Raw genomic sequence first — 57,050 nt, 5'->3', positions numbered from 1 at the left:
CGGGGCGCCCGGCTCGTCCCTCATCGCGATGACCGAGGCGCCGGTTTCGACGGCCGCGGAGCGTCCGCGCACGTGGGAGTGGCGCACGACGACTGCGCCGGCCCGGCGCGCGAGGTCCTGGGTGTTGTCCGTCGAGCCGTCGTCCACCACGAGCACGAGGTCGACGCCGGGGATCGCGAGCGCGGCCCGGACCGTGGCGGCGATGCGGCGCGCCTGGTCGTGCGCCACGATCAGCGCGGCGGCCGCGGGACCGGGCGTGACGGGCGGCCCGGAGCGCAGGCGCGGCAGTCGTCCCCGCGCGGGCCTGGCGCCCTCTCCGGCGGCCCTTCGCGGCGCAGATCCCTCGGCTGCTGACACGTCGTCCAGCCTAGTCACTCGTGACCATCCCTCTCACCCGTCTTTGCCGTTTCGTGAACATTCCGTGACCCGACACACGGTCCCTGGCACCTGTCGGACCGGCGTGGAAGAGTAGGGGTCATGCATGAGCGCGCAGGCACCATCGCCCTTCCCGAAGACCTCATCGACGTCGACGCCCTGCTGGGTGAGTATTACGACAAGGTTCCCGACCCCTCGGTCCCGGATCAGCGGGTCGCGTTCGGCACCTCGGGGCATCGCGGCAGCGCCTTCGACACGGCCTTCAACGAGGCACACATCGTCGCGACCACCGCCGCGATCATCGAGTACCGCACCGCCCAGGGCTACGACGGACCGCTCTTCATGGGCAAGGACACGCACGCGCTGTCGGGACCCGCGTGGGAGACGGCCCTCGAGGTGCTCGCCGCCGCGGGCGTGCGCGTCATGATCGACGCGCAGGGCCGCTTCACCCCCACCCCCGCGGTGAGCCACGCGATCCTCGTCGCGAACGGCGCCACCTCGCCCCAGGGTCTGCGCACGTCGGGGCGGGGCCTTGCGGACGGCATCGTCATCACGCCCTCCCACAACCCCCCTCGCGACGGCGGCTTCAAGTACAACCCCCCGCACGGCGGCCCGGCCGACACCGACGCCACGTCGTGGATCGCGAACCGCGCCAACGAGATCCTCGCCAAGGGCTGGAGGAGCGTGCCGCGGTTCCAGCTCGCCAAGGCGCTCGCCGCCGACACCACGCAGAAGCACGACTTCATGGCCGCCTACGTGCGCGACCTGCCGTCCGTGATCGACATCGACGCGATCCGCGAGGCGGGCGTGAGGATCGGCGCTGACCCGCTCGGCGGCGCGGCCGTCGACTACTGGGGAGCGATCGGCGAGGAGCACGGGCTGAACCTCACCGTCGTGAATCCCGAGGTCGACCCGCGCTGGGCGTTCATGACCCTCGACTGGGACGGCAAGATCCGCATGGACTGCTCGTCGCCGTCCGCGATGGCCTCGCTGCGCGGCCTCATGGCGGGAGACAGCGCGCCCTATGACATCGCGACGGGGAACGATGCCGATGCCGACCGCCACGGAATCGTCACCCGCGACGGGCTGATGAACCCCAACCACTACCTCGCCGCCGCGATCGCCTACCTCTACGGCGGGGCGCGCGCGCAGTGGCCGGCGGATGCCAGGATCGGCAAGACGCTCGTCTCGTCGAGCCTGATCGACCGCGTCGGCGCGGACCTCGGTCGCCCGGTGCTCGAGGTGCCGGTGGGCTTCAAGTGGTTCGTGCCCGGCCTGCTGTCGGGAGAGGTCGGCTTCGGCGGCGAGGAGTCCGCGGGGGCATCATTCCTGCGCCGGAACGGCGGCGTGTGGACCACCGACAAGGACGGCATCCTGCTGTGCCTGCTCGCGTCCGAGATCACCGCCGTGACCGGGGCGTCGCCCGCCGTCCTTCACCGCAGTCTCGTGGAGCGCCTGGGCGAGAGCTGGTACGCCCGCGTGGACGCCGCGGCGAGCAAGGACGAGAAGGCCCGCCTGGGCGCGCTCGCTCCCGAGCAGGTGCCCGCGACCTCCCTGGCGGGCCAGCCCATCACCGCCAAGCTCACCGCGGCGCCAGGCAACGGCGCGAAGATCGGCGGCCTCAAGGTCACGACGGACGATGCCTGGTTCGCCGCGCGCCCGTCCGGCACCGAGGACGTGTACAAGATTTACGCCGAGTCCTTCGTGTCCGAGTCGCACCTGGGCGAGGTCCAGGCCGCCGCGCGCGAGGTCGTGTCGGAGGCGCTCGAGGGCTGAGCGCGCCTGCGCGACGTCCCGGGGGCGGCGTGCCACCCTGGTGCGCATGAGGACAGCGACCGTGTGGGGTGCGCTCGCGCTCGCCGTCGTGCTGTCCGGCTGCATGCGCTTCGACGCCCACCTCGAGCTCTCACCAGACGACACGGTCGACGGCGCCTACGTGTTCGCGGTCCGCGAGGGCACGGGCGCCGCGCTGGGGACGTCGGACCGCGAGGCCGCGGAGCAGCTCTACGCCGAGTCCGGGTTGTCCGCGACCCTGTCTCATGCGCGCCAGCACGGGTGGAGCGAGGGCGAACTCGTGGGCACCGAGGTCACGTTCCGCAACGAGCCGCTCACGGAGTTCGCGCCCACCGCCGATCGCTTCGGCGTGACACGCGAGGGCGACGAGTTCGTGGTGTCGGGCCCCGCGTCGGCGGTCACGGAGGAGGACGCCGCGTCGCTCGAGGACGCGCGCCTCACCGTGTCCGTGACCTTCCCCGGGCCGGTGGCATCCGCGAATGGTCAGGTGGACGGCAGGACCGTGACGTGGGACCTCGTCGGCGGTCCCGAGGTGCTCGAGGCGCGCGGCTCGGCAGTGCGGGAGACCTCGGCGGTGCCGGGCGTCCTGGCCGCCCTCGTCGTGATCGGCGCGGCGGCGGCCACCGTGGCGGCCCGGCGCAGGCCTTCCCGGCCCACCCAGGCGCGGAGGGCAGCGCCCCGCCCGGCCACGGCATCGTCCCTGCGTCCACCCCCGCCCCACGCTCGGTAGGGGTTGGCGCGGCCACCCCGCTCATGGGAGGGTTCAGGGCATGAGAACCACTCTCCGCGCGATCGCCCTCGGCCTGGTGGCGACGCTCGCCCTCGCGGGCTGCCTGCGCATCGACATGTCCATCACCCTCAACGAGGACGACACGGCCGACGGCTCGTTCCTCATGGCCGTCGAGAAGGGCTCGGGCGAGGCGTTCGAGATGACCGACGAGGACCTGGTCGAGCAGTTCTCGTCCGAGACCGGGGCCGACTTCGAGAACGGGACCGTCGAGCCCTACGAGGACGACACCCACATCGGCCAGCTCATCACCTTCACGGGCGAGCCGCTGGCGGGCCTCGACGAGGGCGACGGCTCCATGAGCATCACCCGCGACGGCGATGACTACGTCGTGGCCGGAGCGTTCGACGCGACCGGCGGCGAGGACATGGGTTCCATCCCCGGCGCGGAGATGACGCTCGCGATCACGTTCCCCGGCCCCGTGTCGGAGCACAACGGCACGCTCGAGGGCACCACGGTCACGTGGGACCTCATGACGCTCGACGAGGACCTCAGCGCCCGCGGCGCCGCGAGCCCCGACACCGGACTGCCGCTGTGGGCCTGGATCGCGATCGGCGCCGGCGTGCTGGTGCTTGCGGGCATCGCCGTGGTGCTCGTGGTGGTGCGCCGCCGTCCGGCGCCCGCGGGCGAGGCCGCCTTCGCTCCCTACGCGCCGGTGACCGATGCCGCCGCGGCCCCCGCACCGACCGGCACCTTCGAGCCCGTCCCCGCGCCCGCTGCGGGCGACACCGCGGTGTTCGCTCCGCCCGCCACGCCGGAGGCGGTCGAGGCTGCCGAGACGGCGCCGATCGAGCCGTCCGTGCCGGTGGAGACCGCGTCCACGGAGCCCGCTTCCAGCGACGACGCTCCGGAGGAGAACCCCTCGCGATGAGGCGACTCGGTGTCGTCCTCGCCGGCCTCGCGCTGGTCCTCACGGGCTGCGTGCGGGTCTCGACCGAGACCACGCTCGGCGAGGACGACACCTTCTCTCAGCACGCCGTGGTCGCGATGACCAGCCAGGCGCGCACGGCGCTCACGCAGCAGCTGGGCGACCTCACCGGGATGGACCTTCCCGACGGCGTCGAGGTCCCCGACGTGCCGCTCGACGTGGACTCGCTGCTCGACGTCGAGGCGATTAGCGAGCAGCTCGCGCCCCTCGAGGAGGCGTATCCGGGCTCGGTCACGGTGTCCGAATACAGCGATGACGACGGCCGCGAGGGCGTCGAGATCGACGTGGTCGACGTGCCGCTCGACGCGATCACCGAGGCGGCAGGGTCCACGCCGTTCGGCGCGGGCACCGCGATCGTCCGCGAGGGCGACGCGTTCGTGGTGACCATCGAGACGGGCGCCGCGAGCCAGGCCGCCTCCCTGGGAGGAGCGGGCGATCAGCTCGCGCTCATCGAGAGCGCCGTCGACGTCGAGGTCGCCTTCACGTTCCCCGGGCTGGTGCGCGAGGCCAGCGCCGGCGAGATCACGGGCAACACCGTGCGCCTGGGGCTCGGCGACCTGCTGTCGGCGGACGAGATCCGCGTGGTCGGCGGCGCCGAGTCGCAGTTTGACTGGGGCCCGTTCGTGCGGTGGGGCCTGGTCGCGCTGGGCGCGCTCATCCTCATCGGCGGCGCCGCGGCCCTCATCGTTCAGGACCGCAGGCGTCGCTCGCGCACGCATCTGCCGCCGCCGCGGGACACCGCGGGCGACGGCATCGGCACGCTCGGCGAAGGCGGCACGCCTCGCTCCCCGGAGGGGGACGACACCCCGCCCGCCGCATCGTCCTGACACACGGTGCCATGGCGCCCCGCGGGTGTCCCCGCGGAGTGAGAGCATTGCCCTCGTGCTCGACACCTATCGCTCGATCCTGATTCACCCCGGCGCCAAGGCCTTCGCCTTCGCGGGGCTATTGGCGCGCCTGCCGATCTCGATGTTCAACATCTCCATGATCCTCATGGTGCAGCTGCAGTACGACAGCTACGCGATGGCGGGCCGCGTCGCGGCGATCGGCACGCTCGTGTGGGCGGCACAGACGGTGCCGACCGCGCGGCTCGTCGACAGGATCGGGCAGCGTGCCGCGATGATCCCCCTCACGATCATCTTCGTGGCGGGGGCCAGCATGGCCATCTGGACCGCGATGACGCGCGGCCCCGAGTGGCTGCTGTGGGTGTCGGTCGCGATCGCGTCGCTGCAGGGGCCGCTCGGATCTCTCACCCGCGCGCGGTGGTCGCACCTGCTGCACTCCGACAAGGACATCCACACCGCGTTCGCTCTCGAGGGCGCGCTCGACGAGGTCCTGTTCGTCGGCGGACCCGCGCTCGCGACGATCCTCGCGACGCTCGTGTGGCCGCCGCTGGGCGTGGTCGTGTGCCTCGTGGGGCTCGTCGTGGGCATGACGATCCTGCTCGCCCAGCGTGGCACCGAGCCCGCCCCGCGCGGCGCGGACTCGGGCAGCTCGCTCGGCTGGAAGCTGCCGCCCGCCGTGATCGCGGTGTCGCTGGTCGCGCTGGGGATCGGCGCGATGTTCGGCGCATTCGACATCTCGGTGGTCGCGTTCGCGGAGGAGTCGGGACATCAGACGCTGTCGGGCGTGATCATCGCGGTGGTCTCCGCCGGCTCGCTGCTGGGCGGCCTGCTGTACGGAGCGCGTCACTGGCGCACGGCGCTGTGGAAGCGGACCGTGATCGGCGCGCTGCTCATGGCGGCCGGGTTTGGCTCGCTCGTGTTCGCGCCCAACATCGCGGTGCTCACGGTGCTGGGGCTGTTCGCGGGACTCACGATCGCGCCGACCCTCACGAACGCCGACACCGTCGTGCAGCGCGTGGTGCGCAGGGACCAGATCACCGAGGGCATGGCGTGGCTGCGCATCGGCATGGGCGTGGGCATCGCGTTCGGCGCGTGGATCGCGGGCGGGCTCATCGAGCAGGCCGACGCACGCGCCGGCCTGGGCATGTCCGCCCTGGGAGCGGGGCTCGCCTTCGTGCTGGTCATCGCGTTCGCCGGCGTCTTGCGCCGCGGCACCGAACGCGGCGACGCGGAGGGCGCGGACGATGCCCCGCCCCCGTCCGAGCGCGAGGAGTCCGTCGAGCAGCCTCCGCTGCCGCCCCACATGTAAGAGTTCCCCACTCAGGGACCTAGGTCCCCGCTGGGGGCGCCGCGGGACGGTTACCGTCGTTGTCACAGGACGTGGGGTGGCAAGGAAGCCATCCTCTAGAGCGTGGCTCGGGCGACCATCCGGGGACTTGGTCGCCCGGGCCGCACCCCTTCCGAGCGTCGGCGTCCCGCTCCCTCCCCCAGGGACGCCGACGCCGGATCACTCGCCGCTGACTCTCGCGGCTCGCACTCGCGCACCCTTTCTCGCGGCTCCGCCACACGCCGGCGACCATGGGTGTCCCATGGCGCGCATCAACCTCGCGGAAACGACCATGGGTGTCCCATTGGCGCAGACGCGTGTGGCGGAGCCGCGGAGAATGGTGGGGCGGAGCCGCGGCACATCGTGTGGCGGAGAGTGGCACGCCGCGCAAAGCACGCTCAGGCGCGTGAGCGGTCGCGCGCCCTTCCCACAGGCCCCGACGACACCTCGCGCGCGGCGGCCCTGATCCGTCGCTTCGCCGCCTCCGGCGAGCGGGTCAACAGGTCGAGCACGGCCGCCTCAAGGGCATCCTGAGCGTGCTCGGGCCTCTCGCCTGGCACCGCCTCGCCACCGGTCACGCCCAGGCCCTCGACACCGAGGGCATCCACCACGGGAGCCAGCGACACCCCGTCCTCCCACAGGTCCACGACGCGCGGATCGACGTAGGACGCGCGCGCGACCGCGGGGGTGTTGCCGAGCGCCTCGGCCACGTCCCTCATCACGCCTGCCACCGCGCGCTTGCGCGCCGTCGGGCTCAGGTCTGCCGCCGGAGCCAGAGCGCCCAGCCCGCGCGCGGCGACCACGGTGCCGTGCCACGTGCGGAAGTCCTTCGCGGTGGCCTCCGTCGCGAGGCGCTCGCGCACGTACGCGTTGATGTCGGCGCTGGTGATGTCGCGCCACACCACGGGCGGCCCGTCCTCACGCCACGCGAACAGCTCGGCTTCGCCGTCACGGCGCCGCTTGAGCGTCGCCAGCGCATCCGCGCAGGCAGCGTCCTGGAGGACCAGCCTGCGCTCGCGACCGTGCTTGGCGACGTACGAGAACTCGAGGGAGTCGGCGTCGATCCTCACGTGGTCGCGTCGCAGCGTCGCGAGTCCGTACGAGCCATTGTCCGCGGCGTAGCTCTCCCCGCCCACACGAAAGAGACCCAGGTCCAGGAGCCGAAAGCACACCGCGAGCACATGCTCCCTGGACATGTCGGCGCGAGCCAGATCCTCCGCGACCGCGGCACGGGCCGCGGGAAGGCGGCGCGCCACATCGAGGATGCGGTCGTGCTTCTCGCGATCCCTGTCCTCACGCCACTGCGGGTGGTAGAGGTATTGGCGGCGCCCGGCATCGTCCGTCCCCACCGCCTGGAGGTGACCGCGGTCAGACTCACAAATCCAGACGTCCGTCCATGCGGGCGGAATCGCGAGTGCCTCGATGCGTGCGCGTACGGCGGCGTCCCGCACCGTCGCGCCGTGGCGGTCGCGATACGAGAAGCCCTTGCCCGAGCGCACTCGCCCGTAACCGGGCCCCGAGCAGTCCGAACGATGGAGCCGCACCCGGCGGCTCATGGGACCAGCCCCGTGGCGCGGGCCGCGGCGGCGAGGTCGGCCGCGGTGGGGCCACGCAGCACCGCCGCGACGTGCCGATCCGGCCGCACGAGCAGCACGTGGCCGCGGCGGAGGCTCCGGCGCAGACCTCGGCGCGCCTCACCGGAGTCGACGACCACCGTGGCGAGTCCGTCGATCGCGGGCGGGTCGACCCCGATCCCCACGACCGCCGCGCGACCGCCGAGCAGCGACGCGAGCCTCTCGCCCGAGCGCAACACGGCGTCAGGCACGCGGCGCCCCACCGCCCGGCGGGCGCCCCACCACCCACCGCCGAGCAACCGCCCGCTGTGCCGGCTGCGGTAGCGGAGGTCTCGCATCGACAACCGACGGGTGAGGAGGCGCGATGCGGTCCGCGACCGCAGCAGGATCCGCATGGCCCAGAATGCGGCGGGCCGGGTCCACACCGGAGTGCGGAACTCCAGCAGGGAGTTGAGGTAGGCACGGCGGCGCACCGCGGTCGCGATGTCGCGGCGCTCGCGGTCGTAGCCGTCGAGCATGAGGTCGGGATCCGCGCCCTCCACTACCGCGGCCAGGGTCCACGCGAGGTTCTCCGCGTCCTGCAAGCCCTGGTTCATGCCCTGGCCGCCCGCGGGCGAGATGAGGTGGGCGGAGTCTCCCGCGAGGACGATGCGGCCCACCCGGAAGCGCGGCACCGCCTGCTGGTAGAGGGTGGTCTGGGACTGCCACGTCACCCGGTGAGCGCGTTCGCCAAAGAGCCGGTTCACCGCGGGGGCCAACTCCTCGACGGGGACGTCGGGGCGACGCGGCGGCGGCCCCTCGGTCGGCAACGACACCGGCACCGGATCCGAGGGCATCGTCATGAGCACGCGCCAGCGGCCCGGCTCGAAGCGCAGCGCGGCCAACAGGCCACGCCGCGTGGGGTCGATGCGAATCGGCTCGAGGCCGCCGTCCTCGAGCTCGACGTCGAAGACCAAGAGGTTGACGGTGATGATCTGACCGCGGTGCCGCATGCCAAGTCCCTCGCGCACCACCGACCGCGAGCCGTCCGCCGCGACCAGATACGAGCCGCGAAGCTCCCTGACCCCGGCATCGTCCCTCACCACCGCGACCACGTGGTCACCCTCGTCGCGCGCGGACAGGCACTCCGCTCCGACCACGGTCGCGAGCGGCTCGGCCGTGATCGCGTCGCGCAGCAGGCGCTCGGTCGAGGCCTGCGGCAGGAGCACGATGCCCGGCATCGCCGACTCGGCCTCGAGCGGCGAGAAGTCGAGGGAGAAGATGGGGCGTTCGGTGCGGATGTCGGCGGGCGCGACACGGGCGCGCCGGTCGCCCTCGGCGAGGAAGGGCTCCACGAGGCCCCAATCCTCGAGGATCTCGAGGGTGCGCCCCCAGATGCCGAAGGCGCGCGATCCGCGCGGCGTCGTGAGGTCGCGCTCGATGACCGTCGACCGCACCCCGTGATGCGCGAGCCCGAGCGCGAGGGTCAGCCCCACGGGGCCTCCGCCCACGATCAGGACCTCGTCGCCCTCAGCATCGGTGCTCACGCGTCACCTCCCACCGGATACGACACCGCGCGCGCCCGCGCCATTCCGCGGTCCCTTCGCGACGCTCAGGACTCGGAGCGCCTACTCGACCACCAGCTCGACGCTCTCCTGAGACTCGGGCCCCGTCCAGCACACGGCCGCGAGCGCCCCAGGCGACTGCGCCGTTCCTGTCACGCGCGCGTCCTCGGCGGGACCACACAACCCGCCCGGCAACGACGTGGCCTCGACGAGGCGCCATTGGTCGGTCACCAGGTCGATGACCACCCACGTCCCTCCCGCCGAGGCGAGGAACTCGCTTCCCGCCGCGCGCTGGATCAGCATCACCGCGACGGTGCCGTCGTCATCGAGCCACACCTCCGCGCCCACGTCGCCGTGGGAGTCCACCCCGCCACCCGTGAGCAGGCCCCCGATCGCGCGCTGGGCCGCGAGCGCCTGGAACTCGCCGTCCCCCACGTAGAGGAACAGCGACTGCACGGTCGAGCGATACGAGTACCCCGCCCACAGCACCGTGCCGTCCGCGAGGTCCCTCACCGGCGCGACGGAGAAGACCCGGCCTCCCTCACCCCAGCGCTGCAGGGGAGGCACCGCGCCAGCGCCCCAGTCCTCCACCACGAGCCCGTCCTCGAGTTCGATCTGCACCACCTGGTAACCGTCTCCGCCGGTCAGGCGTGCCGTCCACGCGAGGCGCGCCGCCAGGTCGAACGCCACGACCTCGACCTGCACGTCCGTGCGTAGCTCGTAGAGCAGCACCAGGTCACCCTCGGGCGGCGACAGGTACAGCGCCTGCGCCGTCCCCCCGATCGGCGCGCCATCGGTCTCGACGCGCCGCGTCTCGACCACCCACGTGTCGTCGACGCAGTCCCACACCGCGTCGGTGAGCAGGCGCGCCTCGGGTAGTCCCTCGGCCTGCTCCGCGACCGGCGGCTTGGCGTCCTCCGGCAAGTTCACCCAGTGGCACGTGCCATCCCCCGTGGGAGTGGCGGTGGGTGTGGACGATGCCGTGGGAGCGGGCGCCGCGGCCGGTGAGGCGGCGTCGAGGACGCGCACGACAGTCAGGTACGCCGTGAAGCCCAGAGCCGCCCCGGCAACTAGCGCCGCACCGACCGCCAGGCCCCGCTGCCACCGCGCCATGGCCACCCCCTTGTCGCGACGCTATCGCCGGACGCGGGCATCGTCCCGGCGCCACTCCGGCACCGGCTACCGTGAGTCGCATGACCGCCCGCATCGCCATCGTCACCACGCGCGACCTGCCCGTCCCCGATGCCGACGAGGACCTGCTCCTGCCCCATCTCCCCGAGGCCGCGCTGGTCGCGTGGGAGGACCCCGGCGTGGACTGGGCCGCCTTCGACGTCGCGATCCTGCGCAGCACCTGGAACTATCACGACCGCCTCGACGAGTTCCTCGCCTGGGCCCGCGCGACCGCCGAGGTGACGCGGCTGGTCAACCCCGTGGCGACAGTCGAGTGGAACACCGACAAGCGCTACCTCGCGGACCTCGCTGCCGCGGGGATCCCCGTGGTTCCCACGACCTTTGTCTCGCCGGGAGAACGGGTTCCGGCCGATGCCGTGGTCGCCCTGGGCGGTCACCTGGTGGTCAAGCCGTCGGTGGGCGCCGGCTCGAACGGCGCGAAGCTGTTCGACGGGGACGCCGCCGGGGCTGGTGCGCACGTCGCTGAGCTCCATCGCCAGGGCAAGGTGGCGATGCTCCAGCCCTACCTCGCCGAGGTCGACACCGCGGGCGAGACCGCGCTCATCTACCTGGGTGGACGCTTCTCGCACGCCGCGCGCAAGGCCGCGATCCTGTCGCGCGACATGTCCTGGGAGACCGGGCTCTACGCCGACGAGAAGGTCGCGGCGACCGTGGCCACGCCTGCCGAGCGCGCCCTCGCCGACCGCGTGATCGCGGCGCTGCCCGGTCTCGGCCACCCCGACCTCGCGTATGTGCGAGTGGACCTGTTGCCCACCGCGGAGGGGCCCGTCCTGCTCGAACTCGAGCTCACCGAGCCCAGCCTGTTCCTCGCGCTGGGCGAGGGGGCGCCCCAGCGGGCGGCGGAGGCCTTCCGTGCGCTGCTGACCTGACGCCTCCGCGCCCCGCCCCCCGCCCCGCCCCGCCGCAGCCCCGGCCTCCCAGCGGCTCCGCCACACCGAATGTCGACTCCGCCACACACCGGTCGGCGTGTCGTCGGCGTGTCGCGCTCCGCAAGCCGGATCTGAGGCCAGATGCGCCCGCGGCGTGTGGCGGAGCCGCGGAGGTGGTGGCGGCCACCAGCGCGCGAGGCGTGTGGCGGAGCCGCGGAAAAGGTGGAAATCGCGGAGTAGGTAGCCACCAGCGCCCGCGTGACCTACTGTTATCCCCCGAGGGGAGTACTTCCCAAGTTTCGTCCCGGTCAGTACGAGGTCTTCGTGGATCTCCCGGGCGGACGCCGCGTCCTCGACACGGCGAAGGAGACCTCAGGCGCTGACCCGTACCTGAGGAGACCCATGTCCCCGCTTGTCCTCGAGACCACCCCCGCCCCCGCGGCGCTGGAGTCGATCGCGACCCCCGGCCTGTGGTTCGGCACCATCGCAGCCGTCATCGCACTGCTGGTCTTCGACTTCGTCGTGACCCGCAAGCCCCACGAGGTCTCCTTCAAGGAGGCCGTGGGCTGGTCCGCGTTCTACATCGCGCTGCCGCTCGCATTCGGCGGCTGGGTGTGGGCCGCGCACGGGTCCGAGATCGGCGTGAAGTACTACACCGGGTACATCGTCGAGAAGTCGCTGTCCGTCGACAACCTCTTCGTCTTCATCCTCATCCTCAGCGCCTTCGCGGTGCCGCGCATCCTCCAGCAGCGCGTCCTGCTGATCGGCGTGGCCGGCGCGATCATCCTGCGCGGCGTGTTCATCGCGCTCGGCGCGAGCCTCATCGCGACGTTCGACTGGACCTTCCTGCTGTTCGGCGCGATCCTGCTCGCCACCGCCGTCAAGGTGTTCCGCGACGCGCAGAGCACCGAGGACGAGCACGTCGATCCCAGCAACATGCGCATCGTCAAGATGATGTCCAAGGTGTTCCCCGTGACGGGCGAGTACCACGGCTCCAAGGCCACGGTCACGATGAACGGTCGCCGCGCGCTCACCCCGCTCGCGCTGGTGATGGCCGCGATCATCACCACGGACGTGGTCTTCGCGGTCGACTCGGTGCCCGCCGTGTTCGGCATCACCTCCGACCCCTACCTGGTGTTCGCGACCAACGCGTTCGCGCTGCTGGGCCTGCGCGCGCTCTACTTCGTGCTCGAGGGCGCGCTGTCGAAGCTGGTCCACCTGGGCTACGGCCTGTCCGTGATCCTCGGATTCATCGGCATCAAGCTGGTGCTGCACTGGGCGCACGGCGTGTGGCCCGGCGTCCCCACCGTGCCCACCACGTGGTCGCTGCTGGTGATCGTGGGTGTCCTCGCGGTGACGGTCGCCACGAGCCTGCGCGCCTCCAAGAAGGCGGAGCTCGCCGCCCTCCAGGAGGAGCACCCCGCATTCATCGACCCCACCCCCGGCCCCGGTCGCCCCGGACCGGGCGCGTAGGCCCGGCCGGGGCATCGTTCCTGCGGGGACGATGCCCCGGCCGCCTTCGCGGGGAAGGTCTCGCGGGGCAGTGGCGTTGTCGCCACCGGAGGTACACACATGAGACGACGATTCGGACGCTGGATCTTCATGGCCATTGCCATCCCCCTCGCCGCCGCGGCACTGGGGAAGATCGCGGAGCGGGTCGAGGCCAGTCGCGGCCCCGACTCGAAGATCGCCAAGGGCCTGCGCATGGGCAAGGGAGTGCTCCGGCCGGGCACCTAGTCCCCACGGGTTGACGCGCGACCTCCCGGATACCAGGCTGGAGGCACGGGCACGGTGCCCGGCGCCTGCCCGGGAGGTCGCAATGGACATCACGTTCGAGGTGCCCGCGGAGCCGCCGGTGCTGGCGCAGACCGCCCGCCTGGCGCATCCGGTGTCGCGCGTCTGGACGGCGTATACCGAGCCGCTCTTCGTCAAGCAGTGGTGGGCGCCGCACGGCTACACCAACGGCGTGGTCGACATGGATGTCGAGCCGGGCGGGGCGTGGCGCGTGGTGCAGGCGGACCCCGAGGGCAACACCTTCGCGTTCTACGGGCGCTACGAGCGCGTCGAGCCCCGCGCTCTCCTCGCCTTCACGTTCGTGAGCGAGATCTTCCCCGACGTCCTCACCTGGATGCGCGTCGACATGGGGGCGACGGCGGCGGGCACCATGGTCGTGACCAGCCACCGCTTCCCCGACGACTACCACCGCACGGGCTTTCTCAACCTGGGCGGGGTCGCGCGCATGCGCGAGGCGAGCGAGCGCCTCGACGCGCTGCTGCGCACCATGGCCTGACCTACGCACGCCGCGGCTCGACAGCGGCTCGACCGCGGCAGACCCTACTGCTGCGGGAGCACGCTCGCGATCCGGCGCACGGCCTCCTCAAGGATGGCCGGGCTGGTCGCGATGTTGAGGCGCGCATGCCCCTCGCCCCCCGTGCCGAAGTCGAGGCCCCTGTTCAGCGCGACCCGACCCTTCTCGAGGAGCACCGCGGCGGGGTCCTCCCCGAGCATCGTCCCGAATCCCAGCCACGTCAGGTAGGTGCCCTCGGGGACCGTGTGGGTCACCCCGGGCAGGTGGGCGGCGACAAGGTCGCGCACCAGGAAGCGGTTGCGGTCGAGGCCGGCGAGCATGCCGTCGAGCCAGTCGCCGCCGTGAGCGTAGGCGGCCTCCTGCGCGATCGCACCCAGGTGCCCCGGGCCGTGATGCTTGCCCGCGCGGAACGATGCGAGGGCCGCCGAGCCCGGGCCGCCCACGAGCAGCGCGGCGGGCATCGCGGCAAGGTTCCACGCCTTCGAGGCCGCGTGCAGCGCGAGCCCCGTCGGATCGACGTCAAGGTACGGCGTGAAGCGCGAGCCCTCGAGGACGATCGGCGCGTGGATCTCGTCCGAGACCACACCCACCCCGTAGCGGGCGGCGAGGGCGGCGACGGACTCGAGCTCGGCGCGCGTGTGGACCGTGCCGCCCGGGTTGTGAGGGTTGCACAGGAGGTAGGCGGCGCGGCGCCCGCCCGTAGTCGCCTGCTGCATGGCCCGCTCGATCGCGTCCAGGTCGAGGCGCAGGTCCGCGGTGAGCGGCGCCTCGGCGATCTCACGCCCGGCCTGTCGCAGGTACGAGAAGAACGGCGGGTAGACGGGCGGGTTGACGATCACCGCGCCGCCGAGGTCGGTGAGCTCGACCAGGGCATCCACATATCCGAGGATCACGCTCTGCACCGGGGTGACATCCGCGGGGTCGACGCGCCAGCCCCACCGCGCGGCGGCGAAGGCCGCGAAGGACTCGACATAGGGCGTCGAGCCGGGGTAGCCCATGTCGCCGTCCCGCACCGCGCGCTCGAGCGCTTCCCGGATGGGGGGTGCCAGGTCCACGTCCATCTCCGCGACCCACAGCGGCAGGACATCCGGGGCGTAGTAGCGCCACTTGGCGGACGTGCGCTCGCGGAGTCGCTCGAGGGGGACGATGAACGGGTCGGCGGTCATGGGTACGAGCCTAAACGCGTAGTCGGGTCGGACGGCGCAGGATGGATGGTGTGCACTGCCGACTGTGGCGCCGAGCACAACGCCAGCTGAACCGTCCCCGGCTCCCATCAGCCTCGGCGCACTACGGACGCACCGGCGACGCGTTGGCGCCGCCGCGGACAACGGCCCCCGACTACTCGACGGGCCTCTCCCACGTGAGCGTGTAGCGCCACAGCAGTTCGCGCGTGAACTCGGCGCCAGGCAGGAGCCGTGCGGCCGCCTCCTCGACGTCGCGGAAGGTGTGCGGCGCGGGCCAGACGCAGTCGCAGCCGTGATCCCAGTAGCCGCGGAACAGCCGGTGGAACTTGTCGACGAAGGTCGCCCACACGTCGCGCGGGAGGTCCTGCGGCCAGCTCGACTTCGCCATCCCCACCACCAGCAGTCGGCCGCCGGGGGCGACCAGCTCGCGCAGTCGCGTGAGGCCCTGCTCGAGCTCGAGATGGTGAAGCGTCGCCGAGACGGTCACCACGTCGAACTCGCCCAACTCCTCGGTGAGCACGTCGCCCACCCGATACGTGATGGACGGGGACTGCGCCGGCGGCTCGTCCTCCGAGTCCAGCAGGTCCACCGTGTGACCCTGCGCGCGCGCACGCGTGATGGCCGCGGGGTTCGCGTCCACGCCGGTCACCTCGAGGCCGCGGGCCGCGAGCTGGCGAGCCAGGTATCCCTCGCCGCAGCCCACGTCGAGAGCGGTGCGCGCGGACTCGGGGATGATGGGCACCAGTTCGCGCATGTAGTGGATGTTGTAGTTCCACCGCTGGTGGTCGGGCCGCTCCTTCGCGGGCGTCTGCTCCGTCATGTGTCCATTGTCGCCTGCCCCAGGTAGGACCTCTGTCCCCCGTGCGTGCGAGAATCGGCGGCGTGAGCGAGGCAGGCGTGAGGCTGGCGCGCGCGGCGGGAGCGGCCGCGCTGTCGACGCTGTCCGCGTTGGGCCTGCACGGCCTCGCCGGCGGACACGTCCCCACCGCCGCCGCGGTGCTGGTGCCCCTCGCGGGCTCCTTCGCGGTCGCCGTGCAGCTGGCGGGGCGTCCGCTGGGCCGCCTGCGCCTCGCCGCGATCGCCGTCGCCAGCCAGGTGTTCTTCCACGCGACGTTCACGCTGGGCGCCGGGGCGCCTCTGGCGGCGGATTCCGCGACCACAAGCCACGCCGGACACGCGGGACACGCCGCCCCTGCCGGCCACGCCGCGCCCTCCCTCGTGACCGCCACCGCCGGCGACCACGCCGCCTCGATGCCCCTGGCCCACCTCGGTGCCGCGGTGATCACCTACGTGGGGATTCGTCGTGCCGCCACGCTCATCGACGCGCTCGGCTCCCTCGCGGCGCTCGTCGCTGAGGCACTCGCCGCGGCGCTGCTCGCGCGCCCCACGGCCGCCCGGACGGCGCCCGTCGCCGCCCGCCACGGCATCGTCCCCTCACACGTCCCCGCGCCCGCCCGGCGCGTCTGCCTCACGCTTCCCGCGCGGCGCGGGCCTCCCCTGCCGGTCTGAGATCTCGCATCGCCGGCACCCCGTCCGGCGCCCCTTTCAGACCACCCGCGCGGCCGCGCCCTTCGCGCCGCCGCGCACCCCACCACAGGAGAGTCATGTTCACTCGTCCCCGTCGTACCCTGCCCGCGCTCGCCCTCACGGCGGCGCTCGCCACCGCGCTCACCGCGCCCCTCGCCGCCTGCAGCGCGGACTCGCCCGCAACCGCGATGCTCACCATCACCGACCCCTGGGTCAAGACCGCCGAGTCCGGCATGACCGCCGCCTTCGCGACCCTCACCAACCCCACCGACGACGACCTCACGGTGACCGCTGCCACCACCGACTCGGCGGCGATGGTCGAGCTTCACGAGGTGGTCGACGGCGTCATGCAGGAGCGTGACGGCGGCTTCACCGTCCCCGCCGGCGAGTCGCTCACGCTCGAGCCGGGGGGCCTCCACCTCATGCTCATGGAGCTCTCCGGGCCCATCGTCGCGGGTGACACCGTCGCGTTCACCCTCGAGCTCGCGGACGGCAGCACGGTCGACCTCACCGCCACCGCGAAGGACTTCGACGGCGGCGAGGAGGACTACGAGGGCGGCATGGAGTCGCACTCGTCATGATGGCCTCCGCCGGACACTCGGACCGGCGCCGTCCCAGCCGGCGGCAGCTCCTCCTCGGAGGGGCCGCCGCCGGCGCGGGCGCCGCGGTCACCCTGGGCGCGGAGCGCGCCGGAGCGCTGCCCGGCTCGACACCGGCGCCCACCGCCGATTCCGCCGGCCTCAACGGCGAGCGCACCGTCCCGTTCCACGGCCCTCACCAGGCCGGCGTGACCGCCAGGCCGGGCGCGCACGCGACCTACCTGGCCTTCGACCTGCTCCCCGACACGGATCGGGAACGCTTGCGCGCGTGGCTGAGCCTGCTCACGGACGATGCCGCCCGCGTCACCCAGGGCCGCGGCGCGCTCGCGGACCTTGAGCCCGAACTTGCGGTGCGGCCCGCGGGCCTCACCGTGACATTCGGCCTGGGCCGCGAGGCAGTGCTGCGCGCGGGCGCCGAGCCACCCGACTGGCTGGGCCCCCTGCCCGCGTTCACGATCGACCGGCTCGAGGATCGCTGGTCGGGCGGCGACGCCATGGTGCTCCTCCATGGCGACGACCCCACGGCGATCAGCCACCTCGCCCGCATGCTGGCGCGCGACTCGCGATCGTTCGCGACCGTGCGCTGGCGCCAGGACGGCTTCCGTCGCGCCTACGGCTCGGACCCGAGCGGCACCACGATGCGCAATCTCTTCGGGCAGGTGGACGGCTCGTCCAACCTCGGGCCGGAGGACGATGCCTTCGGGGCGACCGTCTGGGCCGGCACCGAGGCGCCGGGCTGGCTGCGCGGCGGCACCTCGCTAGTGCTGCGACGCATCGCGATGAATCTCGAGGGCTGGGACGAGGTGGGCGTCGAGGGGCGCGAGGCCGCGGTCGGCCGGCGGATCGCGGACGGCGCTCCCCTCACGGGCGGCACGGAGCGCGACCCGCTCGACCTCGAGGCGAAAGGACCGGGAGGGTTTACGGTCATCAATCCGGCAGCCCACGCGGCCCGTGCGCGCGTCGAGGACCCGGCCCAGGGCATCGTCCGCCTGGGGTACTCCTACGACGTCCCCGTCGAGCCCGGCGCCCTCGACGCGCGCGGACGCCCCGCCGTGTCCAACGTGGGACTGCTGTTCGGCTCGTGGCAGCGGGATGTCGCGCGGCAATACGTGCCGATGCAGCGGCGCCTCGCGGAGGCCGACCTCCTCAACACGTGGACCACGCCCATCGGATCCGCGGTCTTCGCGATCCCTCCCGGCTGCGAGCAGGGAGGATTCATCGGCGAGACCCTGTTCGCGTGAGCCGAGTGCGTGTCACCATGAGCGGATGACGCGCGTCCTTCTCCTCCACGGATTCGAGCACACGCGGCCGCGGACCCACTGGATGTGGTGGCTCGCAGAGAGCCTGCGCGGGCGGAGGGTGCCCGTCCAGTACCCGCAGCTGCCCACGCCGCACGCCCCCTCGCTCGAGGAGTGGGCGTCGCTCGCGCGCGCCGAGCTCGAGATGCTCGGGGACGGCGAGCGCGTGGTCGTCACCCACTCGCTGGGCGGAATCCTGTGGCAGCACGTCGCGAGCGAGGCCGTGCGCCACGCCCACCCCGAGCTCCTCGCTGACCGCGTGCTCATGGTCGCGCCGCCTCATCCCAGCCGGCTCACCGGCGCGCTCGCGCCGTTCGCGCTCGACGGCACCGAGGCCCCGGCGCTCGCGCGCGTGGCCCGCGACACGCGCATCGTCGCCAGGGAGACCGACCCCTACCGGCCCGGCCCCGCGGGAGACCTCGCCAGAGACTGGGGGCTGGCCGTCCATGTGCTTCCCGGCGCGGGCCACCTCAACCCCGACGACGGCCACGGGCCGTGGCAGGCGGTGCTCGACTGGGTGGTCGGTGGCGGGAGCCGCAATGCGGGTGCAGGCGACGTCGAGTGGCGACTCGGGGAGGGCGCCCGTAGCCTCGACGCATGAGCTCAACGTCGTGGTCATCCCCCGCCGCCGAGCTTGCCGTCACCCCGGCCCTGGTGCGCGCCCTCCTCGAACGGGAGCATCCCGATCTCGCGGGCCTCGCCCTGGGCGAGACGTACGAGGGATGGGACAACGTGACGATGCGCGTGGGCGACAGTCTCGCGGTGCGCATCCCTCGTCACGCGCGGGCCGGCTCGCTCATCGAGCGCGAGCACGTGTGGCTGCCGCGGCTCGCGGCCGCGTGGACGTTCGCGGTGCCGGCTCCCGTGCGGATCGGCGCGGCCTCCGCCGAGGTGCCGTGGCCCTGGGCCGTGGTGCCGTGGATGGCCGGCGACTCCGCATACGACACGCCGCTGTCCTCACGGGGAGCCGTGGACCTCGGCCGCGCGCTCGCGCAGGTTCACGCCCCCGCTCCGCCCGATGCGCCGCGCAATCCCTTCCGCAGCGCGCCTCTCGCGGACCGTGCCGAGCGCTTCGATGATCGCGTCGAGAGGCTCATCGACCTCGGCGTGCCGATCGATGCGGACCTCGCGCGCGCGCAGTTCCGCACGGGCGCGGTGCGACGCCGGCCCATCGAGACGTGGTGTCACCTCGACCTCCACGGCGCGAATGTGCTCACCGAGTGCGGCCGTCTCGCGGGGATCCTCGACTGGGGCGACATGGGCATCGGCGACCCAGCGACCGACCTGGGCCAGGCCTGGTGTCTCGTGGGAAGCGCGCGCATGCGCGACCTCCTCAAGGGCTACGCGGACGCGGTCACGCCGCTCGACGAGTCCGCGATGCAGCGGATCCGCGCCGAGGCGCTCGCGTTTGCGGTCACGCTCGCGTCCTTCGACGAGCAGCCGTACGCGGCCGCGGGCCGCGCCGCGCTGGTCGACCTCGACGTCGTGCCCGGCTGAGACCCTTTCGCACCCAGGTCAGCCGCGCCGGTACTCCACGACCTCCGTGACCTCGCGCGCGTCCGCCGGCCCCGCCTCGTAGCGCACGGGCATCCCGGGGTGCGCGAGCGCGAACCAGAAGGTCGCCGCCGAGCCCTCGCCCACGACCCCGTAGCGCAGGCACTCGAGCGGCCCCATGGGGGTGTCGAGCGTCACCTCGTGATCGTCGGGATCGCGGAAGACCGTGACGTCGCGCTCGATCACTCCGTCGCGGTGAGTGCGCGTCTGGACGGTCCAGCCGTCGGGCGTCGCCTCGCGGATCTGCTCGGCGGTGAAGGGCGTGGGCGCATGCTCGGGGTCGAGCAGGTGCCCCATCGTCGTCATGCCTCCAGGCTAGACGCCCATGCGCTGCAGGAAGGGCTCGAGCTCGAGCCAGTTTTCCTCGTCCGAGCGGTCCTCGCGCCACAGCGCCGCGTACTGCGCCTTGGTCTCGTCGCTCGCGGACTCCCAGACGCGCAGCGCGCGCTCGAGGTCGGCGTGCCAGTAGCCCACGATGCGATAGTGCGTGAGCGGCAGCGCGAACTCGCGCCGCAGCAGCTGCCGGATTCGGCGCGAGTGCACCGACTCACACGCGACCCAGATGTACGCCCCCGCGGCGGGGTCGAGCTGGTCGCCCGCGAGGTCGACCAGCAGGTCCTTGAGGATCGACGCCCCGCCGCCGTTGCCGCCCACGCGCCACTCGACCGCGGCCTCGGCCACGGTCGCCAGGTCCCTGGCATCGGCCATGTCGGCGAGCTCGATGATGACGCGGAAGGACTCCTCCTCACGGGCCTCGGCGAGAATGCGGGCGATCGCGGGCAGCGCGGTCGCGTCGCCCAGCAGTACGCGGGTGCGTGGGCCTGCAGGGGGGCCGTAGTAGGCCTTGGGCTCGGAGACCGCGGTTCGATCGCCCACCCGGGCGCCGCGCGCCCACGTCGCGCCAGGCCCGTCGCCGTGGAGGAAGATCTCCATCTCGAAGCCGTCAGGGGTCACGTGACTCACCGTGTAGTGGCGGGAGTCGTGACCGTCGGCGTCCATGGTGTCCGCGCCCACCTCGACGTGCACAAACTCGTCGGGGCGACCGGTCGACTGCCACGCGGAGGGCTCATCGAGACGCAACCCAATACGCATCATGTGGGGCGTCACCTGCTCGACCGAGGCGACGGTCGCGGCGTGGCTGGTCTCCATGGGGCTCCCTCCCGTGGGCGGCGCGATCGCGCTCGAAGTAAGGTGAGGCTCACCTCGCCGCCCAGTGTAAACCACATCCGCAACGCCTGTGTTGCCTAATTGCACCCCGGAGGTTGCCTCGCGAATTGCTGGGGTAACAGTGTGATATCCCACTATCGTGAGGCCGTGGCCTTCGCACCGTTGCACACCGAGCGTCTTGTGCTCCGCCCCTTTACCGAGGCGGACGCCGAGGATTTTGCCACGCGCCGCTCGGACCCCGAGACCGCGATGTACCAGGCCTGGCGCGTTCCCTACTCCGTCGACAAGGCGCTCGCCCTGATCCGCGAGTCCGCCGCCCACGACGGCCCGGTCCCCGGCGGCTGGTACCAGCTCGACGTCGAGCGCCGCGCCGACGGCCGCACCGTCGGCGACGTGGCCGTCTACCTGCATGAACACGGCCACACCGCGGAGGTGGGCTACACGCTGCATCCGTGGGCGCGCCGGAAGGGTTACGCGACGGAGGCCACAGCCGCGCTTATCGACTACCTGGTCGACACCGCGGGCGTCCACCGCATCGAGGCCGCGACTCATCCCGACAACTCTCGCTCGATCCTGGTGCTCGAGCGCCTGGGCTTCCTGGCCGAGGGCGTTAAGCGCGAGGCGTACTGGGTCGAGGACGAGGTCTCGGACGACGCGATCTTCGGCCTCCTCGCCCGCGAGTGGCGTGCGCGACGCAACGCGATGCGGCTTTAGCCTCACCCGTCCGCGAGCGCCGCGTCTGCCAGTAGGGTGAGCGGCATGTCTGACGGAACTCGCTCCGGCAAACCGCTGGTGGTCACCGACGATGCGATCCGCGCGCTCGTCGACGATCAGTTCCCGCACCTCGCGGATCAAGAGCTGGGCCGGCGCTACACGCTCGAGGACCACTTCGCGATCAGGATCGGCGACCACCACGGCGCGCTCTTCCCCCGCTATGTCGACGACGACTTCCTCTTCGCGAGGGCCGCGGACCTGCTCGCCCCTCACCTCGAGCGGTGGACCTTCCCCGTGAGCGCCCCCACCGCGACGGGTCGCCCCGGGCACGGCTACCCGTGCCACTGGACGCTCGTCGACTGGGTCTCAGCGTCGACCGCGGGATTCGTCCCCCTTCAAGGTGAGTCCGCGGGCCTCCTGGGCGCCGCGCTGCGTCAGATCCACACGCCCGCCCCGCCCGCCTCGCCCGCGAACCCCCGCACCTCGCCGCGCCTCGCGGACCTCCTTCCCGAGTGGGAACGGCTCCTTGCGGGCGCCGTGCACCGCGGCGCTCCCGAGAACCGCGTGCTCGACGTCGACGCCGCGACCGCCATGTTCCGCGACGGCGTGGACGCTTCCCTCGACGCAGGGTGGTCATGGACCCACGGGCGCATCGAGCCGCGCGCCCTGATGTCGGACCGCGGACACTTCTGCGGCATCCTCATCTGGCAGAACTTCGGCGCGGGCGATCCCGCCGCGGACCTGGGCGGCGCCGCGACCGCGATCCCGCTCGAGATGCTCGCCGACCTTCACGCCGGATACGGCGGCGTCTCCCCCACCACCGCACGCCGGGCGCGCTCGTATCAACTGCTCGCCGCGCTCGGCTATGTCGAGATCGACGATCCGTTCCTCGCGCGCCTGGCGTGGGAGCGGATGATCGAGCTGGGGCTCGTCGGCGAGGCCTGAGGTCTGAGGGCTGGGGAGCAACGATGCGGCGATGGGGGGGCCATGGCGAGGCGAGGGGCACTCGTGGTGGCCGTCGCGCTCGTGGCCGGATGCGCATCGTCCCCGCCTCCCCCGTGGAGCGAGCCCGCCGACTACACGTACGACGCCACCATCGAGGTGTTCGGCCCCGCCTCGGGCCAGTGGCGCGTGACCGTGCGCGGCGGCGATGTCACCGAGGTCGAACCCCTCGATGACGTGGCGCGCTTCTCCGACGTCGACGGGGGCGCCACGACGGAGGACTTCCTCACGTTCGCCGAGTATGAGCAGATGTACGCCGATGCCGTGGCGGGCGGCGCGGCCACCGCGCGCCTCACGCGGGACGAGTCCGGCGCGCTCTCACGCCTCGAGGTCGACATGAGCGCGGACGCTCAGGACGACGAGTTCACGGTGGTCGTCACGGCGGTCGAGGTGCCCTGACACGTCGACCGCGCGCGGGCCACCCGTAGCCCGGTCGCGCCCCCGCGTGGGAGAGTGAGCGCCATGGACATCTTCGAGACCCCGCTCCCCGGAGTCGGCGTCCGCTACGAGTTCACCGCCGAGGGCGGCGACCACGTGGGCGTGGTGGTGCGACGTGACGGCAAACGCGACATCGCGATCTACGACCGCGAGGACCCCGACGCGTGCCGTGGCACGGTCGAACTGTCCGAGGGCGACGCGGGAAAGATGGCGGAACTCCTGGGCGGCACGAACATCATCGCGCGCCTCGAGGACCTCAAGCACACGATCGTGGGGCTCGCGATCGAGTGGGTGACGATGCCAGCCTCGGGCGGGCTCGTGGGGCGCACGCTGGGGGAGGGTCGCATCCGCACCGTGACCTCCGCCTCAGTGGTCGCGGTCATCCGCGGCGACCAGGGCATCCCCGGCATCGAGCCGTCGTTTGTCTTCGAGGCGGGCGACACCGTCCTGGTCCTCGGCTCCGACGAGGCCGTCGACCGCGCGGCGCACATCCTGACGGGCTGAGCCATGCTCGCCGCGACCCCACCCCTGGCGGGCATGGGCCTGTTCGCGGCGAGCCCCCACGGTTCGGGCGAGACCGCGACCGTGCTCATTGAGCTCGGCATCGTGTTCCTCGTCCTCGCGGTCGTGGGGCGCGTCGCCTCGCGGATCGGCATCCCGTCGATTCCGCTGTACCTGCTCGCCGGCCTCCTCATGGGCAAGGGCGGCTTCATCCCGATCAGCGCGGGCGAGGACTTCCTCGCGACCGGAGCACAGATCGGGGTGGTGCTGCTCCTGCTCCTCTTGGGGCTCGAGTACTCACCCGACGATCTGCGGGTGGGACTGCGGACCTCATGGAAGGCGGGACTGCTCGACCTCGCACTCAACGCCGTTCCCGGCTTCGCGGTCGGCCTCCTGCTCGGCTGGTCGGTGACGGCCTCGATCCTCCTGGGCGGCGTCACCTACATCTCCAGCTCCGGCATCGTCGCCCGCCTGCTCGACGACTTCGACCGCCTCGCCAACCGCGAGACCCCCGTGATCCTCAGCCTGCTGGTCATGGAGGACATCGCGATGGCAGTGTTCCTGCCCATCCTCGCGGTGTTGTTGGTGGGGGCGAGCGTGATGCAGGGGGCGATCGCGGCGGCGATCGCGATCGGTCTCGTCTCGCTTGCGTTCCTCTTCGCGCTGCGCTTCTCGCGCCACGTCTCGAAGGTGGTGCATTCGCATTCGCGCGAGCTGCTCCTCCTCGGCGTGCTGGGGCTTGCCTTCCTGGTCGCGGGGCTCGCCGAAGCCGTGCAGGTCTCCGCGGCGGTCGGCGCGTTCCTGTTGGGCCTCACGCTGTCGGGCAACGTCGCGGATCAGGTGCGCGGGCTCATGCCGCCGCTGCGCGACGTGTTCGGCGGGATCTTCTTCGTGTTCTTCGGGATCGGCATCGACCCCCGCGACCTCGCTCCCGTGCTGCTGCCCGCCCTCGCGCTCGCGGTGCTCACCGCTGTCACCAAGACGTACACGGGCGTGTGGGCGGCCAAGCGTGCCGGGATCGGACCCAAGGGTCAGTGGCGCGCGGGGCTGTCGCTCATCCCGCGCGGCGAGTTCTCGATCGTGATCGCGGGGCTCGGCGTGACCGCGGGGATCGAGCCGCTCCTCGGCCCGCTTGCGGCCGCGTACGTGCTCATGCTCGCTGTCGCCGGGTCGATCCTCATGCGTTTTGCGGACCGGATCCCGGCCCCGCCCGGGCTGGTCTCCGCGCGGTCACGGTCCCGCCCACGCGTGTGAGAACATGAGCCGTTGTCCCTGTGAGGCACCGCCCGGGGACGATGCGCCGGCCACGTCGCGCAGTTGGCGTGGCGCGCGATGACGCGCAACATCTCAGTTTCGCTGTGAGGTTTCGCCATGCTCTCTCCGTACCGCGGCATCCTCGCGTTGCCCGGCGCCCGCGCGTTCACCGCGTGGGGCCTGGTCGCGCGCATCCAGATGGGGCTCACGGGTCTCGCGACCTTCCTCATGGTGCAGATCGAGTACGGGAGATACGAGTACGGCGGGCTCGTGCTCGCCGCGATCGCGGTGTCCTACGCGGTGATCTCGCCGCAGGTGGGCCGCCTCATCGACGCGCACGGCCAGTCGCGCGTGCTGCGCTGGGGGTACGCGATCGCGATCCTGGGCCGCGTCGCGATGATCGCTGCCGCGCTCACGCATCAGCCGCTGTGGGTGTTGCTCGCGATCGCGCCGCTGTTCGCCGCGGGCGGCACGCAGTCGACCCACACGCGGGCCAGGTGGACGCATGTGGTGCCCGACAAGCACGCGCTCAACACCGCGTTCTCCCTCGAGTCTTCGCTCGAGGAGGTGCTGTTCATCGGCGGGCCCGCGCTCGCGACCATCCTCGCGACGCAGGTGAGCTCGTGGCTTCCGTCCGCGATCGCGGTGGTCACGCTCGCGATCGGCGGATACGGGTTCCTCGCGCTGCGCGCGACCGAGCCTCCCGCGCGCCGCGCGGATGCCAGGCGCCGCCAGGCCGCGCATGCGCACGGCACGGCGCTGGTCATCGACGGCAACCTGCCGCGCATCGGCCTTCCTCCCCAGCCGCGGGGGCTCCGCCGCTACCGGGGAGCGCTGCGGGGGCACCTGCTCGTCACCACCCCGGCACTCGTCATCACGACCGCGATCTTCGCGACCCAGGGGGCGATGTTCGCCTCGGTCGACGCCGCGACCGTCGCGTTCGCCGAGGAGCTGGGCCACAAGGAGTGGTCGGGCCTCGTGCTCGCGGTGTGGGCACTCGGCTCGCTCGTGGGTGGCCTCGCGTACGGCTCTCGTGTGTGGGCGCGCACGCTCGCGTCGCGACTGCTCTGGGGCGTCACCGTCACGGGAGTCGGCGCGGTGTCCTTCATGTTCGCGCCGGGGCTGGTCGCGCTGGGCGTGATGATGTTCCTCACGGGACTCGCGATCGCCCCCACGATGGCCGTGGGCGACGGAGTCACGCACGCGCTGGTGCCGCGCTCTCGCCTCACGGAGGGCATGACGTGGACGCGCACCGGCATGGACCTGGGCGTGGCGGCGGGCGCGTGGATCGGCGGAGCGGTGATCGACCGCACCGGCTCCCACGGGGGCTTCGTGGTCACCGCGGTCGCGGGAGCGCTCGGGGTGGTCATCGCGGTGAGCTCGTGGCGCTACCTGCGGCGCAAGCGCGCATACGACGAGCAGGTCACGCGCGACCCGTCGCTTCCCGTCGCGGCCTGACCCGATAATGGGCGAGTGATCCGTGACGCCGACCCCGCCGCAGACGCCGCCCGTCTCGCCCAGATCTACGACCACTACGTGGTCCACGACACGGCCACGTTCGAGCTCGATCCGATCGGTGCGGAGGAGATGGCGTCACGCATCGCGCGCATCCAGGCGCGCGGCCTGCCGTGGATCGTCCTCGAGAGGGACGATGCCGTGGCCGGGTACGCGTACGCCGGCCCTTTCCGCGACCGCGTGGCCTACCGGCACACGCTCGAGGCCACCGTCTATCTCGCACCGGAGGTCAGGCGTGGCGGCCTGGGAACCGAGCTGTATGCGGCGCTCATCGAGCGGCTGCGCGGGTTGTCCGCGGGCGAGCACGCCCCGGTGCACTCGGTGATGGGGGTGGTGGCGCTGCCGCACCCCGGCTCGGTGGCGCTGCACTCCCGCCTGGGCTTCCGCCACGTGGGAACGATCGAGGACGCGGGCTTCAAGTTCGACCGATGGATCGACGTCGGCTACTGGCAGCTCACGCTGTGAACCACGCGTCCGGCCACGGCCTCTCGTAGGAGCGGCGCTCGGCCGCGCTGTGGCGGCGCTGGTTCTTCGCGACCGCCAAGAATGCCCGGTAGTCGCCACCCAGGAGGAGGCGCCTCACGATGGGGCGCGTCTCGCCCCACACGTCCATGCGCGCGGGACTGTGCAGGAGGTCGAGCGCAGTCTGGTTCCTGCTGGTCATCAGCGGGCGGCACAGTTGACCGGGCAGATCCTCGAGTTCGGGGCCAGCGTCCTCGCGGTCAGGCACCTGTGAATACCACCACGGACTGCCCAGGCAGCGCTCAAATCGCTGGTGAAAGACGACACTCGCGCGGAGCGCCGGCAGCTCGAGGCTCCGCGTCTGGCGGGGCACGGTCACGTGGACGATGCCGCGAGCGGCGTTGGCGGCGCGGTGGAGGGACGCGGCGGTGATGCCGCATAGGTACGGCGGGGCCGCGGGCGGCGCGGGGTGGCGGCCGTGGCGGGCGACGGCGATCAGCCATGCGACCTCGACGACGCGGGGCCGCCACTCGGGCCCGGCGTCGAGCGGGACCGCGACGTGCAGTCCCCGAGCGACGGTGACGATGAGTCCGCGCGAGCGGGCGTCTCGGAGCACGCGGTCCGCGCCCTCGCGGACGGCGCGCACGTCAGCGGTGGCGAATAGGGGATAGGCGAGCGGAGTGAGCTCGGCGCGGGGACCCACGATTGAGTGCCAGTCGGCGACGCGGGCCAGGGGAGCGCATCCCAAGATCTCTCCCCAGCGCTTGCGCATTTCATGCACGAAGCGTCACCCCTTTCGCCAGCCCTTCAACCCCACCGGACGCCCGGTCGAACCGCGTCCGGGCGACCCGATCACCAGACTGGTCAGCGAAGGTGACCGGGGCATCGTCACCACGCACTCCGGTGGACGCGCACCGCGCTCCCCAGGGTCGGGGACATCACCCCGGGCGCCCCACACCCCAAGCCCCCACGCTCCCAGCCCTCACGCCCGAAGCCCCCACGCCCCGCGCCGCTTCGTGCATGAAATGCGCAAGGATGCCCCAAAGGTGTGCGCGGGGGCCGGGGGCATCGGCCGAGCGTCGTGCATGAAATGCGCAAGGAGCGCGGAAGGGCACTCCCGGTGGCGAGGCATTGACACGCGCAGGACGGGCTCGAACCCGGCACCTGCCCGTAGACGCGGACGGCCCGACCCCCTCTCGGGAGTCGGGCCGTCCGTGAACCGTGGCGGAGTTACCCGCGGACCGCGCGCGTCGCCTCCATCATGTGCTCGAGCGACGCGGTGGTCTCCGCGTACGCACGGGTCTTCAGTCCGCAGTCGGGGTTGACCCACAGCTGCTTGCCCGGGATCGACTCCTTGGCGAGCTCGAGGAGCTCGGTGATCTCCTGAGTCGAGGGCACGCGCGGCGAGTGGATGTCCCACACGCCCGGTCCGATCTGACGCTCGTAGCCGTGACCCTTGATCGCGGGAAGCACCTCCATGCGCGAGCGCGCCGCCTCGATCGAGGTGACGTCGGCATCCAGGCCATCGATCGCGTCGATGATCTCGCCGAACTCGGAGTAGCACAGGTGGGTGTGCACCTGGGTGTCGTCCTTCGCGCCAGCGGTCGCGAGGCGGAAGGAGTTCACCGACCACTCGAGGTACGCCGGCTGGTCCGCCTTCTTGAGGGGGAGCAGCTCGCGCAGTGCGGGCTCGTCGACCTGGATGATGCCGATTCCGGCATCCTCAAGGTCGCGGATCTCCTCACGCAGCGCGAGCGCCACCTGGTTCGCCGTCACGCCGAGCGGCTGGTCGTCGCGCACGAACGACCACGCGAGGATCGTCACGGGACCGGTCAGCATGCCCTTGACGGGCTTGTCGGACAGCGACTGCGCGTACGCGGCCCAGCGCACCGTCATCGGCTCCGGGCGGGTGACGTCGCCCCACAGGATCGACGGGCGCGTGCAGCGCGAGCCGTACGACTGCACCCAGCCGTTGACCGTCACGTCGAAGCCGTCGAGCAGCTCCGCGAAGTACTGCACCATGTCGTTGCGCTCGGCCTCGCCGTGCACCAGCACGTCCAGGCCCAGGTCCTCCTGGAGCTTGACGACCGACGCGATCTCGGCCTTCATGGCCTCCTCGTACGCGGCATCGTCGATCTGGCCCTTGGCCCACGCGGCACGCGCCTTGCGGATCTCGGGGGTCTGAGGGAACGAGCCGATCGTGGTCGTCGCGAGCTCCGGCAGCGCGAAGCGCGCGTCCTGAGCGGCCGCACGCACCGAGTACGCCGACCGGGACAGGTCCGCGGGCGTGACGGCGGCGAGGGCGTCCCGCACGTCGGCCTTGTTCGTGCCGGGGTGCGCCTTGCGCGAGGCGAGGGCGGCGCGCGCCGCCGCGAGGGCATCGGCCACCGCCTCCTCGCCCTGCTCGCGAGCCGCCGCAAGCGTCACGATCTCCGCAACCTTCTCGTCGGCAAACGCGAGCCAGCTGATGAGCTCCTCGCCCAGGTGCTCCTCGCCCTCCAGGGTGTGCGGCACGTGGAACAGCGACGTCGAGCTCGACACGGTCACGGTGGCGCCCAGCGCCTCGACCTCGCCGGCCTTGCGCAGCGCGGCGTCGAGGTCAGTGCGCCAAATGTTGTGGCCGTCGACCACACCCGCGACGACCGTCACACCCGACAGGTCGACACCAGTGGGAACCGAGCCGCGCACCAGGTCGATGCCGATCGCGTCGACGCCCGAGTCCTTGAGGACCGGGAGGGCGTCGTCGAGCGAGTTGTACGGCGCGGCCACGAACAGCGCGGGGCGGTTCGCGAGCGCCGCAAGTGAGCCGTACACGGTGGCGGCGTTCGCGAGCACCTCGGAGCGGTCGGCGTCGATGTCGGCGACCAGAATCGGCTCGTCGATCTGGACCCACTCGGCGCCGGCCGCCTTGAAGGCCTCCAGCAGGTTGCCGTAGACCTCGAGGACGTCGGCGAGGCGCTCGATGGGACGGAAGCCCTCAGGGGCCTCGTCGCTCGGCTTGGAGAGGTAGAGGAACGTCAGCGGGCCGGTGATAACCGGGCGCGTGACGTAGCCGGCGGCCTTGGCCTCGACGAACTCGTCGACCCACCGCGTGCTCGACAGCGCGAACTCGGTCTCGGGTCCGATCTCGGGGACCAGGTAGTGGTAGTTCGCGTCGAACCACTTGGTCATCTCGAGCGGCGCCTTGGCGTCGACGCCGCGCGCGATGGTCGAGTAGCCCTTGAGGTCCACCGAGCCATCGGCGGCGCGCAGGTCCGCGAAGCGCGTGGGCACGGCGCCCAGCGTCACGGCCGCGTCGAGCACGTGGTCATAGAACGAGAAGTTGCTCGGGATCGCCGAGCCGTCCGTGGACAGTCCCAGGTCGGCAAGGCGAGCGAGGTTCGCGAGGCGCAGGTCCTTGGCGGTCGCCTCAAGGTCGGCGGCCGTGGTGGCACCCTTCCAGAACGACTCGAGCGCCTTCTTCAGCTCACGCATTCGGCCGATGCGCGGGTAACCAAGGATGGTGCCGCCGGGGAAGGCGGGCGCAGGGGCAGGGGCGGTGTTCTGCTCAGTCATGGTTCCTCATGGAGGTTCGGTGCGCGGCGGGCTCGCCATTGCGCTTGGTCGACGCTGTCGATGCGCCGAGTTGCGCCGCGATTCTAACCCGCGAAGCCTCCCGCCGCCAGGGGCACGGTCCAAGAAGTGGACGGCGCGTCCCAAGGGATGGACAGTTGTCGGCGGCGGTCAGTGGACAGGCGCGTCGCGCATCTCCACGACCGCAAGGATCGCGCCCGTGCGGCTCGCTCTCTCGCCGCGACCGCTCACCACCATCCCGAGGCGCTCATACAGCGCGATGTTGCCCGGCTCATCCGCGCGCACCAGGCACGTGAGACCGGCGAGGCCACTCGCGTGGGCGTGCTCGCGCAGCGCGCGCACGAGCGCGCCCGCCCAGCCTTGACCCCTCGCCTCGGGGATCACGGCGAGGCGGCCGAAGTACAGCGCCCCGTCATCAGTCCGCTCGTGCTTGGCCGAGGCCACCACGACGCCATCGCGGCGCACGAGCGCGAGACGGGTGCCCGCCGCGACCTCCCCCCGCAGGGACTCGACCGTCTCGGTCATGGCGCCCGAGGGCTGCCCGGTGCGTGCGTACTCGGTGAAAGCCGCGTGCATCACCGCGATGACCTCGGGCGCGGCCGCGGCGCCCGCGTCGAGGTCAATCGTGACGCGTCCGTTCACGCCCCCTGGCGCTCCGCCTCGATCAGGGCGACGGGAACGCCCTTCTCGACCGTGCGCGACACGGTGCAGTACTTCTCGTGAGAGGCGCGCAGCGCGGCGCCGATGCGCTTGCGGGCGGCGTCGCCCTCCTCGCCCTCGGGGAAGGCGAGGTCGAACAGCACGCGGATGTCCTCGAGGATGTTGGCGCCGTCCTCCGTCACGTACTGCGCGGACGCCGTGACGTCGAAGCGGTCGGGCTCGGAGCGGCGCGATGTCATGGCGTCGACATCCACCGACGAGCAGCCCGCGATCGCCGCGAGCAGGAGCTCGACGGGGCTCAGCAGGCCCTCGCCGCGCCCGAAGCGCAGCTGAGCGCCGGCGGCGTTGGTGGCGACGTAGACGGCCTCGGACTCACGGGCGAGCGTGACGGTGCGCGGAGATGAGGTGCGGGTCATGCGTCGATGGTCGCATGACCGCGCGCCGCGGCGGAACGCGCGCCTTAGCCGCGCACGAGTCCCATCGCGTCCACGAGCTCAAGGGCCGCGCGGTGCTGATTGAACGTGATGATGTGGATGCCGGGAGCGCCCGCGTCGAGCAGCCCGCGTGACAGGCGCGCGGCGTGGTCGACGCCGGCCGCACGGGCGGAGTCGTCGTCCTGAGCGGCCTCGAGAGCCGCGAACAGATCCGCCGGGGTCTCGACGCCGGTGAGCTCCTGGGCCCGGGTCGCGCGGCGCGCGCTCACGAGCGGCATGACCTCGGGGATGATCGGCATCTCGACGCCCTCGGCCGCCGCGTCCTCGACCAGCGCGGTGTAGTGCTCGACGCGGTAGAACACCTGGGTGATCGCGAAGTCGGCACCAGCGTCGCGCTTGGCGCGTAGCACGTCGAGGCCCAGCCGTCGGTATCGCTCGACGGCGTGCTGCGCGGGGAACGCGGTCACGCCCACGCTGAGGTCATCGAGACCGTGCCCATGCGCGACCTCACGCAGCAGGGCCACCAGCTCGGACGCGTAGAGCAGGCCATCGGGGTGCGGGCGCCAGTCATGCTGCCCCTTGGGTGGGTCGCCGCGCAGCGCGAGGAAGTCGCGAACGCCCTCCGCAAGGTACTCCTCGATGACGTGGATGAGCTCCGCGCGTGACTGGTCGACGCACGTGAGGTGCGCGAGCGGGGGGATCGTGTGTCGTGCCGCGAGACGCTGAACCACATCGCGCGAGGCACCCCGCGTCGACCCCGACGCCCCGTAGGTGATCGACATGAAGTCCGGACCCGTGCGCGCGAGCAGCGACATGGTCTCCACGAGGGTCGACTCGGCGGCGGGCGTGCGCGGCGGGAACAGTTCGTACGACAGCGTGGGCCGACGCGCGGCGAGGAGGTCACGGATGGTCATGGCGCGCTCACCTTACCCGGCGCCTCCGCGCGCGGAAAGAGCCGATGTCCCCAGCGCCACGTGCCGCCGGGGCTGTCCCCCGCACGCCCGCGCGCCTCGCTCATCGTCGGACCCCCAGGCCACACTGGAGCCATGATCACCGAGACCAACGACCTCACCAGGTGCTTCGGCGCGGGCGACCCGCTGTACGAGCGCTATCACGACGAGGAGTGGGGCGTGCCCGTGCGCAGCGACGCGGAGCTCTTCGAGCGAATCGTCCTCGAGGGCGCCCAGTCCGGCCTCGCGTGGATCACCATCCTGCGCAAACGTGAGGGCTACCGCGAGGCGTTCGAGGGCTTCGACCCCGACGCGGTGGCCGCCTTCGACCAGGAGCGCATCGAGGAGCTCATGCTCAACCCGGGAATCGTGCGCAACCGCCGCAAGATCGAGTCCGCGGTGACCAACGCGCGCGCCGTGGTGGGACTGCGCGAAACCGGTACGACCCTCACCGAACTCGTGTGGCAGTTCGCGCCCGAGCCACGCCCCGCCCCACCCGCCTCATGGTCCGAGGTGCCCGCCTCGACGGCGGAGTCCGTCGCCCTCGCGAAGGCACTCAAGGCGGCCGGCTTCGTGTTTGTGGGCCCCACGACCATGTACGCCGCGATGCAGGCGTGTGGGCTCGTCGACGATCACATCGAGGGCTGCGTGAGCGCGCGACGCTAGCGATTGGTCGAAGTTGCCCACACCCATATCCACTTCATGTGGATATGTCCGAATTGGCGCGACTAGCAGTACGCGCGGCGGTGGCGCTCGATCGCGTCGGCCATGAGCGCCTCGACGATCCTCTTGTCGGCGGGCAGCCATGGCACGTCTCGCCAGCCGCCCGGCTCGAGCCAGCGGATCTGATCGTGGTCCTCAAGCGGTCGCGGCTCGACGGCCGCGCCGTCCGCGCCGGGGAGAATCCTCGCCCACCACACGCGCATCACCAGGCGGTCGGTGTCAGCGTCGCCCGGACGGAGCATCCACACCGGGTCGTCCCCACACGCATCCTCGATGCCGTGGCCGTCATCCGGTCCCACGATCTCGTCGCCGATCTCGACCTCGACGCCCAGCTCCTCGCGCAACTCCCTGCGCAGCGCGTGCTCGGGCGACTCTCCGCGCTCGACCTTGCCGCCCGCGAACTCCCACAACCCCGCGAGCGCGGACGGCGCGCTCCTGCGCGCGGCCAGCAGTTGGCGCGGCGCCTCGAGGGAGTCGGTGATCGCCGCCGCGACCACCAGTCGAGTGTTGGCCGGCATCGGCTGCCTTACGCGACCGACGCCGCGTACGCCTCGGCGTCGAGCAGGTCCGTCGCGGACTCGGACAGTTCGACCTTGAAGATCCAGCCGTCGCCGTAGGCGTCGGCATTGATCGCCTCGGGAGCGCGCTCGAGGGCCTCGTTGACGGCCGTCACCACGCCGGACACAGGGGAGTACAGCTCGCTGACCGCCTTGGTCGACTCGAGCTCTCCGCAGACCTCGCCCGCGACGACGGTGTCGCCCACGCGCGGCGCCTCGACGTAGACGATGTCGCCGAGCGCCTCCGCGGCGTGCTCGGTGATGCCCACCGTCACCACCACGCCCGCGTCGGTGTCTCCGGACACCCACTCGTGCTCGGCGGAGTAGGCCAGCTCCTCGGGAACTGTCGCCATGGTGGACCCCTTTCGGAACGGCGTCGTGAGAACGCTGCGACGTGTGGCGGCCCGCCGTGACGGGCCTTGGGACGAGCCTACGAGGCCCGCGAGTAGAACGGTAGCGCCACCACGGTCATGTCCTCGCGACGCCCGCGCACGTCGATCCCGACGACCGTGCCGGGCGCGGAGAGCGCCGGCGGCACGTAGGCCATCGCGATCGGCCGTCCGAGAGTGGGCGACGGGGCCCCCGACGTCACCGTGCCCACCTGGGTCCCGGCATCGTCGGTCACGGCATACCCGGTCCGCGCGGCCCTTCGGCCGTCGCCCACGAGGCCGACGAGCACGCGCGCCGGCCCGGCCGCCTTGGCCCTCAGGAGGGCATCCCGGCCCACGAAGGCGCCGCGCGGATTGGCCGCCGTTCCGAACGCGACGATGCGCCCGAGGCCGGCGTCGAAGGGCGTCGTGTCGCGCGTGAGTTCCTGGCCATAGAGCGGCATGCCCGCCTCGAGGCGCAGCGAGTCGCGCGCCGAGAGCCCGCACGGCACGAGTCCGTCGCCCGCACCCTCGGCGAGAGCGAGCTCCCACACGGCGGCCGCCTGGTCTGCGGCCACGAACAGCTCGAAGCCGTCCTCACCGGTGTAGCCGGTACGCGCCGCGAACGCGTGAATATCGCCCGTGAGCAGGATGTTTGCCGCGGTGTAGTAGCGCATCGCGTGAATGTCGTCGTCGCCGCGCACGCACATGCGCGCGACGATCTCCTCCGCGCGGGGGCCCTGCACCGCGATGAGCGCGATCTCCGCCGAGACGTCCTCGAGGGCCGCGTCGAAGCCCGCGAGCCGGGCGCCCAGTTCCGCGATAACCGTGTCCTTGTTCGCCGCGTTGGCGACAATGATGAAGTGGTCCCAGTCACGCCGGTACACGATGAGGTCATCGATCACGCCACCCTCGGGCGTGCACATCATCGTGTACTTCGCGCCCCACAGCCCGACGGCGGACATGCGGCCCACGAGCGCGTGGTCGAGGAACGCGGCCGCGCCGTCTCCGCGCACGGAAATCTCACCCATGTGCGACAGATCGAAGAGCCCCGCGGCGGTGCGCACCGCGGTGTGCTCCGCGATGTCACCCGTGTAGCGGACCGGCATCTCCCATCCGGCGAAGGGCACCAGGGTCGCGCCGAGCGCGACGTGCTCGGCATGAAGGGGAGAGCGCAACGCGGCATCTGACATGGGCCCAGCGTAATCCCGCCTCGCGCCCGCCGGACGTGGCTACAGCGCGAGGACGATGATCGCTGCCGCCGCGCCGATCGCGACGAGGGTGCCCCCCGCCGCAGCGACAATCCGCCACGCGCGCCGTCGCCTCGCGGCCGTGTCGCGGGCCCGCCGCGCCTCGGGATCGAGAAGCGCCGAGTCCTGCACCTCGATCCCGCCCGAGGAGGGTCGCGGTGACAGGTCGGGTGAGGGCCACACTCCGACCGGGCTGGCCTCCTGCGAATGCCTCAGGCGCGGAAAGTAGTGATGCGGCTGCTCGCCAAACTCGCCGGCCCTGCTCGGCGGCGCCACCACATCCGGCGGCGGGCGCAGCACGCCCGCGCCGCCGCTCGCGCCCTCACGCCCGGCCTTGGCGTCCGCCGCGGTCGGCGGCGCGGCCGGCTCGGTGGGGGCGGGTTGGGTGTCATGCTCCGCGATGCGCCGCCGCGACGGACGAGTGCGCCCCGACAGCTCTGTGCGGTCAGACAACTCAGCGCGGTCAGACAACTCAGCGCGGGCGGACGCCTCAGCGCGGGCAGCCGCGCGGCGGGACAGTTCGGTGCGGTCGTCGTCCGTCATGCGTCGCCCCTGCGCCGCTCGCTCGCGGTGGTGTCGGCGCCGGTGTCCGCGCGCGCATCGTCCCCCCACAGGGTCCACGGCGAGGGGTCGGCGTCGACCGGGGTGACCAGGTCGCTATCCGCGACGACCACGGTGACGTTGTCCCGCGCGCCGCGCCCGACCGCAAGCTCGACAAGGGCCGCCGCGGCCGCCTCCGCGTCCCCGATGAGGCCCACGATCTCGCCGATCTCCGCGTCCTCGACCTCCTTCATGAGGCCGTCGCTCGCGATGACCAGTCGGCGACCGGGCACGTGCGGCACGAGCCACGCGTCCATGCGCGTCTGGTGGTCGCCCACGGCGCGCGTGAGGATGTTCCTGTCGGGGTGAACCAGCGCCTGCGCAGGTGTGATGCGGCCCGCGGTCACGAGCTCCTGCACGTGCGAGTGATCCACGCTGATCTGGCGCAGCACTCCACCCTCCAGGGCATACGTGCGCGAGTCGCCCACGTTGATGACCATCCACCACGGGTGGCCGCGATGCGTGACGGCGATCGCGCCGGTGAGGGTCGTGCCACTCTCGCCTCCGACCTCCTCCTGGACGCCGTCGACCAGCCGACGGGCCTCGAGGTGCGCGCGCTCGACGTCTGCCGGTGTCGCGGGCTCTCCCGCGAGCGCGCGGAAGGCGGTCACTGCGGCCCAGGCAGCCTCGGCACCCGCGATGTGTCCACCCATGCCGTCGGCCACCACGAACACGGGCGACTCGGCGAGATAGGCATCCTCGTTGCGCGCACGTCCGCCGATCACCGAGACGCCCGCGCCGCTGACGGCACCCGTATCGGTCATCGCGCATCGCCCCTGCGGCGAATGTCGATCTCGACGTCTCCCAGGAGCAAGCGGCCCAGCACGGGCGTCGGGACGCCCTCGGGCACCTGCACCTCGCAGCCATCCCTGTCGACCAGGAACGTGCCGTTGGTCGAACCGAGGTCCTCGACCGTCCACTCCCCGCGCGCGAGCGTGAGGCGCGCGTGGGACTTGGACACCGTGCGCGTGGGATCGGCGATGTCGAGTCGCGGGGTGCCGTCGATGGGCGGCATGCCGCCCGCGCGTCCCACGAGCACGCGATCGGAGTCGAACCCGTACGCGGCGCCGTCGCTCGTCACGAGTTCCCACGCCTCGCGCTGGCGCGCGGACACGCGGGTGCGGTCGTCCTCCGGTTCGGCCGATGCCGGGGGCGGCGCCGCGGACGGGGGTGGGGGCGGCGCGGGCGCGACCGGCGGGGGTGGCGCGACCGGCGGGGGTGGCGCGACCGGCGGGGGTGGCGCGACCGGCGGGGGTGGCGCGACCGGCGGTGCGGCGACGGGCTGCGGCTCGGGCTCAGGCTCCGGCACCGCCGCCGGCTCGGGCATCTCGAAGATGGGCACCGCGGAGGGCACGGGGGGCGGGGCGGCGGCGCCTCCGCGCATGTACGGGCTCACGGGAAGCGTGGGCGTGGGCTCGATGTAGACGGGAGGCGCCGAGGGAGCGGCGGCCTCGTCAGCGGGGGCCGCGGGAGCGAGGGCTGCGGCGTCGTCTGATGCCGGCTCCTCGGACGGTGCTGCGCTCGTGTCGAGCCATGCGGCCTCCCACGCGACGGACTCCCGGGGGGCATCCTCGCGGGGGCCACCACCACGGGGATCCTCTTCCCGCGGCGCCAGGTCGAGAGGAGTCGCCTCACGGGGGGCAAGGGCCGCGTAGCGCGAGACGCGCTCGGCCGCCGGCTCGCTCGGCAGGTCCTCGCGCGCGAGCGCCGCATACGGGGACACGCGCATCGGCGGCGCGGCGGCGGGAAAGGCCGGCTCGGCGCGCGGAGGCTCGGGCGCCGCCGCGGGTTCCGGCTCGGGCGCTGCCGCCATCGCGGACTCGCGCTCCGGCTCGACCTCGGGCAGCGGCACGACCTCGGGCACCGGCTCGAGCTCCGGCTCGGGGATGGGCTCGGGAACGAGCTCGGGTGCGGGGACGGGCTCGCGGTGAGGAAGGTGCGCGGGCACCATCGCGGCCGGCTCATGAGGAGCGATCGACACGGGACCCTGCGTGCGCGCCACCAGCATCCCGCTCCAGCCGACCACCGAGGCCCACAGGGGCGCACTCACGGCAGCGAGCACGGGCAGGCCCGCGGGCAGCACATGATCGAGTCCGAACCGGCGCACGTGGAGGATCCACATCACCCAGGCCGTGATGCCCGCCACTCCCGCGACGGACAGTCCCACCAGCGCGGCATCGGCCAAGCCGTCGATCGAGGCTCCCACGAGCCACAGCGTCAGACCCGTCGCGGCGGTGGCGCGAGCGACAGCGGTCCCCACCACCGAGGACTGGGTGAGCCTGGCCATCTCGACGTACCTGGCCACGGGCACCCACGCGAGCCCCGCGCGTCCGCCTGCCTTGCGATAGACGGCGCCGAGCGCGACGCCCATCCACACGACGGACAGCGCGAGCGACGCGAGCACGGCGAGAACCATCCAGGGCACGTCCACGGCCGGCTCGCCTGCCACCGCGGTGACCACTTCAGCACTCATCCGGGTGCTCCCTTCCGTGTCGCGTCATCGGCGGCCCCGCGCAGACGAGGTCGGCACGCGAACCGCACGCCACCGCTCGTCGACGTGTGCGGTGGGGGTGGTGGGACGCCGGCGCGGGGCAGTGGCCCGCCCCAGCAGCGACCTCGTCGACAACCGCGTGCCGAGCCTACGCCACCGCGTGAGCCTGCCCCGGAACTCCGCGCGGTCGGCCGCGACCAGCTCCCAAGCCCGGCGCGCGTCGCCGTCCTCGACCCCCTCGGTGGTGAAGGTCGCGCGATCCGCGATGTCCGCCAGTTCCCGCCCGTGCCGCGTGCCGTAGGCCGCCGCGAGCTCTCGCCGCGTGGCGAGCGGCATGGCCGCTCTGCCCGCGTCGATTCCCACATCGACGTATTCGTCCCAACCGCCCTGAGCCGCCGCGCGCGCGGTGCCGCGACGTCGCCGCGCGCGACGCACCGCCTTGGCGATGACGATCGCGACGACGGGGACCAGCGTCATGATCAGCACCGCGATCCCGACCACCGCGACGCGCACCCAGCCCGTGAACCACGGCTCCACAACGGGTTCGGCCGGCACGGAATCGTCCCCTCCCGAGCGGCCCTTGAGCGCAGCGACGGCGTCGATCGCCTCGGCACGGTCCGGATCCGTCGCGGTCGGGAGCTCGGGGTCGCGCTCGCTCGCGACCGAGGGCGTGACCGGCTGGGTGTGCTGAGGCGTCACGTCGACGGGGATCCACTCCCCGGAGGCGGACTGGACCTCGGCCCATGCGGTCATGTGGCGGCCGCGGCACACGCCGTCCGCGCACGACGGCGGCGTCCAGCCGCGCGGATCCGTGTCGAGCAGCCGCGCCCCCACGACCACGCGTGACGGGAAGCCGAGTTCGGCCGCGAGGAGCGCGGCGGCGGCCGCGAACTGCTCGTCGTCACCGGCCGCCGCGACCAGCGCCGCGTCCGATGCCCCCGGCCCCACCTGTGCCTCGCGCTCCACGAGCGCCGCGAAGAGCCTGTCGAGGCGATCGTAGGAGTGGCCTGCGGGCGAGGGTTCGAACGTGTACGCGCCGAGCTCAGCGAGCCAGCGCGGATTGCCCTCATCCGTGAGCCCGTGGCTCAGGTAGCCGCGCGAGCGGAGCCTGTCCACGAGCGTCGCGAGGCCGGCGCCGTCACGCGTCACTCCCTGCGCCTCGACCCAGTCGCGCAGCGACTGGGGGATGAGGTCCGCGGGCACGGCGGCGGCACCGGGCGACGGACCCGCCTGGGCGAGGTCGATGTCGGGTGCGGCGGCGGCGCTCGCCGTGAAAGCGTCGCCCGCCGCGACGCCGCCGTCCAACGCCACCACCGCGATGCCAGCCTGCGGCGCATAGTAGAACGAGTCGACCAAAGCGGTCGCGCGCGGCCCGCCAAACGTGACGCCGCCCAGCTCCCCTGGCAGCGGTGCCCACGGTCCCTCGAGCGCGTCGACGGTGAGCGTCGCGGAGACGCCATCACCGGAGACCGCGAGCGCGGAGGGCACGTGTTGAAAGCGCAGCGGGGTGTAGCCGGACGGCGCGACCGCGGTGAACTCGCTGCCATCGAAGAACGGCAGCGCCGCGATGCGCACGCGCTCGACATCCCCGGCGAGGTCGCCGATCGTGAAGAGCGGCGCGTCGTACAGGTCGTCGGCGAAGTACGCGCGATAGCGCGACAGGGGCGAGACGGCGCGATCGACGACGAGCCGCGGCTCGATCGCCGAGCGCCCCACCTCGCGGGGCTGACTCCCCGCGACCGGCACCGCGACGGCCGCCGCGGACACCACAGCAAGCCCGACCACCCCGGCACCCATCGCGACCCTGCCGAGCGCGCGTCCGCGCACGCGCACGCCACGCACCCCGCCCCCCACTCCCGCGAGTGCGCGCCGGCGCTCGTGCCCGGTGCGCCACAGCACCCACCCGACGGTGGCGGCCAGCGCGAGCAGGCCCAGGACCATCTCGCGGCTGAGCGAGGCGAGCGGGCCGGGAAGCTCCGCGAGATCACGGCGCGCCGCGGGACCGAGCGCGATCGCGGCCACGACCGCAGCGCCGCCGATGACGCCGGCCACGCCCCACCGCCGCGGCCGCGTGGCCGCCCACGTGACCGCGGCTCCCGACGCGACCATGAGGACGAGCGGAACCGCGAGCGTCGCCTCATACTCGCCCAGCGGAACGGGCAGCGTCACCACGTCGCGCCACCCCCAGACCGGGGCACGCAGGGCATCGGCGATTCCCCGCGCGACGCCACCCAAGCCGTCCGTCATCGCCCCCGGAATGGCCACCACGATGGCGGCCGCCAGATAGCCCAGGAAGGCGAGGACCGCCGCGAGCCAGGGCCCGCGCCTGACGGCGACCGCGATGAGGGCCGCGAGCACCCCGACGGCGAGCCCCGTCGCCGCGACGATTCCGTAGCGGTGCGGCCCCTCCCCCTCGGGGACGAAGACCGGCCGCAGCGTGAGCCACACGATGCCCACGATCGCCATCGCGTAGAGGCAGCCCGCGAGCAGCACCGGCGCAGGCACGGCCTGCCGCATCTCGCGGGAGCCGGGCCGTCTGGCGGCGGCGTGCGGCGTCTCCGTCATCGTCGCGCCACCCCACGGGCCAGCAGTTGGCGAAGGTCGTCGAGGACACCCAGGGAGACCAATTCGAGACCGCCCAGCGCGCGCAGGCCCGGCTCGGAGGCGGGGTCGCACACGACGGCACCCACCGTGACATCGGACGGCAGCCGCAGCGCCGCGCTCCGCAGGCGTTCGAGCGGCAGGGCGGAGCCCGTGATGAGGAGCGCGAGCGAGGTGCCGCGGTCCGACTCGGCCACCATGCGCGTCACCGTGCCGAGCTCCATGGCAGCGTCCGAGGCCTCGATGCCCGTGAGGTCGTCGAGCATGGCACGCGGCGAAGTCACGCGCAGCGCCCTCAGCGCGCGCACCGTGGCGCGCGCGAACTGCGGCACGTCGCCGCTCGCGACCGCCTGCACCTCGCGGCCGTCGCGGATCGCGCGCACCCCGAGCGAGGCCATCGCGCTCACGGCCATCTCGAACTCGTCCTCGGAGGCGTAGGAATGCGCGTCGACATCGAGCACGAGAGTCAGCAGCGAGCGTCGCGTCTCCTCGAACTGGCGCACCATGAGGGTGCCCGTCTTCGCGGTGGACTTCCAGTGGATGTGGCGCTGCGCGTCGCCTCGCTCGTACTCCCTCACGGCGTGGAACGAGATGTCCTCGCTGGTCAGCACCCGCACCGCCTGACCCTCGAGGTCACGCACCCACCCGAGCGACGTGCTGGGCACCGCGACGGTGCGCGGATGGACGTACAGCGTGCGCACGTCCTCCCACGTGAAGCGCCGGCGCACCAGGCCGAGCGGATCCGACCGAGTCGACGTCGCGGGACCGACCGCGACGATCCCCCTCCGCCGCGCGGGAATCGTCACCCGCTCGCGGTGCTCGCCCCCGCCACGCAGCAACGGGACGTGGAAGTCGACCAGCGCGGGCCCGATCGGCAGCTCGACGCGCCCGGGCAGCGCGGCGCGCGCGCCCTCATTGGTCACGACGATCGCGCCACCCGCGTCCTCACCCGCGACCACGGCATCGCGGTCGAGCGAGAAGTCGACGCGATAGCGCGCACGCCCGAGCAGGAACGGCAGCGCCGCGACCAGCAACACCGCCCCGGCCACGCCGGCGACCACGCCCTCGTCCCATCCCCACGCGAGGCCCGTGGCCAGACCCACGAGGGTCCACCCGGCGACCGTCCATCCCGCCACCGTGACCACGCCGCGCACGGCGGCCCATGCGGACCGCACGCCAGCGACCGCCGCATCCCTGGCATCGTCCACCCGCAGGCGCGCCCCGACCACGCGCCCGCGCGGGGCGTCGGCGACCTCGGTACGCGTCGCGTACGTGGTCGTGACACCCGTGCGGGTGCGCTCGACGCCGCGCGTCGAGGTGCGGTCGGGGCTTTCGCTCACGCGAGGTCTCGCTGGCTGGGCGGCTCGGTGTCGAGCAGGATCTGGCGCACGACCGCGCCCTGGGTGACGCCGTCGAACTCGGCCTCGGGGTCGAGGATGAGCCGATGCGCGAGCACCACCTCGGCGAGGGCCTTCACGTCATCCGGAATGACGTAATAACGGCCGTGGGCGAGCGCCCACGTGCGGCTCGCGCGCGCGAGCGCGAGCGCGCCGCGCATCGACGCGCCGAGGCGCACCTGGGTCGCGGTGCGCGTGCCCGCCACGAGGCGCGCGATGTAGTCGGAGATCAGCGCATGCTGCTGGACCTCGTGGGTGAGGCCCGTCATCGTGGTGATCGCGTCGAGCTCCGCGATCGCCGGCACGGTGACGCGCACGGGCCGCGCGGGCTCGAGGATGCGCAGCGTCGCGGCGTGGTCGGGATAGCCCAGGGAGGTGCGCATGAGGAAGCGGTCGAGCTGCGCCTCGGGCAGCGCGTAGGTGCCCGCCTGCTCGATCGGGTTCTGCGTCGCGATCACCATGAACGGGGCACCCACCTCGCGCGTGACGCCGTCCGTCGTGACCTGACGCTCCTCCATCACCTCGAGCAGCGAGGACTGCGTCTTGGGGGAGGCGCGGTTGATCTCGTCCGCCAGGACCACGTTCGCGAAGACCGGGCCGTGATGGAAATCGAAGCGGCCCTGGTCGTACACCGTGACGCCCGTGACGTCGCCCGGCAGCAGGTCGGGAGTGAACTGGATGCGCGCGCTCGTCCCGCGCACCGTCTCGGCGATCGCGCGCGCGAGCGAGGTCTTGCCGGTGCCTGGCACGTCCTCGAGCAGCAGGTGACCCTCGGCGATCATCGCGGTGAATGCGAGTTCGACCACGTGCCGCTTGCCCACGATGGCGCTCTCGACGTTGTCGACCAGCTTGGAGAACGTGGTCTCGAACCACTGGGTGTGCTCGGGAGTCAGGGCCACAGCGGCCTCCTTTTCTGCGCCGTCATGGCGAGGTCGGTGGTGGAGTCGGAGGGGACGATGCCGCGGCGGCCGCGGCCCCGCACGTCACGGTCGCACTGGTCCAGTCCGCAATGCCGTCGAGGGCGTCCTGGAAGTCAACGGTGACGAACGCGGCACGCATGAGCGTGGGGTCGCTCGTGACGGCGCGGTCCTCATCGAGCATGGTCACGGTGGTCGCGAAGTCCTGCGCGCGGCCGCCGAGCACCGCGACGGGCTCGGTGCCCGCGGTGCACTGCTGGAAGGCCGCGGTGGGGCGGTAGTGGGCACCCGACTCGGCGGTGACCGGGGTGCTCTCGTCGGAACAGGACCGCTGACCGCCGCCGAAGTCGACGCAGTAGTACGCCTCGACCTCGACCGCGCGGCCGGCAACCATGATGTCCGCGAACTGGCGTGAGGTCGCGCCATCGGAGCCGCGATACCAGATCTCGGTTCCCCGCTCGGGTTGCCACTGAGGCTCTCCCGCGAGCGCGGTCGTGCAGGAGTCACCCGACCCGACGCACTCCGTCGCCACGCGATAGCCGCGCTGCAGCACCGGCGCCCCAGGGTCGGAGAACGCCGCGAAGATCACGTCGACATCGGGGGCACGTCCGTGCACGTCCGCCTCGACCCTGCTCTCGGCACACACCGTCACGGTGTTGGTCGCGTTGGGGGTGACGGCGACCTCGAAGGTGGCCGTGCCCGAGGTCGCGCGCGTGTCGGGGCGGCACACGCCTCCCGTCGCGTGGCCCACCCACGTCGTCGAGCCGGCGCCGCCCGAGGCGACGGTGACGGTGACCGATGCCGTGGATGCGCCGTCGTCGTACGTGTGCGAGGTGCCGGTGATGGTGGGGCGGCCCACGCCGTTCGCCGTGAAGGCGACGGACTCCCCGGCGGCGACGGCGCCGTCGACGGGGGGCAGGTCGAGGCCGGTCAGGGGCGTCAGCACCACCTGGACGGGGGAGTTGGATCCGATCGCGACGCCCGTGAGCCGCTGCGTACCCGCACGCACGGGAACCGTCTGCGCCGTGCCTCCCGCCTCGACGCGGAGCTCACGAGTCGAGCGGTCCGTCACCTCGACCACCACGTCGATGCGCTCGCCGTCGCCGCTGGTCACGGAGGGTGCCCACGACACCAGCCGCGGCGGTGCGGGGGGTGCGTACGCCCACGCCGTGACGCTCGCCGCGTCGCGGGACCGCCCGACGGCGTTGACGGCGTATGCCGTGTACGTCACCTTGTCACCGTTCGCGAGGCCCGTGAGGGGTGCGCACACACCGCTCGCGGTGCAGGTCGCCACGCGCGTCGAGCCCGCGAGGATGTCGAAGCCCGTGAGCGCCGGGTACGCGCCGGCCGCGGCGCCGGGGTCCACCGCGAGCGTCAGCGTGCCGTCCCCGTACGCGGTCTGCGTGAGCGCGGCGGCCCCGCGCGGGAACCCCTGCAGGTCGAGGCTGATGGTTCCCGACCGCTCGGCCGCGCTCACGCGGCCCTGCGCGTCGCGCACGCTGAACACCGCGTCGCACACCCCGCCAGGGGCATCGGCGCTCCAGGAGGCGCGCACCGTCCCGGGGCCGGCCACGGCGAAGTCGACCGCGGGGCAGTCGTCGGACGCGGTGACGTCCACCACCTCAAGAGGGGTCCCCGGCAGGGGGTTGACCTCCCCGCGCGCCCCGCTCACGGTGATGAGGCAGCCGTCGCCGGAGGCCTGCGAGCACCGCTGCACGACCGTGCCTCCCTTGGGGAGCTCCGACGGGGCGGGGCCGACCACGAGCGACAACACCATCGGCCGCGTCTCGGGATGGCTCGCGAGCGACACGGAGACGGACTCCGCGCGTCCCGGCGGGGCATCGTCCCTCGCGGTGACGGTGACGACGGTGCCGCGCCGCGACACGTCGAAGAGCGTCCCCGTGTGGCTGGTCGCGATGTCGACCGCACGCGCCACGGCACCGGGCGGCCACGTCACCATGCCGGCAAGATCGAACGCGGAGGTCTCTCCGGGCGCGACCTCGATGGATGCGGACACGAGCGTGGGGACGGGGTCCGCGGGGATCACCATGACCGGCACCGGAAGCACCGTCCACCGCTCTTGTCCCACGATGCGCACGCCGACCAGGCACGTGTCGACGTAGGGGGCGCCGTTGCCCGCGTCGTAGCGCACCACCGATGCGCCCTCGGCCGTGCAGCGCGCCTCGTCGCGCGTGCCCCCCGCGCTGACCTGGGACGGGTCGATCTCGAGGGCGGTGGTGGCGGGCACCGCGAGCAGGTCTCGCAGGTCGGCCGTCGCGGAGGCACCCTCGGCGACCTCGATGCGGGCCTCCTCGCGTAGCGCGAGGCGCAGGTCCTCGTCGCCGGGCACTCGCAGGAAGCCATATCCCGTGGCGGGTTCGCCCGCGAAGTCGACGCCATCGACCCGGAAGGGCACCACACGCGTGCGCTCGGGCAGCGGGCCCGCCACCTCCGAGCCGTCGACGGTCACGCCCTCCTGCTCACCCCACAGCGAGAGCGTCAGTCCGGCCGCGTCGCCGCTGGCCCACGCGACGGTCTGGTCGAGGACGTCGACGCCGGTGGGGAAGGACTCCCGCGTCTCGAGCGTGAGCACGGTGTCCGCGACCACGGGCACGTCGACCACGGCCTCGCGCACGGTCTTGAGGACGATCCTCCCCTGGGCGATCGAGCCGGTCTCGTTGCGCGCGGAGTAGAGGAAGGCGAAGGTGCCTGCGTCGGCGCCGACCTCGAAGGTCACGAGTCCCTGCGCGAGGGCGCCGGTGTCCGGCATGAGCGCGGCGAGCGCGGCATACTCCGGCGTGCCCGCGATCGCATCCGGTCGGACCGCCACCAGCTCGAGCTCCCCGCCAGTGAGGTCGAGGTCGTTCGCGAGCGGCTGCACCACGATGCGCCGGCCCTCGGCCGCCTGCACCTGCACGAAGTCGGTGTACGTCACGGGTGCGGGATCGGCATCGGCCGCCACCACACCCACGCGAGCGGTGGCGGTCGCGGTGCGTCCCCGCGCATCGACGACCTGATACACGAAGTCGTCCTGGCCAGCGAAGCCAGGGGACGAGGCGTAGACCAGCGCGGTGCCGTCCGCGCTGATGCGCGCCGCTCCCTGCGCGGGCTGCTCGAGGATCGCGTCGAGACGGACGGCATCGCCGTCGGGGTCGAGCCCGGCGCCGTCGAAGACGATGCGCGCCTCGTCACCCGAGGACGCGCGGCCCGCAAGGTCGCGGGGCGTGGGGGCGGCGTTGTCCTCGCCCGCCGTGACGGTCACCGTGAGCACGGCCGTGTCGCGCTGCGAAGGATGGCCCAGCACGTACGACGCGTAGGGGATCTCATACGTACCCGGCCGGTCAGGAGCCAGGATGCGCACGAGCGGCCCCGCCCCAAAGGCCAGACCAGCCCCGTCGGGAGCCGCGACGGATCCGGGATCGAGGGCGACCACGGCGCCGGCGGCGGCGAGGTCGTTGTCCAGCACGCGAGCGTCGACCTGGCCTCCGGCACGCACCGTGATCACGTCGTTCGCGGCGACGGGAGCAGCCGGCACCGCAGCGTCCAGGAGGATCACCGTGATCTCGCCGCGGACAGTCATCGCCTCGCGGCCCGAGCCGTCGGAGACCGTGTACGCGACCACGCCGAGTGCACCGGGCTGGCCGTCGCCCGTGGTGCCCGACAGCCGCAGTGCCCCGTGACCGACGATCGACTGCTCGAGACGCGCGCCCCGCTCGGGGGCGGGAGAAGCATCGGAGACCAACAGCACCCGTCCGCCGGGGTTGGTGACCGCACCCGCCACGTCGACCGTGACGTCCTCGTGCGGACGCACAAAGGCCGTGAGAGGGACCGCGGCGAGGGCCTCATCCTCGGGGGCAAGCACCGTGACCCGCGCGGTGCCGCGCACCTGGCTCGCGCCGTCGACCACCGTGATGCCCACCGTGTACGTGCCCGAGCGGTCCGCCTCGAACACCACTCCGGACCCGTCGGGAGCCACCTCAACCGCGGCGCCGTCAACGGGATCGACACTCGCCTCCGTGACCACCTGTGCGCCGCTGCCGCCCGTCACGCGCGCGGCGGCGTCGATTGTCACGCGCACCCCTTGCAGAGCGGTCACCGACACGGGCTCGAGCGAGAGGCGCGGCTGTCCGACGACCCCGATGCGGAGAGTGCGCGTCTCGCTGGCGCCCGTCGCGTCCGCGACGGTGACCTCCACCTCGACGGCCGTCGCGTCGCCTGCGTGGCGCACGACGACGGTCCCCTCCGGGGAGGCGGCCACCGCGACATCGGGATCCGCCGAGGCCGCGTGTGCGACGTAGACCGGGTCTCCCTCGGGGTCAACCCACCCCTCGAGAACCTCGGCCGCGACCATGCCGCCCGGTTCAAGTTGGGGCGCGGGCCACGGCGCGGTGCAGTCCTCGACACCGCACCACACGGGGGCAGAGTCCGTTCCCTTGACCGCGACCGTCACCGTCGCGGGAGCGGACCGGCCCTCGTCACCCGTGCCGTCGGTGATCGCATACGAGAACGTGGCCGTGCCGCTCGCGGCGTCCGCGACCTCGATCACGATCGACTGGCCGTCGTCGGCGAGCGCGACCGTGCCAAATCGAGGATCGGGCTGCGTGAGAGATGCCGGATCGATCGTGAGGAGATCACGGTTGGGATCGTGGTCGTTGAGCAGCACGGGCAGCCGCACCTGGCGTCCGGCGCGGACGCCGAACGAGTCGTCCTCCGCGACCGGCGGGCGTGGATCCCTCACCTCGACTGTGGTCTCGTCCTCGTCGGCCTCGGTGGCCGACTCGCGATCGGGTTCCCAATCCTGGGACGAGCGCACGAGCGTGCCGGACGGGACGTCCCACACCCATCCGCTGCGTGACTCGTTGAGCACCATGCGAGAGCCGTTGCCGCGCAGGACGGGCTCACGCCGCTGACCGAGTTCCCCCCCGGCATAGTCGAGCGGCACCGCGGGTCCCGCGGAACTCCACAGGGTCCCGCCGCCGTCGCCGTCGCCCAGCCACGCCGCGTACACCACTCCGTCCAGCTCGGCCGGCGCCGCGGGTGCTCCCGCGATCGCATCGGAACCGAACACGCGGACCGGTGCGCCGCCATCGGCCGCCGCGACCACCAGCCCCCGACCGTCGGCGATGTGCACGTCGGCCGCCTCCGTCGCGCGCTGCAGCCTGGCGTCGGGGTCGACCCCCGTCGCGACCGAACCGTCCACCCCCTCGCGCCACAGCAGCCCCGTCGCGGCGTCAAGGAGAGCCCATCGACCCGCGGCAAGCGTCACCTGGACGTCACCGTCGACCGGGACGCCCGGCACGGGATCGACACCGTCGACGGTCCCGTCCGCTCCCACGCGCACGACCCCTCCGGCGACGGGTGAGTAGGCCGCGATCACACCCGCCGCGTCGACCGCCACGGCCACCGCGCGCAGCCCCAGGCCGCCGTCGAGGGTGACCTCACGTGGCGCCGTCGCGGTGCCGTCCGACAGTCGGCCGACGAGCACGTCGCCGTCACCAGCCAGGTACGCGACCATGTCCCCTCCCGCGACCACGGCCGTGGTGCCTGGCGGGGTCGCGATCGCGCCCGCGCCGGTCACATCGGCGGGTCGGGCTGCTTCGACGATCGTCGCGTTCGTGAGGCTCGCCGACAGCACCAGGAGGCGGTCGCCGTCCTGCACGATGTCGGACGGGGCGTCGACGTCCTTGACCGTGTCGACCTCCGCGATCTCCGTGTTGACCCGCGCATAGCGCTGCCCCGCGCCGGTCTGGAGCGCCCAGACCGACGGATCCACGGCATCGGCCTCTCGCTCGTCGAAGCCGGGAGCGATCACCATGCCGATCGCGGCCGCGACCAGCGCCACGCCTGCGACGATGCGACCGGCGCGGCGACGTCGCGCGGCGGTGGCGCGTCCGACGTCCGTCACCCGCCGCCCGCCAGCGACATGACCAGGGCCGTGGTGAGCGTCGCGATCACCACCGCTCCCACGACCCATCCGACGATCGCGCGCGGGCTCGTGCGGGGCGGCCGCGCGAGAGTCGACGACGACGTCACGTGGCGGCGTGGCGCGACGGGCACCGTCGACCGCGCCGGACCTCGCGGAGACTCGTCGACCGTCACGCGCGAGGACTGCGACCAGGCCTCGGAGGGCACCTCGAGGGGTGTGACGGGCAGGCCCAACTCGCGCTGGACCTCCTGCAGGGCCGCGCCGAACGCGAGCGCGCTGTGGTGGCGGTCCCCCGGCACGCGTCGCAGGCCGCCCGCGAGCGCCGCCTCGAGAGACGCGGGGACGTCCGCACGGCCGGTGGGACGGTACTTCGCCTTGAGGATGCGGGCCTTCAGTTCGTCCGAGCCGAGCCTGCGGTCGGGCTCGTCGAAGGGGCTGTGCTGCGCGAGCAGCGTGTAGACGGTCGCGGCGAGCGACCACACATCAGACGCGACCGTGCCCGAACTCATGCGGTCCACGACCTCGGGGGCGCTCCACGGCGGGCTCATCGCCACGTCGTCGGCGTCGCCCGCCATCACCGCGGTGGCGACACCAAAGTCCGACAGCACCGGATGGCCGAACTGCGTCACGAGGATGTTCGACGGCTTGATGTCCCTGTGCAGCATCCCGATGCGGTGAGCCGCCTCGACTGCAGAGGCGACCTGCACGCCCACCGCGAGCACCTCGGCCACCGGAATCTGCTCCGCGCGGTAGCGGTTGGCGAGCGAACCGGGACAATACTCGACCACCATGTACGGCCGTCCATCGCTCGATACCGAGGCCTCGTGGAGCGTCAGGATCGAGGGGTGGGAGCTGAGCGCCGCCATGACGTCGGCCTCGACCGCGAGCGAGCGCACGGCGGCGTCACGCACCTTCGCGTGCAGCACCTTGACCGCGACCTGGCGGCGCGGCATGTCTTGCTGGAACAGGAAGACATCCGCGAAGCCGCCCTGCCCGAGCGGCCGCACATGCGTGTAGCCGGGGAGCACGGGGGGCTGGAGCGACGGGCGTGTCATGACCGTCCGAGCCCGGCTCGCGGGCGGCGGGTCGGGGACGGCGCGGTCATGACGACAGGGTAACTGGGGGCGCGTCGAGCATGGGTACGGGAGCCGGGCGCGGCGGCTCAGCGCTCGTGCGTGACGTCCTCATACTCGCCGAGCGGAGGGCACGCGCACACGAGATTGCGGTCGCCGTGAGCGTTGTCGATGCGTCGCACGGGCGGCCAGTACTTGTCGACCCGCAGGGCCCGCACGGGGAACGCGGCCTGCTCACGCGAATACGCCTGCGCCCACGAGTCGGCAGCGATCATCGCGACCGTGTGCGGCGCGTGCCGCAGCGCCGAGTCCTCCGCGGCGATCTCGCCGCGCTCGATCGCGGCGATCTCCTCGCGGATGGTTACCATCGCCTCGATGAACCGGTCAATCTCGCCCAGGTCCTCGGATTCGGTGGGCTCGACCATGAGCGTGCCGGCGACGGGGAAGGACATCGTGGGCGCGTGAATCCCGAAGTCGATGAGGCGCTTCGCGATGTCCTCCGCCGTGACCCCGGTGGTCGCGGTGAGCGGCCGAATGTCGAGGATGCACTCGTGTGCGACGAGCCCACCCGGCCCGCGATACAGCACGGGGAAGTGAGGCTCGAGCCGCGCGGCAACGTAGTTGGCGGCCAGCACCGCCGTCTCGGTCGCGCGACGCAGACCCTCGTGTCCCATGAGCGCGATGTACGCCCACGAGATCGGCAGGATGCCCGCCGATCCATACGGCGCGGCCGACACGGGTGCGCCGGTGCGCGCGAGCTCGGCGGGCGACTGCACGGGCGCATCCGATCCGGGCAGGAACGGCACCAGGTGCTGAGCGACGGCGACGGGTCCCACGCCGGGACCGCCCCCACCGTGAGGGATGCAGAACGTCTTGTGCAGATTGAGGTGCGAGACGTCTCCGCCGAAGTGGCCGGGCTTCGCGATGCCCACGAGCGCGTTGAGGTTCGCGCCGTCGATGTAGACCTGCCCACCGGCCTCGTGCACCGCGGCACACACCTCGCCCACGTGCTCCTCGAACACGCCATGGGTCGAGGGATAGGTGATCATGATGCAGCTCACGCGACCCTCATGTGCCGCGAGCTTCGCGCGCAGGTCGACAAGGTCCACCTCGCCATCGGCCGCGGTGGCCACCACGACCACGCGCATGCCCGCGAGCACCGCGGAGGCGGCGTTGGTGCCATGGGCCGATGCCGGGATGAGGCACACGTCCCTCTCGCCCTGGCCTTGGGCCAGGTGGTAGCCGCGGATCGCGAGCAGGCCGGCGTACTCGCCGCGCGAGCCGGCATTGGGCTGCACGGACACCGCCGCGTACCCGGTGATGTCCGCGAGCCATCCCTCGAGCTGAGCGATCATCTCGCGGTAGCCGGCGGTCTGCTCGGCAGGCGCGAACGGGTGGATCTGCGCAAACTCGGGCCAGCTCACCGCGGCCATCTCGACAGCCGAGTTGAGCTTCATCGTGCACGACCCCAACGGGATCATGGTGCGGTCCAGCGCGAGGTCGCGGTCGGCGAGGCGGCGCATGTACCTCATGAGCGCGGTCTCGGACCGGTGTGCGTGGAAGACGGGGTGTGTGAGGTAGTCGGACGTGCGGCGCATCCTCACCGGGATGGTCACGGTGGGTCCGGTGTAGACGCGCCAGGGGGCGGGCTTGTCGAGCGCCGCCTCGACGATCGTCGTGAGGATCTCAGGGGTGGTGCGCTCGTCGCACGCGATCGCGACGGAGTCGGCGTCGAGGCGACGGATGTTGATGCCGCGCGCGGCCACGCGCGCGATCACCGAGTCTGCTCCGCGAGGGACGTCGAGCACCACGGTGTCGAAGAAGTGCTCGTGGCGGATCGCGACGCCGCGCGCGCGGAGCGCATCGGCGAGCGTCGCCGCCATCGTGTGCACCTGCAGCGCGATCTCTCGCAGCCCCTCGGGCCCGTGATAGACCGCGTAGAAGCCGGCGACGATCGCAAGCAGCGCCTGCGCGGTGCAGATGTTCGAGGTCGCCTTGTCGCGGCGAATGTGCTGCTCGCGCGTCTGCAGCGCGAGGCGGTACGCGACGTCGCCGTCCGCGTCGACCGAGACCCCGACCAGTCGACCGGGAAGCTGGCGCTCGAGCCCCTCGCGCACCGCGATGAAGGCAGCGTGGGGGCCGCCGAAGAACATCGGCACACCGAAGCGCTGCGCCGAGCCCACCGCGATGTCGGCTCCCAGTTCCCCTGGCGCCTTGACCACACACAGCGACAGGAGGTCCGCGGCGACCGTGACCAGGCCCCCGGCGGCGTGGGCGGCTTCGATGACCGGCGTCACGTCGCGCACGAGTCCCGACTGCCCGGGCTGCTGAATCACCACGCCCACGAGGTCGCCAGGGGCCTGCCAGCCGTCCCCGAGGTCGTGCACCTCGAGAGGCAGCCCGATCGCCTCCGCCTGCGCGCTCACCACGGCGATCGTTTGGGGCAGGCATTCCGAGTCGAGGACGATCCTGCCGCCCTCGCGACCGCGGACAGCCCGGCGCATGAGCAGCATGGCCTCGGCGACGGCCGTGGCCTCGTCGAGCAACGATGCGCCGGCGACGGGCAGTGCCGTGAGGTCCGACACCAACGTCTGGAAGTTGAGCATCGCCTCGAGGCGGCCCTGCGAGATCTCGGCCTGATAGGGCGTGTAGGCGGTGTACCACGCGGGGTTCTCGAGCACTCCACGCTGAATCGCCATGGGCGTCACCGTGTCGGAGTAGCCCTGGCCGATCATCGACACCGCGACCGTGTTGCGCCCTGCCATCGTCCGCAGCGCCGCGAGCACCTCTTGCTCCGTGCGCGGCTCGGGCAGCACCACGACGTCGTCGAGGCGGATCGCGGCGGGCACCGCCGCGTCGATGAGCGCGTCGAGGGAGGGCTGCCCCACCGCGGCCAGCATCGTCTCGAGGGCCGGCGCGTCGGGACCGATATGGCGGTCGGCGAAGGAGGTCACCGGCCCATTGTTGCGCATCGTGCCAGCGTGGCGAGGGAGGATGTGGCGCACTCCACCCCAGACGCGACGGCGGGGCCGGGCCGTGAGGCCCGACCCCGCCATCGTGCGGGTGCCGCGAACTAGGCGATCCAGCCCTCGGCGAAGCGGTACAGGAACGCCGCGATCGCGTCGCGCTTGATCTTCGCCGTGGCACGGAAGGTGCCGTCCGACCAGCCCTGCGTGATGCCCTCCGAGGCGAGCCACTCGATCTCCACGTAGTAGGCGGAGGTCTCGGGGGTCACGTCCGAGAACGTCGGCTCCGCCGGCGGCTCGAACTCGGGCTCTCCCGCGAGGCGGTAGAGGAACGCCGCCACCGCGTCACGGCTGATCTTGGCCGTGGGGCGGAAGGTGCCGTCCGGGTAGCCCGTCGTGATGCCCTGAGCCGCGAGCCACTCGATCTCCGTGTAGAACTCGGTCGACTCGGGAGTCACGTCCGAGAACGTCGGCTCCGCCGGCGGCTCGAACTCGGGCTCTCCCGCGAGGCGGTAGATGAACGCCGCGAGCGCGTCGCGTCCCGCGAGGGCGAGCGGGCGGAACTCGACGGTGCCGTCGGGCAGCGTCCACCCCTGCGAGATGTTCTCGCGCGCGAGCCACTGGATGGACTCGGCGTGCTCGCTGTACTCGGGCGAGGCCGGGTCGGTCGAGATGTCGCCGAACTCCACGATGTCGATGACGATCGGGAAGATCGTGCCCGTCGTGTCGCCCTCGACCACCAGGATCTGCTCGCCGGTCACGCCAGCGGGCAGCTCGAAGGCGAGGGTCGCCTTGCCGTGCTCGTCGAACGTGTCGGTCGGCAGCGCGTTGTCCACCGGGAACGTGCCGAGCTCCTCACCCTGGAGCGTCACGGTCACCGTCGAGTCGACCAGGTCGCCCGGGCCGGTCATCGCGAGCGAGCTCAGGTCGAGGTCGACCATCCCGCCCTCGTAGGGGGTGAGGTCGCCCGAGACGCCGATGGCGTGCTGGGCGTAGTCGGTGCCGAGCGAGCCGTTCTCCGCGAGGTAGTCGACCATCGCGTTGAGGTCGACGCGGCCCGAGTCGGCACGGTCGGTGCCCTCGGCGAACGTGGTGAAGTTGTCGCCACCCGCCGCGAGGAAGGAGTTGACGGCCACGGTGACGGTGTCGGTGGGCTCGATGAAGTCCTCCCCGACCCACATCTGCGTGATCGTGCGGCCCGTCGGGTCGTAGGTGTAGCCGAATCCCTCGGAGGTTCCCAGTCGCAGGAAGGGCCGGGACGAGCCGGCGGGCTGCCACTGCTCCTCGAGGACCTCCGCGAGCTGGACGCCGGTGAGCGTCATGGTCACGAGCGTGTTGGCGAAGGGCTGCGCGCCCGCCGCCTGCTTGTAGGTGACGTCGCTCGGGTAGTCGCCGGTGCCGTTGGCCACGCCGAGCATGTCGCCGCGCAGTCCGCCCGGGTTCATGAACGCGATCTCGGCGCCGTTGCCCGCCGTGGCCCACCGCTGGACCTCAGCGATGGCGTTGCCCAGCGTCGACTCCGCTCCACGCGTGGAACCCGTCGCACCGGACGCGGTCCGCGCGCGGTACAGCGGCATCTCGAGCTCGCCGAGCACCTCGGCGCCCAGGATGTCGGCCTCGGCGGTCGCATCGGCGACCATCTGGGCGACCTCGGGGTCCTGCGGATACACGGCCGCGCCGCCGACCCACAGGTCGACAATCTCGGTCGACAAGCCCACGACGTCGCCCGTGACATCGTCGACCTCGAAGACCAGGCGGTTGACGTTCATGCCGTACTGACCGGAGGAGACCACCGGACGCTCGGTGACCGCGCGGCCCTCGGTGATCCACTCGGCCACCGGCACACGGTGGTCGTACGCGAGGTGCGTGTGGCCGGAGACCACGGCGTCGATGCTCGGGTCGAGTTCGGCGAGCATCGCACCGAAGTCGTTCGACGTGTCGACCGCGTCCGCGTAAGCGGTGGTCGGGGCACCCTCGTGCACCAGCAGCACGATGAGGTCCGCGCCCGCCTCCTCGAGGTCGGCGGCGCTGCGGTTTGCGGCGACTGCCTCCTCCTCGAAGGTGAGGTTGGCCACGCCGTCGGGCGACACGAGCGAGGGGGTCTCGTCGGTCACGACACCCACGAAGCCCACCTCGACGTCGCCGAAGTCCTGAATCCAGGTCTCGGGCAGCGCGGGGTCACCCGAACCCACGAGGCGCACGTTCGCTCCCAGGTACTTCCACTCGGCGCCGCCCAGCGGGTTGGTCTCCGCGTCGAAGGGGGCCATCACGCGCGAGATCAGGTCGTCGTAGCCGCCGTCGAACTCGTGGTTACCCACCGCGGAGACGTCCAGACCAGCGGCGTTGAGCGCGTCGATCGTGGGCTTGTCCTTGGCGATGAAGCTCTCGAACGTCGACGCGCCGATCAGGTCGCCTGCGGCAACGAACACCGAGTTGGCGTAGTCCTCCTCCAGGTCGGCGATCGCGGTCGCCAGTGACGCGGCACCTGCGGCCTCGCCAAAGGAGTCCGGCAGGATGCGGCCGTGGAAGTCGTTGATGCCCAGGATCTGGACCTCGGTGGTGGCGGGCTCCTCGGCAGCCTGCGCGGGTACTGCGAGTGCGGTCGCCATGAGTCCGACCGCGCCGGCGGCCCCCATGGCTAGCGCCCGCGACGCGGGACGATTCATGCTGTCTCTCCTTTGGTGACGGTGACGGCCGGCGTTGTGGCACGGCGCGCCTCTTCGCAACCTAGACCCCAGGGCGACGTCGCGCAGGGGGAGACGGAGAGTCTTCACCCAATCCTTACTCGCGCGTTACATGTCCGTCACATCAACATTGTGATCCGCCCGGTTTCGACGCCTGAGGGCCCCGATCACCAAGCCGACGCCAAGCCCTGTCACGTCCGCGAGGGTCATGAGGAACCGGCTGATGAGCGCGAGGCTGAGCGCCGCCCCCTGTGTCGCCACGGACTGGAGCGCGAGCACCAGCGCTGCTTCGCGCGCCCCTGCACCCGCAGGAGCAATGACCACGACGAAGCCCACGAGCCACGCGAAGGCAAACGCCCCCGTCGCCAGGATGAGGTCGGTGCCCGGAGCGAGCTCCCGCAGCAGCAGCCACGCGTGCGCGCCCAGCACCAGCCACTGCACCACGTTGAGCCCCACCGCGGCGAGCAGGGGCCGCGCGCCGATCCGCACGGGCTGCTCGGTCCGGCGGGTGATCCGGAAGGCCACTCCGACGATCCGCACGAGCACGGCCGGCACGAGGCACGCCGCGAGGCCCGCCGCCACCACGATCACCCACCAGTACTCCGCGAGCGCCCCCGGCACCGAGATGATGAGCCCCACCGTGCCGACGATCGCCGCGGTGACCGCACCGACCACCATCGCAACCAGCGAGCCGGTCATCGCCCGCGCTCGGCTCACGCCGTGGTCGCGCGCGAACTCGGCCTGCGCGATGACCGGCCACACGGAGCCGGGGACGTACTTGCCGATCTGAGAGAGCAGGAAGACGCGCAGCGCCTCGGGGACGGTCGCATCGAGACCCACCGCGCGCATCACCTCACGCCACGCCAGTGCCGCGAGCACGAGTGCGACGAGCGTGAGCGCGAAGGCGCCCGCGATCGCGCCCCACGTGAGGGAGCGCCATGCGGCCGTGACGTCATCCCAGGTGGACACGAGGGCCCACGCGAGGAGGGCGGTGGCGACGGCGAGGAAGACCCAGCGGAGCGCTTGCTTCATGAGACTCTCGCGCTCCACATGCGGGCGATCCCGTCCTCGAGCTCGACGCGAGCGCGCCAACCGAGCGACTCATGCGCGAGGGACATGTCGA

At 72.4% G+C, this 57,050-nt stretch carries 50 protein-coding genes (2 of these 50 only partly in view); 22 read left to right on the top strand and 28 right to left on the bottom strand.

What is annotated here, in order from left to right; translation table 11 throughout:
* A protein-coding gene (locus ABEA62_RS05275; RefSeq protein ID WP_286214364.1) for a glycosyltransferase crosses the window boundary here: on the bottom strand, positions 1–357 show its beginning. It extends 510 nt beyond the left edge of the window; the window shows 357 of its 867 coding nt (coding positions 1–357); the start codon lies at positions 355–357; its stop codon lies off the left edge, out of view.
* 120 nt (positions 358–477) lie between these two features.
* On the opposite strand from ABEA62_RS05275, the gene pgm reads away from it, so the two are divergent.
* From pgm to ABEA62_RS05250, 5 genes are read left to right on the top strand one after another with little or no spacing between them, the layout of a single operon-like run.
* Positions 478–2,151, top strand: coding sequence for a phosphoglucomutase (alpha-D-glucose-1,6-bisphosphate-dependent) (gene pgm, locus ABEA62_RS05270; RefSeq protein WP_345378961.1), 1,674 nt, complete (start codon positions 478–480; stop codon positions 2,149–2,151).
* A gap of 46 nt (positions 2,152–2,197) precedes the next feature.
* Positions 2,198–2,899, top strand: a complete 702-nt coding sequence (locus ABEA62_RS05265) for an LppM family (lipo)protein (protein ID WP_286214365.1) — start codon at positions 2,198–2,200, stop codon at positions 2,897–2,899.
* A gap of 40 nt (positions 2,900–2,939) precedes the next feature.
* Entirely contained in the window at positions 2,940–3,827 is an 888-nt protein-coding gene (locus ABEA62_RS05260; RefSeq protein ID WP_286214366.1) for an LppM family (lipo)protein, read from the top strand.
* On the top strand, positions 3,824–4,711 hold the full coding sequence (locus ABEA62_RS05255; protein WP_345378957.1) for an LppM family (lipo)protein: 888 nt from the start codon (positions 3,824–3,826) through the stop codon (positions 4,709–4,711). The genes ABEA62_RS05260 and ABEA62_RS05255 overlap by 4 nt, the downstream gene beginning before the upstream one ends.
* A 55-nt stretch (positions 4,712–4,766) precedes the next feature.
* Positions 4,767–6,038: an MFS transporter gene (locus ABEA62_RS05250; RefSeq protein WP_345378955.1), complete on the top strand. Its 1,272-nt coding sequence runs from the start codon at positions 4,767–4,769 to the stop codon at positions 6,036–6,038.
* A 416-nt stretch (positions 6,039–6,454) separates the two neighbouring features.
* Here ABEA62_RS05250 and ABEA62_RS05245 read toward each other — a convergent pair whose 3' ends face one another.
* From ABEA62_RS05245 to ABEA62_RS05235, 3 genes are all read right to left on the bottom strand, one after another.
* Entirely contained in the window at positions 6,455–7,612 is a 1,158-nt protein-coding gene (locus ABEA62_RS05245; protein ID WP_286214368.1) for a DNA topoisomerase IB, read from the bottom strand.
* A complete protein-coding gene (locus tag ABEA62_RS05240) occupies positions 7,609–9,156 on the bottom strand; it encodes an FAD-dependent monooxygenase (RefSeq protein ID WP_286214369.1) in 1,548 nt (515 codons plus the stop codon). The genes ABEA62_RS05245 and ABEA62_RS05240 overlap by 4 nt, the downstream gene beginning before the upstream one ends.
* A gap of 81 nt (positions 9,157–9,237) precedes the next feature.
* Positions 9,238–10,287, bottom strand: coding sequence for a hypothetical protein (locus ABEA62_RS05235; RefSeq protein ID WP_345378952.1), 1,050 nt, complete (start codon positions 10,285–10,287; stop codon positions 9,238–9,240).
* A gap of 80 nt (positions 10,288–10,367) precedes the next feature.
* Between ABEA62_RS05235 and ABEA62_RS05230 the strand changes: the two genes are divergently transcribed.
* The 4 genes from ABEA62_RS05230 to ABEA62_RS05215 all read left to right on the top strand — a co-directional run bounded on the left by ABEA62_RS05230 (position 10,368) and on the right by ABEA62_RS05215 (position 13,524).
* Positions 10,368–11,234, top strand: coding sequence for an ATP-grasp domain-containing protein (locus tag ABEA62_RS05230; protein WP_286214372.1), 867 nt, complete (start codon positions 10,368–10,370; stop codon positions 11,232–11,234).
* 402 nt (positions 11,235–11,636) lie between these two features.
* The gene (locus ABEA62_RS05225) at positions 11,637–12,707 is read left to right on the top strand and encodes a TerC family protein (RefSeq protein ID WP_286214373.1); all 1,071 of its coding nucleotides are present in this window, start codon (positions 11,637–11,639) and stop codon (positions 12,705–12,707) included.
* 129 nt (positions 12,708–12,836) lie between these two features.
* Positions 12,837–12,971 (top strand): hypothetical protein, encoded by a 135-nt coding sequence (locus tag ABEA62_RS05220; protein ID WP_286214374.1) that lies wholly within the window; start codon positions 12,837–12,839, stop codon positions 12,969–12,971.
* 82 nt (positions 12,972–13,053) lie between these two features.
* The gene (locus tag ABEA62_RS05215) at positions 13,054–13,524 is read left to right on the top strand and encodes an SRPBCC domain-containing protein (protein WP_286214375.1); all 471 of its coding nucleotides are present in this window, start codon (positions 13,054–13,056) and stop codon (positions 13,522–13,524) included.
* A 44-nt stretch (positions 13,525–13,568) separates the two neighbouring features.
* On the opposite strand, the gene ABEA62_RS05210 is transcribed toward ABEA62_RS05215, so the two are convergent.
* Both ABEA62_RS05210 and ABEA62_RS05205 read right to left on the bottom strand, forming a co-directional pair.
* Positions 13,569–14,708, bottom strand: coding sequence for a MalY/PatB family protein (locus tag ABEA62_RS05210; RefSeq protein ID WP_345378948.1), 1,140 nt, complete (start codon positions 14,706–14,708; stop codon positions 13,569–13,571).
* Positions 14,709–14,880: 172 nt separating this feature from the next.
* Positions 14,881–15,546, bottom strand: a complete 666-nt coding sequence (locus ABEA62_RS05205) for a class I SAM-dependent methyltransferase (RefSeq protein ID WP_286214376.1) — start codon at positions 15,544–15,546, stop codon at positions 14,881–14,883.
* 62 nt (positions 15,547–15,608) lie between these two features.
* Here ABEA62_RS05205 and ABEA62_RS05200 point away from each other — a divergent pair, with 62 nt between their 5' ends.
* From ABEA62_RS05200 to ABEA62_RS05180, 5 genes are all read left to right on the top strand, one after another.
* Entirely contained in the window at positions 15,609–16,235 is a 627-nt protein-coding gene (locus ABEA62_RS05200) for a hypothetical protein (RefSeq protein ID WP_286214377.1), read from the top strand.
* Between the two features lie 95 nt (positions 16,236–16,330).
* Positions 16,331–16,834, top strand: coding sequence for a copper chaperone PCu(A)C (locus ABEA62_RS05195; RefSeq protein WP_345378944.1), 504 nt, complete (start codon positions 16,331–16,333; stop codon positions 16,832–16,834).
* Entirely contained in the window at positions 16,831–18,093 is a 1,263-nt protein-coding gene (locus ABEA62_RS05190) for a Dyp-type peroxidase (RefSeq protein ID WP_286214378.1), read from the top strand. Before ABEA62_RS05195 ends, ABEA62_RS05190 begins: the two co-directional genes overlap by 4 nt.
* A gap of 25 nt (positions 18,094–18,118) precedes the next feature.
* Positions 18,119–18,751: an RBBP9/YdeN family alpha/beta hydrolase gene (locus ABEA62_RS05185; RefSeq protein ID WP_286214379.1), complete on the top strand. Its 633-nt coding sequence runs from the start codon at positions 18,119–18,121 to the stop codon at positions 18,749–18,751.
* Entirely contained in the window at positions 18,748–19,647 is a 900-nt protein-coding gene (locus tag ABEA62_RS05180) for a phosphotransferase (protein ID WP_286214380.1), read from the top strand. The genes ABEA62_RS05185 and ABEA62_RS05180 overlap by 4 nt, the downstream gene beginning before the upstream one ends.
* A gap of 18 nt (positions 19,648–19,665) precedes the next feature.
* On the opposite strand, the gene ABEA62_RS05175 is transcribed toward ABEA62_RS05180, so the two are convergent.
* Both ABEA62_RS05175 and ABEA62_RS05170 read right to left on the bottom strand, forming a co-directional pair.
* Complete coding sequence (locus ABEA62_RS05175) at positions 19,666–20,010, bottom strand: hypothetical protein (RefSeq protein ID WP_286214381.1); 345 nt, start codon at positions 20,008–20,010, stop codon at positions 19,666–19,668.
* Between the two features lie 9 nt (positions 20,011–20,019).
* Complete coding sequence (locus tag ABEA62_RS05170) at positions 20,020–20,853, bottom strand: siderophore-interacting protein (protein ID WP_345378937.1); 834 nt, start codon at positions 20,851–20,853, stop codon at positions 20,020–20,022.
* A 165-nt stretch (positions 20,854–21,018) separates the two neighbouring features.
* On the opposite strand from ABEA62_RS05170, the gene ABEA62_RS05165 reads away from it, so the two are divergent.
* The 7 genes from ABEA62_RS05165 to ABEA62_RS05135 all read left to right on the top strand — a co-directional run bounded on the left by ABEA62_RS05165 (position 21,019) and on the right by ABEA62_RS05135 (position 26,760).
* A complete protein-coding gene (locus ABEA62_RS05165; RefSeq protein WP_286214383.1) occupies positions 21,019–21,585 on the top strand; it encodes a GNAT family N-acetyltransferase in 567 nt (188 codons plus the stop codon).
* A gap of 45 nt (positions 21,586–21,630) precedes the next feature.
* Positions 21,631–22,530 (top strand): phosphotransferase, encoded by a 900-nt coding sequence (locus ABEA62_RS05160; protein WP_286214384.1) that lies wholly within the window; start codon positions 21,631–21,633, stop codon positions 22,528–22,530.
* 42 nt (positions 22,531–22,572) lie between these two features.
* Positions 22,573–22,986: a DUF6174 domain-containing protein gene (locus ABEA62_RS05155; RefSeq protein ID WP_286214385.1), complete on the top strand. Its 414-nt coding sequence runs from the start codon at positions 22,573–22,575 to the stop codon at positions 22,984–22,986.
* 63 nt (positions 22,987–23,049) lie between these two features.
* A complete protein-coding gene (locus ABEA62_RS05150) occupies positions 23,050–23,529 on the top strand; it encodes a cation:proton antiporter regulatory subunit (protein WP_286214386.1) in 480 nt (159 codons plus the stop codon).
* A gap of 3 nt (positions 23,530–23,532) precedes the next feature.
* Entirely contained in the window at positions 23,533–24,780 is a 1,248-nt protein-coding gene (locus ABEA62_RS05145) for a cation:proton antiporter (RefSeq protein ID WP_286214387.1), read from the top strand.
* Positions 24,781–24,897: 117 nt separating this feature from the next.
* Complete coding sequence (locus ABEA62_RS05140; protein WP_286214388.1) at positions 24,898–26,238, top strand: MFS transporter; 1,341 nt, start codon at positions 24,898–24,900, stop codon at positions 26,236–26,238.
* A gap of 15 nt (positions 26,239–26,253) precedes the next feature.
* Positions 26,254–26,760 carry a GNAT family N-acetyltransferase gene (locus ABEA62_RS05135; RefSeq protein ID WP_286214389.1) on the top strand — a complete coding sequence of 169 codons (507 nt, stop codon included), beginning with the start codon at positions 26,254–26,256 and terminating at the stop codon, positions 26,758–26,760.
* On the opposite strand, the gene ABEA62_RS05130 is transcribed toward ABEA62_RS05135, so the two are convergent.
* The 5 genes from ABEA62_RS05130 to ABEA62_RS05110 all read right to left on the bottom strand — a co-directional run bounded on the left by ABEA62_RS05130 (position 26,750) and on the right by ABEA62_RS05110 (position 32,338).
* Entirely contained in the window at positions 26,750–27,538 is a 789-nt protein-coding gene (locus ABEA62_RS05130) for a type IV toxin-antitoxin system AbiEi family antitoxin domain-containing protein (protein ID WP_286214390.1), read from the bottom strand. The genes ABEA62_RS05135 and ABEA62_RS05130 overlap by 11 nt on opposite strands.
* Before the next feature lie 449 nt (positions 27,539–27,987).
* Positions 27,988–30,312, bottom strand: a complete 2,325-nt coding sequence (gene metE, locus ABEA62_RS05125; RefSeq protein ID WP_286214391.1) for a 5-methyltetrahydropteroyltriglutamate--homocysteine S-methyltransferase — start codon at positions 30,310–30,312, stop codon at positions 27,988–27,990.
* Positions 30,313–30,480: 168 nt separating this feature from the next.
* On the bottom strand, positions 30,481–30,972 hold the full coding sequence (locus ABEA62_RS05120; RefSeq protein WP_345378930.1) for a GNAT family N-acetyltransferase: 492 nt from the start codon (positions 30,970–30,972) through the stop codon (positions 30,481–30,483).
* On the bottom strand, positions 30,969–31,406 hold the full coding sequence (locus tag ABEA62_RS05115; protein ID WP_286214393.1) for an OsmC family protein: 438 nt from the start codon (positions 31,404–31,406) through the stop codon (positions 30,969–30,971). Before ABEA62_RS05115 ends, ABEA62_RS05120 begins: the two co-directional genes overlap by 4 nt.
* Positions 31,407–31,450: 44 nt before the next feature.
* The gene (locus tag ABEA62_RS05110; RefSeq protein ID WP_345378926.1) at positions 31,451–32,338 is read right to left on the bottom strand and encodes a methylenetetrahydrofolate reductase; all 888 of its coding nucleotides are present in this window, start codon (positions 32,336–32,338) and stop codon (positions 31,451–31,453) included.
* Positions 32,339–32,470: 132 nt separating this feature from the next.
* Here ABEA62_RS05110 and ABEA62_RS05105 point away from each other — a divergent pair, with 132 nt between their 5' ends.
* Positions 32,471–33,040, top strand: coding sequence for a DNA-3-methyladenine glycosylase I (locus ABEA62_RS05105; protein ID WP_286214394.1), 570 nt, complete (start codon positions 32,471–32,473; stop codon positions 33,038–33,040).
* Between the two features lie 62 nt (positions 33,041–33,102).
* On the opposite strand, the gene ABEA62_RS05100 is transcribed toward ABEA62_RS05105, so the two are convergent.
* The 15 genes from ABEA62_RS05100 to ABEA62_RS05030 all read right to left on the bottom strand — a co-directional run.
* On the bottom strand, positions 33,103–33,615 hold the full coding sequence (locus ABEA62_RS05100) for a (deoxy)nucleoside triphosphate pyrophosphohydrolase (RefSeq protein WP_286214395.1): 513 nt from the start codon (positions 33,613–33,615) through the stop codon (positions 33,103–33,105).
* Between the two features lie 8 nt (positions 33,616–33,623).
* Complete coding sequence (gcvH, locus tag ABEA62_RS05095) at positions 33,624–34,007, bottom strand: glycine cleavage system protein GcvH (protein ID WP_286214396.1); 384 nt, start codon at positions 34,005–34,007, stop codon at positions 33,624–33,626.
* A 77-nt stretch (positions 34,008–34,084) separates the two neighbouring features.
* On the bottom strand, positions 34,085–35,215 hold the full coding sequence (gene gcvT, locus ABEA62_RS05090; protein WP_286214397.1) for a glycine cleavage system aminomethyltransferase GcvT: 1,131 nt from the start codon (positions 35,213–35,215) through the stop codon (positions 34,085–34,087).
* A gap of 39 nt (positions 35,216–35,254) precedes the next feature.
* Positions 35,255–35,815 carry a hypothetical protein gene (locus ABEA62_RS05085; RefSeq protein WP_345378922.1) on the bottom strand — a complete coding sequence of 187 codons (561 nt, stop codon included), beginning with the start codon at positions 35,813–35,815 and terminating at the stop codon, positions 35,255–35,257.
* Positions 35,812–36,636, bottom strand: coding sequence for a PP2C family protein-serine/threonine phosphatase (locus ABEA62_RS05080; RefSeq protein ID WP_345378920.1), 825 nt, complete (start codon positions 36,634–36,636; stop codon positions 35,812–35,814). Before ABEA62_RS05080 ends, ABEA62_RS05085 begins: the two co-directional genes overlap by 4 nt.
* Entirely contained in the window at positions 36,633–38,345 is a 1,713-nt protein-coding gene (locus ABEA62_RS05075; RefSeq protein ID WP_345378917.1) for an FHA domain-containing protein, read from the bottom strand. Before ABEA62_RS05075 ends, ABEA62_RS05080 begins: the two co-directional genes overlap by 4 nt.
* Positions 38,346–38,369: 24 nt before the next feature.
* Positions 38,370–40,928: a transglutaminase domain-containing protein gene (locus tag ABEA62_RS05070; protein WP_345378915.1), complete on the bottom strand. Its 2,559-nt coding sequence runs from the start codon at positions 40,926–40,928 to the stop codon at positions 38,370–38,372.
* Positions 40,925–42,304: a DUF58 domain-containing protein gene (locus tag ABEA62_RS05065; protein ID WP_286214405.1), complete on the bottom strand. Its 1,380-nt coding sequence runs from the start codon at positions 42,302–42,304 to the stop codon at positions 40,925–40,927. Before ABEA62_RS05065 ends, ABEA62_RS05070 begins: the two co-directional genes overlap by 4 nt.
* Positions 42,301–43,260, bottom strand: a complete 960-nt coding sequence (locus ABEA62_RS05060) for an AAA family ATPase (protein WP_286214406.1) — start codon at positions 43,258–43,260, stop codon at positions 42,301–42,303. The genes ABEA62_RS05065 and ABEA62_RS05060 overlap by 4 nt, the downstream gene beginning before the upstream one ends.
* Before the next feature lie 22 nt (positions 43,261–43,282).
* On the bottom strand, positions 43,283–49,183 hold the full coding sequence (locus tag ABEA62_RS05055; RefSeq protein ID WP_345378912.1) for an Ig-like domain-containing protein: 5,901 nt from the start codon (positions 49,181–49,183) through the stop codon (positions 43,283–43,285).
* Entirely contained in the window at positions 49,180–50,259 is a 1,080-nt protein-coding gene (locus ABEA62_RS05050; protein ID WP_345378910.1) for a serine/threonine-protein kinase, read from the bottom strand. The genes ABEA62_RS05055 and ABEA62_RS05050 overlap by 4 nt, the downstream gene beginning before the upstream one ends.
* A 107-nt stretch (positions 50,260–50,366) precedes the next feature.
* On the bottom strand, positions 50,367–53,249 hold the full coding sequence (gcvP, locus tag ABEA62_RS05045) for an aminomethyl-transferring glycine dehydrogenase (protein ID WP_345378908.1): 2,883 nt from the start codon (positions 53,247–53,249) through the stop codon (positions 50,367–50,369).
* 101 nt (positions 53,250–53,350) lie between these two features.
* Positions 53,351–55,909 carry a 5'-nucleotidase C-terminal domain-containing protein gene (locus tag ABEA62_RS05040; RefSeq protein ID WP_345378906.1) on the bottom strand — a complete coding sequence of 853 codons (2,559 nt, stop codon included), beginning with the start codon at positions 55,907–55,909 and terminating at the stop codon, positions 53,351–53,353.
* Positions 55,910–56,035: 126 nt separating this feature from the next.
* Complete coding sequence (locus tag ABEA62_RS05035; protein ID WP_286214414.1) at positions 56,036–56,959, bottom strand: lysylphosphatidylglycerol synthase transmembrane domain-containing protein; 924 nt, start codon at positions 56,957–56,959, stop codon at positions 56,036–56,038.
* A protein-coding gene (locus ABEA62_RS05030) for an NAD-dependent epimerase/dehydratase family protein (protein ID WP_286214415.1) crosses the window boundary here: on the bottom strand, positions 56,956–57,050 show its 3' end. The gene runs 775 nt beyond the window's last position; only the last 95 of its 870 coding nucleotides appear in the window; its start codon lies beyond the right edge, outside the window; it ends in the stop codon at positions 56,956–56,958. The genes ABEA62_RS05035 and ABEA62_RS05030 overlap by 4 nt, the downstream gene beginning before the upstream one ends.

This window comes from Demequina sediminis (genome assembly GCF_039545075.1).
Lineage (GTDB): Bacteria > Actinomycetota > Actinomycetes > Actinomycetales > Demequinaceae > Demequina > Demequina sediminis.
This window is presented reverse-complemented; position numbering and strand designations above follow the sequence as displayed.

Excerpts from the sequence above, each read along its gene's own strand:
- ABEA62_RS05080 (WP_345378920.1), bottom strand. The coding sequence starts at position 36,636 with ATGACCGATACGGGTGCCGTCAGCGGCGCGGGCGTCTCGGTGATCGGC.
- ABEA62_RS05145 (WP_286214387.1), top strand. The coding sequence starts at position 23,533 with ATGCTCGCCGCGACCCCACCCCTGGCGGGCATGGGCCTGTTCGCGGCG.
- ABEA62_RS05105 (WP_286214394.1), top strand. The coding sequence starts at position 32,471 with ATGATCACCGAGACCAACGACCTCACCAGGTGCTTCGGCGCGGGCGAC.
- ABEA62_RS05185 (WP_286214379.1), top strand. The coding sequence starts at position 18,119 with ATGACGCGCGTCCTTCTCCTCCACGGATTCGAGCACACGCGGCCGCGG.
- ABEA62_RS05050 (WP_345378910.1), bottom strand. The coding sequence starts at position 50,259 with ATGACACGCCCGTCGCTCCAGCCCCCCGTGCTCCCCGGCTACACGCAT.
- gcvH (WP_286214396.1), bottom strand. The coding sequence starts at position 34,007 with ATGGCGACAGTTCCCGAGGAGCTGGCCTACTCCGCCGAGCACGAGTGG.
- ABEA62_RS05140 (WP_286214388.1), top strand. The coding sequence starts at position 24,898 with ATGCTCTCTCCGTACCGCGGCATCCTCGCGTTGCCCGGCGCCCGCGCG.
- ABEA62_RS05070 (WP_345378915.1), bottom strand. The coding sequence starts at position 40,928 with ATGACGGAGACGCCGCACGCCGCCGCCAGACGGCCCGGCTCCCGCGAG.
- ABEA62_RS05160 (WP_286214384.1), top strand. The coding sequence starts at position 21,631 with ATGTCTGACGGAACTCGCTCCGGCAAACCGCTGGTGGTCACCGACGAT.
- ABEA62_RS05235 (WP_345378952.1), bottom strand. The coding sequence starts at position 10,287 with ATGGCGCGGTGGCAGCGGGGCCTGGCGGTCGGTGCGGCGCTAGTTGCC.
- ABEA62_RS05040 (WP_345378906.1), bottom strand. The coding sequence starts at position 55,909 with ATGAATCGTCCCGCGTCGCGGGCGCTAGCCATGGGGGCCGCCGGCGCG.
- ABEA62_RS05150 (WP_286214386.1), top strand. The coding sequence starts at position 23,050 with ATGGACATCTTCGAGACCCCGCTCCCCGGAGTCGGCGTCCGCTACGAG.
- ABEA62_RS05075 (WP_345378917.1), bottom strand. The coding sequence starts at position 38,345 with ATGAGTGCTGAAGTGGTCACCGCGGTGGCAGGCGAGCCGGCCGTGGAC.
- gcvP (WP_345378908.1), bottom strand. The coding sequence starts at position 53,249 with ATGCGCAACAATGGGCCGGTGACCTCCTTCGCCGACCGCCATATCGGT.
- ABEA62_RS05180 (WP_286214380.1), top strand. The coding sequence starts at position 18,748 with ATGAGCTCAACGTCGTGGTCATCCCCCGCCGCCGAGCTTGCCGTCACC.
- pgm (WP_345378961.1), top strand. The coding sequence starts at position 478 with ATGCATGAGCGCGCAGGCACCATCGCCCTTCCCGAAGACCTCATCGAC.
- ABEA62_RS05170 (WP_345378937.1), bottom strand. The coding sequence starts at position 20,853 with ATGGAGACCAGCCACGCCGCGACCGTCGCCTCGGTCGAGCAGGTGACG.
- ABEA62_RS05085 (WP_345378922.1), bottom strand. The coding sequence starts at position 35,815 with ATGACGGACGACGACCGCACCGAACTGTCCCGCCGCGCGGCTGCCCGC.
- ABEA62_RS05175 (WP_286214381.1), bottom strand. The coding sequence starts at position 20,010 with ATGACGACGATGGGGCACCTGCTCGACCCCGAGCATGCGCCCACGCCC.
- ABEA62_RS05225 (WP_286214373.1), top strand. The coding sequence starts at position 11,637 with ATGTCCCCGCTTGTCCTCGAGACCACCCCCGCCCCCGCGGCGCTGGAG.
- ABEA62_RS05210 (WP_345378948.1), bottom strand. The coding sequence starts at position 14,708 with ATGACCGCCGACCCGTTCATCGTCCCCCTCGAGCGACTCCGCGAGCGC.
- ABEA62_RS05220 (WP_286214374.1), top strand. The coding sequence starts at position 12,837 with ATGGCCATTGCCATCCCCCTCGCCGCCGCGGCACTGGGGAAGATCGCG.
- ABEA62_RS05190 (WP_286214378.1), top strand. The coding sequence starts at position 16,831 with ATGATGGCCTCCGCCGGACACTCGGACCGGCGCCGTCCCAGCCGGCGG.
- ABEA62_RS05100 (WP_286214395.1), bottom strand. The coding sequence starts at position 33,615 with ATGCCGGCCAACACTCGACTGGTGGTCGCGGCGGCGATCACCGACTCC.
- ABEA62_RS05255 (WP_345378957.1), top strand. The coding sequence starts at position 3,824 with ATGAGGCGACTCGGTGTCGTCCTCGCCGGCCTCGCGCTGGTCCTCACG.
- ABEA62_RS05265 (WP_286214365.1), top strand. The coding sequence starts at position 2,198 with ATGAGGACAGCGACCGTGTGGGGTGCGCTCGCGCTCGCCGTCGTGCTG.
- ABEA62_RS05260 (WP_286214366.1), top strand. The coding sequence starts at position 2,940 with ATGAGAACCACTCTCCGCGCGATCGCCCTCGGCCTGGTGGCGACGCTC.
- ABEA62_RS05205 (WP_286214376.1), bottom strand. The coding sequence starts at position 15,546 with ATGACGGAGCAGACGCCCGCGAAGGAGCGGCCCGACCACCAGCGGTGG.
- ABEA62_RS05245 (WP_286214368.1), bottom strand. The coding sequence starts at position 7,612 with ATGAGCCGCCGGGTGCGGCTCCATCGTTCGGACTGCTCGGGGCCCGGT.
- gcvT (WP_286214397.1), bottom strand. The coding sequence starts at position 35,215 with ATGTCAGATGCCGCGTTGCGCTCTCCCCTTCATGCCGAGCACGTCGCG.
- ABEA62_RS05230 (WP_286214372.1), top strand. The coding sequence starts at position 10,368 with ATGACCGCCCGCATCGCCATCGTCACCACGCGCGACCTGCCCGTCCCC.
- ABEA62_RS05155 (WP_286214385.1), top strand. The coding sequence starts at position 22,573 with ATGGCGAGGCGAGGGGCACTCGTGGTGGCCGTCGCGCTCGTGGCCGGA.
- ABEA62_RS05215 (WP_286214375.1), top strand. The coding sequence starts at position 13,054 with ATGGACATCACGTTCGAGGTGCCCGCGGAGCCGCCGGTGCTGGCGCAG.
- ABEA62_RS05035 (WP_286214414.1), bottom strand. The coding sequence starts at position 56,959 with ATGAAGCAAGCGCTCCGCTGGGTCTTCCTCGCCGTCGCCACCGCCCTC.
- ABEA62_RS05115 (WP_286214393.1), bottom strand. The coding sequence starts at position 31,406 with ATGACCCGCACCTCATCTCCGCGCACCGTCACGCTCGCCCGTGAGTCC.
- ABEA62_RS05110 (WP_345378926.1), bottom strand. The coding sequence starts at position 32,338 with ATGACCATCCGTGACCTCCTCGCCGCGCGTCGGCCCACGCTGTCGTAC.
- metE (WP_286214391.1), bottom strand. The coding sequence starts at position 30,312 with ATGACTGAGCAGAACACCGCCCCTGCCCCTGCGCCCGCCTTCCCCGGC.
- ABEA62_RS05195 (WP_345378944.1), top strand. The coding sequence starts at position 16,331 with ATGTTCACTCGTCCCCGTCGTACCCTGCCCGCGCTCGCCCTCACGGCG.